We start from the raw sequence: 57133 nt of genomic DNA, 5'->3' as shown, positions 1-57133 counted from the left end.
CCGGCCGCGGCGTTCAGCGTGGCGCCGCGGGGGCGGCGGTCGGGGTGTCGGTGGCGGCGCGGGTGGTGACGAAGCCGATCCGCGACAGGCCGGCCTCCTGCAGCAGGCCGATCAGCTCGGCGACCTGGCCGTAGGGCACCTTCTCGTCGGCGCGCAGGTGCACTTCGGCGGTGGGGTCCTGCCGGGCCCGCTGGCGGGCACTGTGCTGCAGGGACTCCCTCGAGACCGCGGCGTCCTCCAGGTAAAGCCGGCCCTGGGCGTCCAGGGCCACCGCCAGCGCCACTGGCGCCGCCCCGGCGGGCGCACCGCTGACCTTGGGCAGGTCGAGCTTGAGGCTGGAGGTCATCAGCGGCGCGGTGATGATGAAGATCACCAGCAGCACCAGCATCACGTCGATGAGCGGCGTCATGTTGATGTCGCTCATCGGGGAGCCTGCGCGGGAGCGGTCCAGTCGTCCGAAGGCCATGGTGTCGGGCGTGCCTTGCGGCTCAGGACAGGGTGCCGGCGTCGGCTTCGGCCACCGGATGGCCCAGCACCAGCTCGCGCAGGTCGTGGGCCAGGCCTTCGAGGTCCGCCTCCAGGGCCCCCAGCCACTTGCTGAAGAGGTTGTAGGCCAGCACCGCGGGGATGGCCACGGCCAGGCCGGCCGCGGTCATGATCAGCGCTTCGCCCACCGGTCCGGCCACGCGCTCAATGTTCAGGCTGCCGGCGGTGGCCATGCCCAGCAGGGCGTGGTAGATGCCCCACACCGTGCCGAACAGGCCGATGAACGGCGAGGTGGCCCCCACCGAGGCCAGCAGCACTTGGCCGGCCTGCAGCCGGCCCAGGCCGTCGTGCAGGGCGTCGCGCAGCCGGCGGGTGAGCTGGGCACCTCGGTCGGCCTGGCCCTGCAGCGAGGCGGGATTGGGTGTCTCGAAGGCCGCGGCCACCAGGCCGCCGGCGATGCCCTCCCGGTCCAGGGCGGCCAGGCGCTCGCGCCCAGCGTCCAGTCCGGGAGCTTCCCAGAACGCGCGCACGGCGCGCGGCAGGTCGCGCCGCACGCGGTGCAGCAGCCAGCCCCGCCACAACAGCGTGACCCAGGTGGTGACGGACAGGCCCAGCAGGACCAGGGCCACGGCGCGGCCGATCGTGTCGCTCTGCGCCCAGAAGTCGGCTAATCCACCCATGTCGCGGTCGGTCCCGTAGGCAAGGGGCGGCCCCTGGCAGGCCGCCGGAGGTCAGGAGGTCGGCAAGCCCAGCACGTCGTCCATGCCGTAGAGGCCGGGCGCGCGGCCGGCCAGGAAGCGGGCCGCCCGCAGGCTGCCCTGGGCATAGGTCACGCGGCTGGAGGACTTGTGGCTGATCTCGATGCGCTCGCCGGTGCCGGCGAACAGCACGGTGTGGTCGCCCACGATGTCGCCGCCGCGCACGGTGGCAAAGCCGATGGTGGACGGGTCGCGCTCGCCGGTGTGGCCCTCGCGGCCGTAGACGGCGCAGGCCTTGAGGTCGCGGCCCAGGGCCGCCGCCACCGTCTCACCCATGGCCAGCGCGGTGCCGCTGGGCGCGTCCACCTTGTGGCGGTGGTGGGCTTCGATGATCTCGATGTCGTAGCCCTCGGCCAGCGCGCGTGCGGCCATGTCCAGCAGGCGCAGCACCACGTTGACGCCCACGCTCATGTTGGGGGCCATGACGATGCCGATGTCGCGGGCGCCTTCGGCCAGCTCGGCCTTCTGCGCCTCGTTGAAGCCGGTGGTGCCGATGACCATGGCCACGCCGTGGCGGCGGCAGGCCACCAGGTGGTCCAGCGTGCCTTCAGGGCGGGTGAAGTCGATCAGCACCTGGGCCTGGGCCAAGCCCGTGTCTAGGTCGTCGCTGATGGCCACGCCGCAGGTCTTGCCCAGCCAGGCGGTGGCGTCGGCGCCCAGGGCAGGCGAATCCGGCCGATCGAGTGCGCCAGCCAGCACGCAGTCGGCGGACTGGGTCACGGCTTCGATCAGCATGCGGCCCATGCGGCCGCTGGCGCCGGCGATGGCGATGCGCAGAGGAGTGGCGGAGGTCACTGAGGTTCCAGAGGGGGGTAGCGTCGGGTGGGAAAGGCCGGGGCGGCCGGTGCCGAGGCGGCCACCGGGGCCACGCGCGGCAGCGCGGCCCGTTCGGCCTCGGTCAGGCTGAGCTTGGGTGGCACGGCCTCCGGCTTGCCCTGGGGGGCGATGGAGGCGACGAATTCGCGCTCGCTGGGCACTTCGGGGGCGTCGACCTGTCGGACCACGTCGCCCTCGAACCACACGACCAGGCTGCGCTGCTGCACCACCACGCCATTGCGCCTCAGGGTGAACACGTAGTCCCAGCGCTGGGCATGGAACACGTCGGTCAGCAGGGGGGAACCCAACAGTTCACGCACCTCGTCGCGGCTGCGTCCGGGCTTGACCTGGGCCAGCTGCTCACGGGTGATCACATTGCCCTGCACCACATCGGCCTTGTAGGGCGGCAGCACCAGGGTGATGACGGCAAGGGCCGAGTCCGACAGGGTGTTGCAACCGGCCAGCGGCAGGCAGGCCAGCAGTGCGGCCACCACCGCCCGGGGGCGGGCGCGGCGTGCCGGACGGGGGGATGAGGGGGTCAGGCGCAGCAAGACGTGGGACACGCGGCGGAGGGGGGCTGGGCGGACGGGCCGCAGGGGCATGACCCCGGCGGGCAGCAGCGCCAGCGGGCGCTGGCTATCATTGGAGGATTCTAGCGGGCCCCTCTGGTCCGCCTGGATGAGGAAGACAGCATGACCCAGGTCGAAGAACTCAAGAGCAGCGGCCTCAAGGCCACGCTGCCGCGCATCCGGATTCTGGAGGTCTTCCAGAAGGCCAGCCTGCGGCACATGACGGCCGAAGACGTCTTCAAGGCCCTTCTGGCCGACGGTTCGGACATCGGTCTGGCCACGGTCTACCGGGTGCTGATGCAGTTTGAGCAGGCCGGCATCCTTACCCGCAGCCATTTCGAGTCGGGCAAGTCGGTGTTTGAGCTCAATGAGGGCCACCACCATGACCACCTGGTCTGCATGAGCTGCGGGCGGGTCGAGGAGTTCTTCGATCCCGAGATCGAGGCGCGTCAGCGCGCCATTGCCCAGGACAAGGGCTTCACCTTGCGCGACCATGCGCTGGCGCTCTATGCCCAGTGCATCAAGCCCGACTGCGAGCACCGCGGCAACGGCCCCGGCGGGGTCAGGACTCCCGGCCAGACTCCATGGCCGCCTGGTGGCGGGCAATGAACTCCTGGTAGGTGTCGATGCCGCGCAACTGCAGGATGGTGTTGCGCACCGCGGCTTCCACCAGCACCGCCAGGTTGCGGCCGGCGTCCACCGCAATGACGACCTTGCGTACCGGGATGCCCAGGATTTCCTCGTAGAGGGGCTCGTAGGGCAGGCGCTCGAAGTCGCGCTCCATCGTCTCCTTGCGCACCAGATGGACGATGAGCTTCAGGCGCATCTTGCGGCGCACCGCGGTCTCGCCAAAGATGGCCTTGATGTCCAGCAGGCCGATACCGCGCACTTCCAGCAGGTTGAGCAGCAATTCCGGGCAACGGCCCTCCAGCGTGCTCTGCGAGACGCGGTAGAGGTCCACCGCGTCGTCGGCCACCAGGCCGTGGCCACGTGAGATCAGCTCCAGGCCCAGTTCGCTCTTGCCCAGGCCGGACTCGCCGGTGAGCATGACGCCCAGCCCCAGGATGTCCATGAAGACGCCATGGCGGGTGGTGCGCTCGGCAAAGAGTTGGCCCAGGTAGGAGCGCACCACGTCGATGACGTGGCCCGCGGAGTGGGTGGTGGTGAACAGCGGGATCTCGGCCCGGTCGCACATGGCCACCAGCCGCTCAGGCGGGCGCTGGTCGTCGGCCACGATGATGACCGGTGGCTCCAGGGTGACGATGCGCTGGATGCGCCGCTCCTGGACCTCGGGGGCCACGCTGGCGTTGAGGTAATCCACCTCCCGCCGTCCCACCAGCTGCACCCGATAGGGGTGGATGTAGTTGAGGTAGCCCACCAGGTCGGCCGCGGAGCGGGCGTCGCGCACCGCCGCTTCGTCGAAGCGGCGCTCAGGATGGCCGTGGCCGGCGATCCACTCCCAGCGCAGCGCGGGCTGGTGTTCCTCGAACAGCGCTTCGGCGCTGATGGAGCTGGGTTTCACGCCACCGACTTCAAGGGTTCCCAGCCTTCGATCAGCCGGTGCACGGCGGCGGCGTCGGACTCGGTTTTGAGTTTTTCGCGCAGCTCGCGGTCGGACAGCAGCTCGGCGATCTCGGAGAGGATCTCCAAGTGGCGCTGCGTGGCCGCCTCGGGCACCAGCAGGAAGATCAGCAGGCTGACGGCCTCGTCGTCCGGGGCGTCAAAAGGGATGGGGTTCTGCAGTCGCACCACCGCGGCCAGCGGATTCTTCAGGCCCTTGACTCGACCGTGCGGCACGGCCACGCCGTGACCCAGGCCGGTGGAGCCCAGGCGTTCACGGGCGAACAGGTTGTCCGTCACCGTGGCACGTGCGATGGCGTGCTGGTTCTCGAAGAGCAGGCCAGCCTGCTCGAACACCCGTTTCTTGCTGGTCGCATCCACGTTCACCAGCACATTGGCGGCTGGCAGGATGGTGGCGAGGCGGTTCATGGCAAGCGATCTCCGACATCAAGCCCGGCAGGGACCGGGCACAAGCGCCTGGACAACGGCCGACAGGGAGGCGGATTATAGGAATCGGCGCCAAGCCCCGTGCGGACCTCTCTCCACCGCGCAGTCGCCGACGGGACGGCTTTGTCTCCCCAGGACAACGACCGGGGGCCATGAACGAGATCGGCGGCCCAGGGGCCGCCGATGCAGGTCAGCAGGCCTGCCGGCCCACCGGGGGGCACACGTCAGAGTGCGGCGCCCATCTCCTGGCGCTTGACCGCCTCGTGGTGATGGTCCTGCAGACGGTCCTTGTGGCGCACCACCTGGCGGTCCAGCTTGTCCATGAGCTGGTCGATGGCCGCGTACAGGTCCTCATGGGACTGTTCCACGAAGATGTCCTTGCCCTTCATGTGCAACGTCACTTCAGCCTTCTGGCGTCGTTCCTTCTCCTTGAGCTTCTCCACCGTCAGCAGGACGTTGACATCCACCACTTGATCGAAATGCCGGGTGACGCGCTCCAGCTTGTTGCGAACGTGTTCGCGCAGGGCCGGGGTCACTTCCAGGTGATGTCCGCTGATCGTCAGGTTCATCGAGCGCTCCTATCAGTCAAGGGTACTTCGGCGGGCGCCGGGGCCCGCCCGGCCCGGGGTGTGAAGTCGCCGCCGGGTTGATTCCAGTGTGCACAGCCGTCCTGGCTTTGACAAGCATGTTCACCAGCCCATTCCCGGTCTAGACTTCACGGATTGCCCGGACCCTGCGCACAAGCATGAAAGGGGTGTGACAACTGCCGCAAACCACGTTGGCGGGTCTGTTTGCCCCGGGTACTCCCTGATTCAAGCCGCCGAATGTCCTGGCGGCGCATGCGGGCTTTCAGGGCATTCCACCGCCAGGGTCTGGCGCCAGGTCACACCTGCTCACCTTGAGACGAGCCGGCCCAGCCGCGTGCAGGGTTTTCAAGGGGTCGGGCTTCAGGATCGCGTGAATCCGCCGATACCGTGCAAGAGCGAAGAGTCCTTCAGGCGCCGCGGGGCGGCGACGGTGGACCTGCGCGGTGCGGGAGACACGGAGCATGAACGCGAGCCTATCGGAGCTGCTGGAGAACCTCAGGCAAGGCCTGCTGTGGGTGGGCAAGGACGGCCTGGTGCGCCACCTCAACAGCCAGGCGGGCCAACTCACCGGGCTGGCCGTGGGGCGGCGGGTGTTCGATCCCGACCTGGCGCGCACCATTGCCGAGGTGGTCAGCCGCCAGGCGCCCAAACTGGTGAATTCGGTCGGGGTGGCTGCGGTGGCCGGCCAGGCGCCCCTGGAGCTGGCCTGCCGGGTCATTCCCGGGCTGACCAAGGACGACGCCTTTGTGCTGATCCGCGGCGGCGAGGACGATGCCGAGGGGGGGGCCGCCTTTGACAACCTGATGATGGTCATCAAGGAGGACCTGCGCGATCCCTTGCGGGAGGCGCAGCTCAGCCTGGGGGTGGCGGTGGACCAGGGGGACCGCGTGGCCATGGCCACGCTGGCTGACCGGCTGGAGAGCACCCTGCGCACCTTGGACAAGCTGGTGGACCTGGCCTCGATCTGGGGCTCCGAGGCCCTGCTGTCCACCGATCGCATCGAGCTGTGGCCGCTGCTGCAGAAGGTCTGGGGTGAGGTGGAGCCGCTGGCGCTGGACCGCGGCATCACCGCCCGCTTCCGCGCCCAGGGCGGGGTGCAGAGCCTGTCCACCCTGTATGGCAGCGAGATGTGGCTGGGCCGCGTCTTCCGCGAGTGCCTGGAGTCTGCGGTGCGTGGTGCCCCCAAGGGGGCGCAGTTGGAGATCGAGCATCGCCAGATGGGCCCGCGGGCGCTGATCATCTTCCGCGACTGCGGGGTGTTTGCCCGCAAGCCGGTGGATGCCGTGCCCATGGGGGCGGCGCCGGTGGCCGCCGCTGCCGCACGCCCCGGGGCGCCGCGGCCTGCCGCCACGCCCCCCGCGGCCCCGGCACCCCGGCGCCATGCGCGCGAGGAGATCGGCCTCAAGCTCTGCCAGCACATCATCGCCCTGCACGGCGGCCAGCTGCGCGAGGAGGACGAGGACGGCCTGCGCAACTTCCTCATCGACCTGCCCACGGGCGCGCCGTTCCGCACCGACACCAGCCAGCTCGACATTGCCCAGGCCCAGCAGTACGCCAAGGACCTGGCCGCGCTGATGGCCCGCTCCCGCAAGCGCGCCGCCGCCAGCACCTGATGAGTCCGGCGGGCGCAGGCGCGTCCGCCGCCAACCCCGACCTGAACCCGAGACCCTGGGAGACCGCAGATGAAACGCATCCTGATCGTCGAAGACCAGCCTGACATCCGCAAGCTGATCCGCATGACGCTGGAGTTCGAGAACTACGAGATCCACGAGGCGGCTGACGGCGCCTTCGGCCTGCGCATGGCCAGCGCCATCCAGCCCGACCTGATGCTGCTGGACGTGATGATGCCCGGCGAGCTCGATGGCCTGCAGGTCTGCCAGCGCATCAAGAACGACCCGGCGCTCAAGTCCGTCAAGATCGTGCTGCTGACCGCCCGCGGGCAGCAGAAGGACCGCGAAGCCGGTGCCGCCGCCGGTGCTGACGAGTACCTGGTCAAGCCCTTCAGCCCACTGCAGCTCATTGAGACGCTGGAGCGGCTGGTGGACACCCCCGTCTGAGCGCGGACCGTCCGACCGTGGACACCCGACTGGCGTTGCGCCGCGCGCTTTGGCCGGCGCGCCTGCCCGACCAGATGATGGCCGCCCTGGTCCTGGTGGGGCTGGTGTCGGTGCTGCTGCTCTACGCCTTCTCGGCCTGGCGGTTGGAACGCGAGGCTGAGGAGCGTGGCTCCACCCTGGCCCGTGAGCGGCTCCAGACCCTGGTCCAGCGCAGCCAGTTTGACCTGCGCGCGGGCCAGTTGGAGGCGGTGGCGGCGCGCCTGGCGGAGCAGGCCCAGGCGCCGGGGGTGGTGCGGCTGGACGTCTGGGACGCCCAGGGGCGGCCCTGGATGAGCTTCATGCCGGCGGGCGACCAGGTGCAGGTGGTCAGTCGGCCGCAGCATCTGGAGACCGTGCCTGCCGGGGAGGCGCAAGGTGTGCGCCGCGACGCCTCCGGCCACTACCAAGCCTGGACGGTGCTGGCCTCGGACGGCCGTGGTGGCGCCGGCCTGCGCCTGTCCCTGCATCTGGATGCCTCACCGCACCTCGAGCCGCTGGACCGGTTGCGGGACCATATTTTCTTCGCCCTGGTGCTGGTTTCGGGTCTGGCCGCCGTGTGGCTGGGGGGCTGGCTGCACCTGCTGGTGCGGCCCCTGCACCGGCTGGTGCAGACGGCCACCGCCCCGGGCGAGGATGCCGCCCAGGGGCCGCCGGCCGATTCCGGCTGTGCCGAGGTCGACGAGCTGGCCCGCGCGCTGCGGGGCCGGCTGGACACCCTGCACCGCCAGCACGAGGCCCTGCAGCAGGCCGAGGCCCGCACCTCGCTGGTGATCCACGCCGCACCCGACGCGCTCATGGGGTTGGACGACCGCGGGGCGGTCACGCTGGTCAACCACGCCGTCACGTCGGTCTTCGGCTGCACCGAGGAGCAGATCGTCGGTCAGCCCCTGGCCCGCCTGCTGCCCGGCATGGATGCCGCCGAGATCGAGCGCGTCACCCTGGGCGGCCTGTTCATGCGGTCCAGCCAGTCGCATCTGGCGCGGCTGGAGTTGACGGCCCGTCGCCATGACGGCACCGAGTTCCCGGCCGAGGCCTCGCTCTCCCGGGTGGTCACGCCCGAAGGGCCGCGCTATGCCTGCGTGGTGCGCGACCTGACCGAGCAGCGCATGACCATGGGCATGCTGGAGCTCTACAACCGGGCGCTGGAGTGCACCACCAACGGCATCGTCATCTCCGACATGTCGCTGCCGGGCGAGCCCATCTTCTACGCCAACCCGGCTTTCACCCGCATCACCGGCTACCAGCCCTGGGAGGCCATCGGCAAGAAGTGCGGCGACCTGCTGCTGGCGCAGGACCGCCAGCAACCCGAGATCGAACAGGTGCGCCGAGCCCTGGCCGCCCAGGAGGCGGTGACCGTGGTGCTGCGCAACTACCGCAAGGACGGCAGCCTGTTCTTCAACGAGCTGGCCCTGGCGCCGGTGCGTGCCTCCGATGGCTCCGTGCGCCACTATGTCGGCATCCAGACCGATGTCAGCGAGCGGGAGCGGTCCCGGCTGGCGCTGGCTGAGCGCAACGCCCGGCTCAATGCGGTCTTCGACCTCAGCCCGGACGGCTATGCGGTGTTCGACCGTGAGGGGCAGCTGGTGTTTGCCAACCAGGCCCTGCTGCGCATGACCGGCTGGGAGCCCCACACGGTGGCTGCTGGCATGAGCCTGGCCGAGTTCGACGCCCGTTTCGGGGCACAGTGCGACCCGGCCCGCCCCTGGCGCCCGCTGGCCGGCCTGCTGACCTGCGGGGTGGGCAGTTACGACACCGACGACCTGGTGGAGGTGCAGAGCCCGCAACGCCTGACCCTCACCCGCCTGGCGCGGCTGAACATCGACGGCCGCGGCGAGTCCATCCTCTACTTCCGCGACGTGACCCGCGAGATGGAGGTCGACCGCATGAAGAGCGAGTTCCTGACCACCGCGGCGCATGAGCTGCGCACCCCCATGGTCAGCGTGTTCGGCTTTACCGAGTTGCTGCTCAACCGGCCGGTGCCGGAGGCGCGCCGGCGCGATGTGCTGGAGACCATCCACCGCCAGGCCTCGCTGCTCATCAGCATGGTCAATGAGCTGCTGGACCTGGCCCGCATCGAGGCCCGCCAGGGCAAGGACCTCAAGCGCGAGCCCTTGCGCCTGGCCCCGGTGCTGGAGCAGGCGGTGCAGAGCTTCATGGTCCACGGGGATCCCCGCAAGGTGGTGATGGAGGTGCGCCACCCCGAGGCCTTGCTGCTGCTGGACCCGGAGAAGACCCACCGGGCGTTGACCAATGTGGTCAGCAATGCCTTCAAGTACTCGCCGCAAGGCGGTGAGATCCGCCTGAGTACGCTCGACGGCGAGGTCCAAGGCGAGCCCGCCGTCGGCGTGCGCGTGTCAGACCAGGGCATTGGCATGACACCGGCGCAGCTGGCCCGGGTGTTCGAGCGCTTCTACCGTGCCGACCCTTCGGGCAACATCCCCGGCACCGGATTGGGCATGTCCCTGGTCAAGGAGATCACCGAGCTGCAGGGCGGCCGGGTTGAGGTGCAGAGCGCGCCCGGTGTGGGCACCGAGGTGACGCTGTGGTTTCCGCTGATGGGTCAGGACGCGGCGGCCCGCACCGCCGCGCTGGGTTGAGCCGGCGGCCAAAGGCCCGCCGCCAGGGCGGAGCCTGGGCGATAATCCGCGGGTTGGAACTGCTTGTGAGTCAAGCCTTGGACACGTCGCCTAGTCGGTGACCGTCCCGACCCCAACCAAGCCTCCAGGCGACCCCGGCCCCGGCCGGACAGCGGTCGCCCCAGACGCCCCCGGTCCCAGGCCGCGGCGGCGGGGTACGGTGTGGAGCGGGACGGTCACGCCCTCCCGCCCTTTTCGCCCGCCCCGTTTGCGGCGCCAGCACTTTGCTTGGTGCTGCGCGCCCCGTTGCCCCGCGCGTCATGCTCAACGTCTTCACCCTCGACAAGGGCCGCCTCAGCGGCCGGCTGATCCAGCACGAGATCGATCAACCCGCCGAACTGGCCGGCCTGCAGCCGGTATGGGTGGACCTGGAGTCCCCCAGCCCCGAAGAGATCGGCTGGATCGCCTCGCGCTTTGGCCTGCTGATCCCCAACGACATCGTCGACGAGGACCTGGAGGAATCCGCCCGGTTCTACGAGGAGGACAACGGCGAGCTGCACATCCGCTCGGACTTCCTGATCGACGACGACGTCACCCCGCGCAACGTGCGCGTGGCCTTCATCCTGTTCAACAACGTCCTGTTCTCGGTGCACGGGGAGGACCTGCCGGTGTTCCGCCTGCTGCGCCTGCGCGCCCGGCGCATCCCTGCGCTGATCGAGGACGCCAAGGACGTGCTGCTCAAGCTCTACGACGCCGATGCCGAGTACTCCGCCGACGCGCTGGAGGGCATCTACGACGCGCTGGAGAAGGTCTCGGCCCGGGTGCTCAAGCATGACGTGGACGACACCGCCGCGGCCGAGGCCCTGTCGGCCATCGCCAAGGAGGAAGACCTGAACGGCCGCATCCGCCGCAACGTGATGGACACGCGCCGCGCGGTCAGCTTCATGATGCGCAGTCGCATGCTGAGTGCCGACCAGTTTGAGGAGGCGCGGCAGATCCTGCGCGACATCGACTCGCTCGACAGCCACACGGCCTTCCTCTTTGACAAGATCAACTTCCTGATGGACGCCACCGTGGGCTTCATCAACATCAACCAGAACAAGATCATCAAGATCTTCTCGGTGGCGTCGGTGGCGCTGCTGCCGCCCACGCTGATCGCCAGCGTCTACGGCATGAACTTCCAGCACATGCCCGAGCTCAGCCAGACCTGGGGCTACCCCTTCGCCCTGGGCCTGATGGCCGCCTCGGTGGCAGCGCCGCTGTATTACTTCCGTCGCAAGGGCTGGATGAAATGAGCGCCCTGGCCGGACTGCGCGCGGTGCGCGCCCTCACCCTGGACCTGGACGACACCCTGTGGCCGGTCTGGCCGGCCATCGACCGGGCCGAGGTCGTGCTGCACGACTGGCTGCGCACCCATGCGCCGGCCACCGCCGCCGCCTTTGACGGCCCGCCGGCGTTGCGCGCCGTGCGTGAGCAGGTGGGGCGCGATCACCCTGAGCACGCGCACGACCTGTCGTGGCTGCGGCTGGAGAGTATCCGCCGGGCGCTGGCCCGGGCCGGGGACGACCCGGCCCTGGCCGCGCCGGCCTTCGCGCTGTTCATGGACCACCGCCAGCGCGTGGACCTGTACCCCGATGTGCCCGCCGCGCTGGCCGCGCTGTCGGCGCGATTCCCCATCCTGGCGCTGACCAACGGCAACGCCGATCTGGTCCGCATCGGCCTGGGGGCGCACTTCGTGGGCAGCCTGGGCGCCCGGGACTTTGGCGTGGGCAAGCCCGATCCGCGCTTCTTTGCCGCCGCCTGCACCCGCCTGGGCTGCGCGCCTCAGGAAGTGCTGCACATCGGCGACGACTGGCGCCTGGATGTGGAAGGTGCCCGCGCCGCCGGCCTGTTCACCGCCTGGGTGCGCCGTCCCGGCCACCCGGACCGGCCGTCAGATGCCGCGCCCGCGGACCTGGAAATGGGCACGCTGGAGGCCCTGGTGCAGGCGCTGGACGCCGTGCGCGCCGCCTGAGCCCGGCCGACAGGCCTCAGCTCGCCAGGCGGCGCTGCAGCCAGCGCATCAGGCCGCCCAGCAGCGGCAGCTTGGCGTACAGCTCCTCGGCGGCGTCCCAGTAGTCGCGGTGCAGGTCGGCCCGGCCGTCGGCGGCCAGGTGCACATGGCTGGCACCGCGGAGGGTGAACGCCCGCCCGCGCAGGCGGAAGTGGAAGTGCCACAGCAGGCAGGTGTCCAGCCCCTGGGGCGGCAGCGGCAGCGCCACCTGCGCCGGAATGCGCTGGTGCACCTCAAAGCGCGGCGACTCCAGCCCCTCGAACATGTGGGCAAAGATGCGGCGGATGGCCGCCACGCCCTGTACCTCGTTGAACGGGTCCTTGAAGCGCGCCTCGGGCGTGTAGACCGTCTCCAGCCGGTCCAGGTCGGCGGGGGTCAGGCCGGTATAGAACGCGGCCAGCCGGGCCAGGGGGTCTTTCTCGTCGGCCATGGGGAGTCCGTCGGGGGCGGGGGAAGTGGGCCTCACAGCCCGGTGGCACCGCGCACCAGGCGCTCGTACCAGGGCGTCGGCAACAACGACAGGGCCTTGAGCCCCAGGGTGAAGCGTCGCGGGAATTGGATCTCGAAGTCCCCGCGCGCCCAGCCCGCCAGGATGGCCTGGGCCGCCTGCTCCGGGGTCAGCAGCGCCGGCATGTGGAAACCGTTCTGTGCCGTCAGCGGCGTGGCCACAAAGCCCGGGTTGATGAGCGAGACGCCCAGGCCCAACGGCGCCAAGTCCAGGTGCAGGCCCTGGGCCAGGTGGATCAGCGCTGCCTTGGTGGGGCCATAGGCCAGGGCCTGCGGCAGGGCCCGGTAGCCGGCCACGCTGGCCACCAGGCCCAGGTGGGCGGGCTGGCCGGCTTGGGCCTGGCGCCGCAGCGCCGGCAGCACCGCATCGATCAGGTGCAGGGCGCCGGTCTGGTTGACCGTCTGGTGGCGCAGCATCACCCCCAGGTCCCAGGCGGTGGCGCGCAGCGGCTGGTAGGTGCCGGCGCAGTACAGCACCAGGTCCAGGCGCCCCAGACGGTCCAGCACCCGGGCGGCGGCCTGGCGGCAATCGGCCAGCGAGGTGGCGTCCAGCGGCAGCGCCCAGGCCTGCGGCAGGCGCCGGGCCACGGCGTCCAGTGCGGGCGAGGGGCGGGCCGAGACCACCACCCAGGCACCGCGCGCATGCAGGGCCTCGGCCAGGGCGCGGCCGATGCCGGTGGAGGCGCCCACCAGCCAGACCACGCGGCCGCGCCAGTCCCGGATCGGAGGGTTCATGGGCATGGGATGCTCCCAGGTTGCGGGGCTTGGGTGGCGGGTCAGGGCTTGTGGAAGGCCAGCGTGACCTCCCCCAGGCGCAGCCCGAACTTGCTCATCACCGCCTTGTTGAGCATCACCTGGCGGTCCATCAGGTACATCCAGTCGTCGAACTGCACCTCCCAGACCCGGCCGTCGACCGGCAGGGCCAGGGTGTAGCGCCAGTTCAGGGCGTTGCCGGCGGCCTGGCCCTGGGCGGTGCCCACCACGTCGTCGGCCGTGCCGGTGTAGCGGCCGTCCGGGCCGCGCACCAGGCGCCAGACGCGGCGCTGGCGTTCGCCGTCGCTGTAGAGGAAGTCCTCCTCCAGCACGCCCTGGTCGCCCTGCCAGCGGCCCACCATGTCGACCCGGAAGCGGCGCACCACGCGGCCGCTGCGGTCGGTGAACACGCCGTGGGCCACCAGCGGGCCGTTGAAGTACTCGCGCAGGTCCAACGCGGGCGTTTGGCCGGCGTAGTCGGCCGGGGTGGGGCCGGCGCAGCCAGCCAGGCCGGCGGCCAGGGCCAGCGCCGCCCCCAGGCGCAGCAATTGGGTGCGGCGACCGTACAAGGGGCGGCCGACCAGGCCGGGCGCGGAGGACTCGGGCGCGGGCCGTGAGGGCCCTGTGAGGCGGGGGCGGCGTGGGGTCATGGGGTCACCGGCGGGGGAGGTGGGAGGGTGGGGACGGCGGGCGGGCGGGGCTCGGGGCCCAGCCAGTGCGGCAGGGCCAGGGCCAAGGCGGCCTTGAGGGCGCAGGGCAGACCGGCATAGGCCAGCAGCAGAGGGCTCCAGGGCTGGGTGTCGGGCTGACCTGGCTGGTAGCCGCCGGCCTCCAGCAGGGGCAGCGCCAGCCCGGCGGCCAGGGCCAGGTTGAGTTTCGTGACCAGGGCCCACCAGCCCAGGGCGGTGCCGGCGTCCAGCGCCGACCGGCCCGGCCCCGGCGGGGCCTGCACCCAACCGGCCAGCAGGGCCGGCGGCGCGGCCAGGTCCGCCCCCAGGGCGGCGCCGGTGGCCAAGCAGACGGCGGCAAAGGCCGCCACATCGCCCTGGCCCAGGCCCAGGGTGCCCAGGAAGGCGGCCACCGCCAGGCCCATGCCCGCGCGCCAGACCGGCACCAGACCCCAGCGCGCCACCGCCCGCACCCACAGCGGCAGGGAGACGGCGGCGGCCAGGAAGTAGGCGCCCAGCAGCGCCGGGGCGGCGGCCGGGGCCTGCAGCCGGTCGTTGACGAAGAACAGGAACAGCGTGGCCGGGATGGCGCTGGCCACGCCGTTGACGGCGTAGGCGGCCAGCAGGCGCCGGAAGCCGCGGCCCGCGGGCAGGCTCCAGCGCCAGCCGTGGGCCGCGGCCTCCCCGGCGGGCAGGACGCGTGACGGCATGGAAGGCAGGGGCCGCGGGGCGCCCACCCGTGCCGCCCACAAGGCCAGGGCCAGACCCGACGCCAGGACGACCAGGGTGACCGGCCAGCCGGCCAGGGCAGGCAAGAGGCTGGCGGTCAGCACGCCGGCCAGGGCCAGGCCCTCGCGCCAGGCCACCCAGCGGGCGCGGGTGGCCTCATCGCCGGGCAGGCGGGCGCCCCAGGCCTGGTGCAGCAGGGTCAGGCCGCTGTAGCCGACGGTGCAGGCGGCCAGGGCCAGGGCGGTGGCCACCACGGTGGCCCAGGGGCCGCCCCAGGCGCCGGCGGGGGGCAGGAACAGCGCGGCCAGCCCGCCCAGCAGCAGGGCGGTGCCCGCGCCCACCGGTGCCTGCAGCGGGCGCAGCGCGCGGGGGCCGGCGGGGTGGTGCAGGGCGGCGTCCAGCCGCCGGCCCAGCCAGCGGCCCAGGGCGGGGTCCACCACCGCATCGGCCAGGCGCAACAGCAGCAGCAGCACGCCCAGGCTGGCCAGGGACAGTCCGTGCACCCGGGCATGGTGCTCGGGCAGCTGCACGTACAGCGGCAGGGCGACGAAGGCCAGGGGGGCGCCCAGGGCGCCATAGGCCAGGCCAGCGCGCCAGTGGGCCGTGGGGGGCGGCGGCAGGTTCACGCCCCGGCTCCCAGCAGCTGGCGCCGCAGCTCGGGCGCGCTGGTGTGCGGGGCCAGCCAGATGCCGAAGAAGCGGGCGGCGCCCTCGGCGTCAGGCCAGTCGGCCGTGGGGCGGCCGTTGTGCCAGAAGCGCGCGCCCTGGCCCGGCAGGTGCAGGCCGGTCAGGCGGTCGCCCTCGGCCACGTCGGGCAGGGCACGCACCAGGGCCTGGCGCCAGCGTGCCGTGAGTTCGGGGGGCATGGGGCCGCCGCGGGCCATCTCGTCGAGCGAGCGCTCGGCGATGCGCACGCCGGAGAGCGCACGTTGGTAGCGCAGGGCCAGCGCCAGGGGCTGACGCAGCGCGGCCTCGGCGGCCACGGGCTGGGGGGCCCAGAGTTCAATGTCATAGATCGCCAGGCCCAGCCAGCGAAAGCGGGCCTGGGACAGCCGCCGCGCCGACTGGGGCCAGGCGCCGGCCAGTTCGGGCCAGGGGGCGCCGGCCTCGGCGGTCCCGGAGGCGCTGACGGGCTGGGCGCGTGCGCTGCGGACCGGCCCCAGTGCGCCCAGGCCGGCCAGGGGGGCGCCGCCCAGCAGGGCGAGCAGGCGCCGGCGGTCGGCCTGGAGCACCGGGAGCGCACGGGCGGCGGCAGGGGTGGCGCGGGTCATGGGAGGGGATCCGGCTCAGTCGCGCACCAGGGTGAACTGCATGACGTTGCAGCTGCCTTCGTCAAACGCGGCCTCGCAGTAGGCCAGGTAGAACTCCCACAGCCGCAGGAAGCGCTCGTCGTAGCCCTGCTGGCGCACCTGCGCCTCCTGGGTGAGGAAGGCGTGGCGCCAGCGGCGCAGGGTCTCGGCGTAGTCGGGGCCGAAGGCCAGGCTGCGCTCCAGCCGCAAGCCGGCGCGCCGCGCGGCGGCCTCGAAGGCCGTCGGCGTGGGCAGCATGCCGCCGGGAAAGACGTACTGCTGGATGAAGTCGGTGCTGCGGCGGTAGCGGTCGAACAGGTCCTCGCGCAGGGTGATGCTCTGGATGCAGGCGCGGCCACCGGGCTTGAGGCAGCGCTGCAGGGTGGCGAAGTAGCCGGGCCAGTAGGCCTCGCCCACGGCCTCGAACATCTCGATGGAGACCAGGCCGTCAAAGCCCTGCTCGGGAATGTCGCGGTAGTCCTGCAGCCGCAGGTCGGCCTGGGCGGCCAGGCCTTGGCGGGCCAGGCGCTCCTGGGCAAAGGCCAGTTGTTCGGTGGACAGGGTGAGGCCGGTGAGGTGCAGGCCGCGGTCGCGGGTGGCGCACTCGGCCACGGCGCCCCAGCCGCAGCCGATCTCCAGCACCCGCTGGCCGGGCTGCAGCCGGCATTCGTCCAGCGCCCGGCGCATCTTGGCCTCCTGGGCCTGCTGCAGCGGCTGGCCCAGGTCCCCCTGGAACCAGGCGCTGGAGTAGTTCATCGACGGGTCCAGCCACAGGCGGTAGAAGGGGTTGCCCAGGTCATAGTGGGCCTGGATGTTGCGCCGGCTGCCGCGTTTGCTGTTGCGGTTGAGCCAGTGGCGCAGGCGGTGCAGCAGGCCGGCCCAGGGGCTGCCGTAGACGGCGCGCTCCAGCACGGTGCGGTTGGCCAGGGCCACGCGCAGCAGGGCCGCCAGGTCCGGGCTGCTCCAGCGGCCGGCCATGTAGGCCTCGCCAAAGCCCACGTCCCCGTGGCGCAGCACGTCCACGCAGACGCCCCAGTCCTTCAGGCGCAAGGCGGCCCGCGGGCCGGGCTGCGCGCCGGCGAAGTGCAGCTGGGTGCCGTCGGGGGCCTGCAGGTCCAGGCTGCCCACCTGCAGGCGGGCCAGCAGGGACAGCAGCGTGCGGGCGGTGGCCGGGGTGCCGGCGGGCAGGGCCAGGGCGGCGTGGGCGGGGTTCAACACGGTGGGCATGGCGGACGCTTTCAGGAAAGACGGGGCCGGCAAGGACGTGCGGCTCAGGGGCTGGCCGGTCGGCCGGGGGTGAGGGCCTGCGGCGGGGGCGCCGGCTTGCGGAAGAAGGGGACCCGCGAGCACCACAGCCGCAAGGCCTGCCAATGGATGCGGGCCACCACGCCCAGGGTCATCAGCGGCATGCGCCGCCAGACCTCCCGCTGGGCGGCGGCGCTCAGGGGCTGGAGCCGCCCGCTGACGCTGGTCAGCAGCAGCGGGCCCTGCTCGTCGTCGTGCTCGATGCGCACCACCGTGCGTGGCGCGGCGTCGGCGTGCAGGTCGGTGCGCAGGAAGCGGAAACGGTAGCCGCCGGCGACCCGGCAGAACGGCGAGACGTGGAAAACCTTCTGCGCCACCAGCTCGCGGCCCCAGGTCAGGGGGGCCTGCGGCGTGCCGGTCAGCAGGTAGCAGTGGCGCTCACCAAAGGTGTTGTTGACCTCGGCCACCACGGCGGCCAGGCTGCCGTCGGCCCGGTGGCAGTACCAGAAGGACACGGGCTTGAAGGTGTGGCCCAGCACCCGCGGGTAGCAGTGCAGCCAGATCTCGCCGTCGGCGTCGTGCACGCCTTCACGCGCCAGCAGGGCCTCCATCCAGGCCAGGGCGTCGGGGCCGCCGTCGCCATGGTCGGCGTCATGGAAGGCGATGGGCGCCCAGCGGTTGCGCGCCAGCGCCGGCCAGGGCTGGGCGCGCAGCCGCCGCAGCGGCAACAGCAGGAAGAAGGTGGGGTAGGCAAAGGCGTTGCGCACCGGCCGCAGCCGGGTGTGCCGGACCTCGCCCAGCCCCAGCAGCGGCGTGGGCGCGCTGAGCGCGGAAGAGGGGGCGGACGCGGGGCGCATGGGCCAACCTCGACGTCAGGCCGCCAGGGACAGGTGCGGGGCCGCGGCCCCGACACGCCACGCGCCGCGCAGGCCGTCCACCACCGCCTGGCCGGCCCGCAGCCCATCCTCATGGAAGCCGTAGCCGGTCCAGGCGCCGCAGAACCACACCTGGCGCTGCCCCTGGATCTCGTGCAGCCGGCGCTGGGCGGCCACCGCCGCCAGGTCAAAGACCGGGTGGGCGTAGGAGAACTCGGCATGCACCTGCGCCGGGTCCAGCGGCCGCACGGGGTTGAGCGAGACGATGACCGGCCGTGTCCAGGGCAGGGGCTGCAGGCGGTTGAGGAGGTAGTGCAGGCAGACGCGGGCCTGTTCGTCCTCGGCCCGGCTGGCACGCTCGTAGTTCCAGGCGGCCCAGGCCAGCGGGCGGCTGGGCAGCACCGAGGCGTCGGTGTGCAGCACCGCGCGGTTGGGCTGGGTGCGCAGCGCGCCCAGGATCTCGCGCTCGGCCGTGGTCGGGCGCTCCAGCAGGGCCAGGGCCTGGGGGCTGTGGCAGGCCAGCACCACCGCGTCGAAGCGCTCGCGTCCGTGGTCGGTCACCACCCACACGCCGCGGTCGGTGCTGTCGGGGGTGGGGGGTTGCACCGCCCGCACCGGTGTGGCCAGCCGGGCATCGGGCAGGCTGGCGAGCATGCGGCGCACATACTCGCGCGAGCCGCCGGCCACCGTGCGCCACTGCGGGCGGTCCTGCACCTGCAGCAGCCCGTGGTTGTGGCAGAAGCGGATCAGCGTGCCCACCGGGAACTGCAGCATCTGCTCCAGCGGGCAGGACCAGATGCAGGCGATCATGGGCAGCAGGTAGCCCTGCCGGAAGGCAGTGCCGAAACGGTGCCGGTCCAGGAACTCCTGCATGGGCTCGGCCAGCGCGGCATCCTCCCCGGCCAGGGCCAGGGCCGTGGTGAGCCGGTTGAAGCGCAGGATGTCGGCCAGCATGCCCCAGAAACGTGGCCGCAGCAGGTTGCCGCGCTGGGCAAAGACGGTGTTGAGGTCCGAGCCGCTCCACTCCAGCCCCTCGGCCGGTGCCTGCACCGAGAAGGACATGTCGGAGTCGGCCGTGGGCACCTGCAGCTGCTCGAACAGCCGGATCAGGCCTGGGTAGGTCCGCTGGTTGAAAACCAGGAAGCCGGTGTCCACGCCGTGGGTGACGCCGTCGAGCGTCAGGTCCACGGTGTTGGCATGGCCGCCGAAGTGGTGGCCGGCCTCCAGCAGGGTGACGTGGGTCTGGGGTTGCTCACGGCGCAGGTGCCAGGCGGCGCTCAGGCCGCTGATGCCGGCTCCCACCACGGCCACGCGGCGCGGCGGCTGGAAGGGGGCGTTCATGCGGTTGTCCTCCGGGGCGTGCGGCGCAGGCCGGAAGCCAGGCGCGGGGCGGAGGTGTCTGCGGAGCGGGGGGAAAAAAAGGAGGTCGCGCAGCGCCCTGAGGCCAACCAGGGAGGGAGGGAGGAGGAGGAAACAGACCTCCAGGGCTTGCCCGACAGTGCCGGGCGGCTGCGCGACCTTGAGAAGACGGTTCCGGTTGTCGCCCAACTGGAACCGGGGCAGGTGTCAAAACACCTGTACCCAACCCACGCTGGTAAGAGCGCCTGCGAAGCCAAGGGTTCCATGGGGTTCATGCTCCAGTTGTAACCATTCGTCTGCGGGTGGCATGCGGGCGATGCCGTGCGTGGAACAGTTCGGTGTCTTGACGATACTGAACAGTAGCGTAAATATACCGACGAATCCTAATTTCCTCCTGCAGAGCAGGGAAAAGCGCGTCGCAGGGAGGGCGCCGCCGGTCGGCCCCGGTGGGCGGGCGTGAAAAAGCGCACGCCCGGTGGCCGAGGCGGGCTCGGGCACCGGGCGTGGGCGGAGTATCGGAAGGGGCGGGCCCGGGGGTGGCCCGGCTGTGGCCCGCGTGGCGGTCAGCGCTGGCGGGCCAGGAAGGCGGCCTGGGCGGTCTTGCGGTCCGCGGCCACCGTCACGGCGCTCGGGCGCTGGCCCACGCGCTGGATGTAGGGCTTCCAGTCCACGCCGCCGGCGGCCAGCAGGTCAGTGCCCAGCACCGCCTTGCTGGCCATGGCCACCAGCGGCAGGCTGACCCAGGCGGCACAGTCGGCGCTGGTGAAGGTCGGGCCGGCGATCCAGGGGGACTGCGGGGAGAGCAGGCGGGCCAGGCCGGCCACATTCTTCTCCAGCTGCCGGCGCACCCGGTTCTGCGTGCCTTCGCTGACCGTGCCACCAAAGAAGGCCTGGGCGTACAGCTCCCGGGCCACCAGCTCCAGGTGCAGCTCAACGAAGGTGGTGAGCTCACGCACCTTGGCGCGCTGCCACGGATCGGCCGGCAGCAGGGCGGGGTGGTCGGGGTACGCGTCCTCCAGGTACTGCACGATCACCTCGCTCTCGCACAGCGTGCCCTGCGGGGTGCGCAGGAAGGGGATCTTGCCCAGCGGGCTGGCGCTGAGCACGGGCTCGTCGGTGCGGCCGGTGGTCACCTCCTCCTCGGCGAAGGGGATGCCCTTCTCCAGCAGGACCATCTTGACCTTGTTGTAGTAGTTGGAGACGGCAAAGCCGCACAGCGTGATCATCGGGACACTCCTCGGGGGGGCCCCGGGCAGCGGGGCGGAGCCCCGACTCTAGGCAGGGCCCGGTCGTGGGGGTGATGCCCGCGCGACAGGCGCGGGGTGGCCGACCTCAGGGTTTGCGCGGGGCGCGCTGCACCAGGGCCAGGCCGGCCACCACCGCCGCCAGTGCGATGCCCAGCCGCAGGGTGAGCGGCTCATCCAGCAGGGCCACGCCGGCGGCCAGGCCGAACACCGGCGTGAGCAGGGTGAAGGCCGAGATCTGCGTGGCCGGGTAGCGGGCCATGAGCCAGAACCACAGCAGGTAGCTGGCAAAGGTGACCACCACCGTCTGGAAGGCCAGCGAGCCCCAGGCCAGCGTGCTGACCTGGGCGGGCAGGGACTCGCCGACGGCGACTGAGGCCAGGCCCAGCAGCACGGCCGAGACCAGCAGCTGGTACATCAGCGTGCGCTCGGCCGGGGCGCTGGACAGGGTGCTGGCCCGGATGGTGAGGGTGGTGGCCGCCCACAGTGCGGCCCCACCCACGCCCAGCGCGTCGCCCCACCAGGCCTGGCCGTTCGGGGCCGCCGATCCGCCGCCCAGGTGCTCGGAGAAGGCCAGCACCACGCCCGAGAAGGCCAGCCCCAGGCCGGCCAGCTGCGGGAGGCCCAGGCGCTCGCCTGGCTGGATGAAGGGCATGCCCAGGGCCACGAAGAAGGGCGCCAGGTAGATGTAGACCACCATGCGCGAGGCGGTGGTGTACTGCAGGCCGACAAAGATGGCCCCGAACTCGATGGCAAAGAGCAGGCCGGCCAGCAGGCCCGCGCGCCAGGTGGCCGCGCCCAGGGCGAGCCGGCCGCCGCGTGCCCAGGTCCAGAGCGCCAGCAGCAGGGCGGCACCGGCGGAGCGGGCCGCTGCCTGGCCCAGAGGCGGGATCTCGGCCACGGCCAGCTTGGTGGCGCTCTGGTTGAGGCCCCACAGGGCGGCACAGCCCACCAGGCAGACGATGGCGAAGGGGTCGAGCTGGAGGCGGCGGGCGGTCATGGGCGCGTTCGGGAAGGGGGGGCGGTGCGGGCGCGGGACCAGGCCAGCGCCAGGGCGCTGCACGCCACGCCGGCCAGGGCGCCGCTGAGGTGGGCCCCCGGCGCCAAGGCGAAGTCCAGCCCGGGCTCGGTCTGGGTGGGGGCACGCCAGGCGCCTTCCAGGGCGAGTTTGGCGAACAGGCCGGCCAGCAGGGCCAGGCCCACGGTGCGCGGGCGGCCGCGTCGCGGCAGTAACTGCACGGCGCCCACGGCCACGCCCGCATGCAGCACGCCGGACAGGCCGCTGTAGTGCAGCAGGGCCGGCTGCAGCAGCAGGCCCAGGTGGGTGAGTGGCCAGGCCAGGGCCCAGGCCGCGGCGGCGCCGGCGGGCAGGCGGGCACGGGCACCCCACCAGGCCAGGGCCGCGAGGGCCAGCAGGTTCATGGCCAGGTGCTGGGGGCTGAGGTGGACCAGGGCGGCACTCCACCAGCGCCAGGGCTGGGCCAGGGCCCGGCCGGGCTCCCAGTCCAGGGTGTGGGGTGGCAGCAGGGGGCCCAGCAGGGTGGCGGTGGCCAGCAGGGCGCACAGCGCCCACCAGGCGCGGCGCCCGGGGCGGGCGGAGGCAGGGGTCATGGACAGGAGCGGCTCAGGCGCCGGGCAGCGTGGGGCCAAAGACTTCGCGCCAGAGCTGGCGCACGGCCTCGCGCTCGGCCGCCATCTGGCCGGCCGGCAGCACGGCGGGCTGCTCGTTCAGGCGGGCGTGGTGCTGCGCGCGCCGCAGTTCGCGGTAGGCGCTGGCGGCGGCCTGGCCCACGCCGGGGGGCAGCAGGCTGGCGGCCTCGGCCCGCTGCAGCAGGGCGATGTTGCCGGCGTTGTCCTGCAGTGCGGGGTTGGGGCAGGCGTGGGCCAGCACCAGGTACTGCACGGCGAACTCCACGTCCATCATGCCGCCTTCGCTGAGCTTGACGTCATAGCGGTCGGCCCGGACCGGCTTGGCTTGCGAGACCTTCTGGCGCATGCCGGCGACCTCGCCGGCCAGGGCCGCCAGGTCGCGCGGGGCGCACAGCACGGCGCGCCGGGTGGCCTCGAAGCGCTCGCCCAGCGCGGCCGAGCCGGCGCAGAAGCGGGCCCGGGTGATGGCCTGGTGCTCCCAGGTCCAGGCGGTGTTGCTGCCGCGCCCGCGCTGGTAGTTGTCGAAGCTGGTGATGCTGGTCACCAGCAGGCCGGAGTTGCCGTTGGGGCGCAGCGCGGTGTCGATGTCGAACAGTTCGCCGGCGGCGGTGCGCAGGGTCAGCCAGGCGATGAGCTTGCGCACGAAGGCGGTGTAGACCTCCTGCGCCTGGTAGGGGTCGGCCTCGTCGGCGTCGTCGTACAGGAACACCACGTCCAGGTCGCTGCCGTAGCCCAGCTCCAGGCCGCCGAGCTTGCCGTAGGCGATGACGGCGAACTGCGGCTCAGGGCGGTGACGCTGGCGCAGGTGGGCCCAGGCCCAGCGCAGGGTGCAGGCCAGCACCGCGTCGGCCAGGGCGGAGAGGTCGTCGGCCACCTGCTCCACGCTGATGCGGCCCTCCACGTCGCGCACCAGGATGCGGAAGATCTCGGCGTGGTGGGCGCGGCGCAGCGTGTCCAGCAGCGAGCCCTCGTCGGCCTCGCCCGAGCGCATCCAAGCGGCGTGGCGCTCCTCCAAGTCGGCCTCAAAGGCCGCACGGTCAAAGCGGTCGGCCATCTGGCGCTCGTCGGCCAGCTCGTCGATCACGCCGGGGTGCTGCAGCAGGTAGCGCATGGGCCAGCGCGCCAGGCCCAGCAGGCGCAGCAGGCGCTGCTGCACAGCGGGGCGCTCGGCCAGCAGGGTGAGGTAGCTGTCGCGGCGCAGCAGGGGTTCGAGCCAGTCGACAAAGCGCTGGGCCGCCTCTTCGCTGCAGTGGCCGTCGCGCAGGGTCTGGCCGGCGCGCTGCAGCAGCTGCCCCAGGCGCAGCTTGGCGTCGTCCTTCAGGGCCTGCACCTTGGGGCTGGCGGCAAAGGGCCGCACGCGCTGCAGCAGGGCCTCGGGCAGTTTCTCCAGCAGGGCGTCGGCGTCCACCGGCAGCGGGCCGCCGCAGTTGCGGCAACCACCGACGGCCCCCGGCCGCGGTGGACGTCGGTCGTGCAGCAGAGCGTCGAACTCGGTGGCCACCAGCTCGCGCACGGCGCAGAGCTTGTCCAGCAGCTCGCAGGTGTCGGCGCTGCAGACCATGTCCATGCTGGCGGCGATCCAACCCAGGTCGCGGTCCTCGGTGGGCAGCAGGTGGGTCTGCTGGTCGTCCAGGAACTGGATGCGGTGCTCCACCTGGCGCAGGAAGACATAGGCCTCGCCCAGGGCCTGCGCGGTCTCGGGCTTCATCAGGCCGCCGGCCGCCAGCTTGTCCAGGGCCTTGAGGGTGGAGCGGGTACGGATCTCGGGGAACTGCCCGCCGCGCGCCACCTGCAGCAGCTGCACGATGAACTCGATCTCGCGAATGCCGCCGCGCGAGAGCTTGACGTCATTGGCGCGCTCGGGCCGGCCGGCGGCGCGGCGCGTGGCCTCCTCGCGGATCTTGCGGTGCAGGTTGCGCAGGCCCTCGAACACCGAGTAGTCGAGGTACTTGCGGTACACGAAGGGCGTGACCAGGGCGCTGAGCTGGCGCGCCCGGCCGCTGGTGACGCTTTCGCGCGGGGCCAGCACCCGGCTCTTGAGCCAGGCAAAGCGCTCCCATTCGCGCCCGGCCACCAGGAAGTACTCCTCCAACATGGCCAGGCTCACCACCGCCGGGCCGGAGTTGCCGTTGGGCCGCAGCGCCAGGTCCACGCGGAAGACGAAACCATCCTCGGTCACGTCGCCGATCAGGGCGTACAGGCGCTTGGCCACCCCGGCGAAGTACTCGTGCGCGGTGATCTTCTGCGGGCCGGTGGTCTCGCCCTCTTCCTCGTAGACGTAGATCAGGTCGATGTCGGAGGAGACGTTGAGCTCCCGGGCGCCGGCCTTGCCCATGCCGATGATCCAGAAGTCGATGCGCTGGCCCTGTTCGTTGAGGGGGGCGCCGTAACGGGCATCGGCCTCACGGCACGCCTCGGCCAGGGCCAGCTCCAGTGTGGCCTCGGCCAGGGCCGTCATGGGATGGGTGACGTCGGTGAGCGGCACGCGCTGCTCCACGTCCAGCACCGCCAGGCGCTCCATCACCAGCTGCCGCGCCACCCGCAGCGCCGAGGCCAAGGCCCGGCCGCCGGCCTGCAGCGTGGCCACCAGGGCCGTGATGACCGCCGCATCGGGCACGCCAGGCGGCAGCAGCGCCAGCTCGGCGGGGTAGCGTCGGCGCACGCGCTGGACAAAGCGGCTGTGGTCGGCCTGGGCGGGCAGGTGCGGGGTGGAGGCGGGAGACGACATGGGCGTGGGAGGGGCGTTGCCGTGGCGCAGGGGCGGGACGTCGGGTCAGGAACGGGGACGGACTCAGGCGTGACGGCTTGTTTCACGCGGGCAGCGGCGCGGCGACAATGCCCCGCAGCACTGCAACCTGCGGAATGGGCATGCCGAAACGGCCCGAGTCGTCTTCTCGTTCACTGATGGCCTTGTCTGCAATCAGGCAATGGATGTCGCACGGCTGGCGTGGGCGTGGGCTGCGGGCGCTCTGGGCGCTGCTGGGCGTGTCGGCCAGTCTGGTGCTGATCGCATGGTTGATTCTTCTGTGGGGGATTCTGCCCCGCCTGGACCACTGGCGTGAACCCGTGCAGGCCCAGGTGTCGGCCGCGTTGGGACAGCCCGTGCACCTGGGCCGGCTGCAGGGTGACGCCCCAGATGGCATGCCCCGGGTGCAGGTCCAGGGCCTGCGCCTGGATGGGCCCGATGGGCAGCCCGCGCTGCAGATCGACCGGCTGGAGCTGGCCCTGTCCTGGCGCAGCCTGTGGCAGGGCGAGCCGGTGCTGCAGGCCCTGCGGGTGCAAGGCGGGCGGGTGGCGGTGCGGCGTGATGCCGGTGGTCGCTGGTGGTGGGCCGGCCATGCGCTGGCCGAACGGGCCGCCGAGGCCCCGGCCACCTCCGATGAGCTGCCGGCCTGGCTGACCTGGCTGGTGGGCCAGACGGAGCTGGACGTGGAAGACCTGTGGCTGGAGGGGCGCGATGAGGCCTTGCCGGGCCCGGGCCTGCGCCTGGGCCCGGCCCGCCTGCATTGGCGCCGTGGCCTGCGCCAGCATCAGCTGGCGCTGGACGTGCCGCCGCCGGCGGGCTGGGGGCAGCCCCTGCGCCTGCGGGCCGAACTGGGTCATCCCTTGTGGGCGCGTGCCGCCGACTGGCGCCGCTGGCAGGGCGAGCTGCGCCTGGACCTGCCGGACCAGACTTGGCCCGCGCTGCATGAGCACCTGAGCCTGCCCTGGCGCTGGGAAGCCCTGCAGGGCAGCCTGCAGCTGCAGGCGCGCCTGGCGGGGGGGCATTGGCAGCAGGTGCGCACCACCCTGGCCCTGGACCGCGCAGGCTGGCGCTTCTCGCCCACGCAGCCCGCCCTGGGCCTGCAGGCCTGGCGCCTGCAGGCCCAGCTGGACGCCCCGCCACGGGCCCATCCGCAGGCCCGCACCGCCTCGGGCTGGCGGCTGAGCCTGCCGGTGCTGGAGGGGCAGGTGGAGGGCGTGGGGCGGTGGCCGGTGCAAGGCCTGGCCCTGGCCTGGCGTCTGCCCGGCGGCGAGGGGTCGGGTGCCGCGTCGGCGCCCGCCGCCCCCCACACCGGCGCCGACCTGCCGGCCGGCCCCGGACTGGCCTGGCAGCTGCACGCGGATCAGGTGGACGTGGCCGGCCTGGCCGCCCTGGCCCAGCGCCTACCGCTGACGGCGGCCTGGCGCAGCCGTCTGGCCGACTGGGCGCCGCAAGGCCGGCTGCAGGCGCTGTCGGCCCAGGGCCTGGAGCCCGTCGCCACGGCCACCGCGGCCACCCCCGCGACCGCCCCGCCGGACAGCGCACGGCGCTTTCGCCTGACCCTGAAGGCCCAGGACCTGGCCTGGGCGGCGGGCCCTACCCCCGATCCCACCCAGGGCCTGCAGGCCGGGCGGCCGGGCGCCCAGGGCCTGGAGCTGCAGCTCCAGGCCGATGAGACCGGCGGGCAGCTGCAGTGGCGCCTGGCCCCGGGGGGCGGCAGTCTGAGTTTTCCTGGCGTCTTCAGCCAGCCCCGGCTGGCGCTGGACCGGCTGGAGGGCCGGGCCCTCTGGCGCGTGGGCGCCGGCGCGGGGGCGCCCGCCCTGAGCGTGGACCTGCAGGACCTGCAGCTGGCCCATGCCGATGCCCAGGGCCGCTTCAAGGGCCGCTGGCGTAGCGGCACCGCGCAGGAGGGGCCTGCCGGCTGGCTGGAGCTGCAGGGCCAGCTCACCCAGGCCCGGCCGGAAAAGGTACCGCGCTACCTGCCGCTGTCGGTGCCGGCCGAGGTGCGGCATTACCTGTCCCAGGCCCTGGTGGGCGGGCGCATTCCGCGGGCCGACCTGCTGCTGCGCGGCCCCCTGGCGGCCTTCCCCTACGCCCAGGGGGGCGGGGAGTTCCTGGTGCAGGCCCAGGTGGAGCAGCTGACCCTGGACTACCTGCCGCCGGGCTGGGTGGGCGAGCGTGGCTGGCCGGCGCTCAGCGAGCTCAGCGGCGAGCTGGTCTTCCACCGTCAGGGCCTGGAGCTGCGGCAGGCCCAGGGCCGCATGGCCGGCTGGCAGTGGCCGCGCCTGGCCGCGCGCATCCCCGACCTCTCCCAGGCCCGGCTGGCGGTGGAGGCCGAGGGGCGCGGCCCGCTGGAGGGCGCCCAGGCCTACCTGCAGGCCACCCCCATCGCCGGCTGGCTGGGCCATGGCCTGGACCCGCTGCAGGCCGAGGGGCTCGCCACCCTGAACCTCACCTTGGACATTCCGCTGCTGGCCGCGGCCGGCACCCGCGTGGCCGGCACGCTGCAGTGGCACGGCGCCACCGCCCGCTGGGGGGCACAGGGCGAGCCCCTGCAGGCCGCGCGCGGCCGGCTGGACTTCCAGGAAAACGGGGCCAACCTGACGCTGGCCGGGCAGGCCCTGGGGGGCGAGGCCGAGGCCGACCTGCGCTGGCCCGCCGGTGGGCCGGTGCGCCTGGCGGTGCAGGGCCGCGCCACGCTGGAGGCCCTGCGCGAGGCCTTGGCGCACGACCGGCTGCCCCTGCCACCAGCGGCGCTGCAGGCGCTGGCTTCGGCCCGGCCGCTGCTGGCCCGCCTGTCGGGCCAACTGCCCTTCCAGCTGCAGGCCGGCAGCTCGGCCCACGGCGGCTGGGACCTGGCCTTGACCAGCCCGCTCAGTGGCCTGGGGGTGGACCTGCCCGCGCCGCTGGACAAGCCCGCCGAGGCCGTCTGGCCGCTGCGCCTGCAGTGGCAGACGCTGGCGGCCGGGGCCGCCTTGCGGGCCAGCCTGGGTGAGCGGCTGCAGGCCGAGCTGGAGTTGGCCGCGGGACCCGGTGACGGGGCCGCGGCCGGGACGGCGCCGGCCTGGCGCCTGCGCACCGTCAGCGCCGCCCTGGGCAGCGCGGCATTGCCCGCCTGGCAGCCGGGCCGGGGCCAGCTGGAGGCCCAGCTGGAGCGCCTGGACCTGCAGGCCTGGCGGCAGGTGCTCGCGCCCTGGTGGTCGCCACCGGCCGGGCCTTCGGCGTCCGCCACCCCCTCCGCCCCCGATCCCGCGGTGGCCGGCGCCACGCTGCCCTGGGCCCTGCTGCCGCCCGAAGGCCTGCGCCTGCGTCTGCGCACCGCCTGGCTGGGCCTGCCCGGGGCCCCCTCGCCCTGGCGGGACCTGCAGGGCGAGGCCTGGTGGTCCCCCGCCAGCGCCGCGGCCGATGCTGCGGCCGCCCCTCCTGCGGGCCTTGAGGCCGGCGCCGGCGCGGACAACGCCCCGGCACCCGGCGGGCAGGCGGGCCTGCGGCTCAAGGCCCAGGGCCTGCGCGGCCAGGCCGTGGCGGGCCTGTCGGCGCAGGGCCGGCCCCTGCGCCTGGATGTGGACATGGACCAGCTGCACTGGCCGCCGGAGCCTCTGCCCGAGCCGGCCTCGGCCCTGGTCGAACCCCAGCACTCCCCGTCCTCTGAGGGGGACCACGCCCCCGCGCCGACGGTCGCCGTGGCGTCCCCGGCCGACCTGCCGGCCCTGTCGGTGCGGGTGCGCGACCTGGCCTGGGCCGGGCGGTCCCTGGGCACGCTGGCGGTGGACGGCCGGCCCGACGCCCAGGGATGGGGGCTGCAGCGCCTGGAGCTGCACCATCCGCACGCCCTTCTGAGCGGCCAGGGCCGCTGGCAGGCGCCCGCCCCGGGACAGGACCCGGCCGGCGCCGCCCAGCTCGCGCTGGGGCTCACGCTGGAGGACGCCGGCGCCCTGCTCGACGGCCTGGGCCTGGGCCGGGTGGCCCGCGGCGGCCAGGGCCAGGCCCAGCTGCAGCTGCGCTGGCCGGGCCCGCTGTGGGCCCCGGCCCTGGCCCGGCTGGAGGGTGAGGGCGCACTGGAGCTGGTGGGCGGCCAGATCCTGCAGATCGAGCCCGGGGCGGGCCGCCTGCTGGGGGTGCTCAACCTGCAGGCCTTGCCGCGGCGCTTCCTGTTGGACTTCCGCGACGTGGTCGGCCAGGGCTTTGCGGTGGACCGCATCGACGCCCGGCTGACGCTGTCCCAGGGGGTGGCCCGCACCTCCCACCTGCGGGTGCGCGGGGCCGCCGCCCTGGTGCTGGTGGCCGGGCAGACCGACCTGCGTCGAGAGACCCTGGACCTCAATGCAGTGGTGGTGCCCGAGCTCAGCACCGGCACTGCCTCCCTGGCCTATGTGGCCATCAACCCGGCCATCGGCCTGGGCACCTGGCTGGCCCAGAACCTCTGGCGCAAGCAGCTGCTGCAGGCCGGCGCCAGCGAATACCACCTGGGCGGCACCTGGACCGTACCCACCGTGGACAAGCTGGCCCGCGCGCTGGACGCGCCCCTGCCCGCGGGCGCCGAGCCCACCGGCGTGCTGCCCGGCTTGCTGGGGCCGCTGCTGCCGGTGCTGGGCGGTCCTTGATCCCGACGGCAGGGCCGGGCGCTATGCTCGCGCCCATGCAAGTCGCCGCTCTCCAGATGGTGTCCACCCCCGATGTGGACCGCAACCTCGCCACCGCCGCCCGCCTGGTGGCCCAGGCCGCCGATGCCGGCGCCCGCCTGCTCGCCCTGCCCGAGTACTTCTGCCTGATGGGCCGGCGCGACGAGGACAAGCTCGCCATCGCCGAGGCCGACGGGGCCGGCCCTCTGCAGGACGCCCTGGCCGGCCTGGCCCGGCGCCATGGCGTCTGGCTCGTCGGCGGCACCCTGCCGCTGCACGCCCGGCAGCCCGGCCGCGTGCGCAACGCCTGCTGCGTGTGGGGCCCGGACGGCCGGCGGGTGGCCCGCTACGACAAGGTCCACCTGTTCGCCTTCGACAACGGCCGCGAATCCTATGACGAGGCCCGGGTGCTGGAGGCGGGCGAGGCGCCCGTGACCTTCGAGGCCGACGGCCTGCGCGTGGGCCTGGCCATCTGCTACGACCTGCGCTTTCCGGAGCACTTCCGCGCCATGATGCAGCCGCCCTGCGACCTGCTGGTGGTGCCGGCGGCCTTCACCTACACCACCGGCCAGGCCCACTGGGACCTGCTGCTGCGCGCCCGTGCGGTGGAGAACCAGTGCCATGTGCTGGCCAGCGCCCAGGGCGGCACCCACGAGAACGGCCGCAGCACCTGGGGCCGCAGCCAGCTCATCGACCCCTGGGGCCAGGTGCTGGCCTGCGTGGACCAGGGTGAGGGCGTGGCCCAGGCCGAACTGGACACGGCCCGCCGCGACGCCGTGCGCCTGCAGCTGCCGGCCCTGGCCCACCGCCGCCTCTAAAGCCCGCCGCAGCGCGGTCTTCTTGATCCAGCGCAGGCTCGCGGGCGCCGGCGGCGCGGTGGCAACAGGGTGGCGTCAGCCTGCGCTTCCCACAATGGCGGGCTGACACCAACGCCGGGACACGCCCTTGCCTTCCGCCTTCAATTTCGGCATCTCGCCCTTTGACTGCCTGACGGCCGACGAGCGCCAGCGGGTGCGCGAGCACCTGGACATCGCCTACTTCCGTGAGGGCGACGTGGTGCTGGAGCCCGGCGTGGCGCCCACCCACCTGTTTGTGGTGATCAAGGGTTTTGTGCGCCAGCTCGACGGCGAGGAGCTGGCGGCCACCTTCGGCCCGGAAGACGTCTTCGACGGCCGCTCCCTGGTGGCCGGCAAGGTCAGCAGCCGCTTTGTGGCCGCCGAGGAGGTGCTGGCCTACCAGCTGGCGCGCGAGGCGGTCAACGACCTGATCTCCAGCAACGCCACCTTTGGCGCGCTGCTGTTCGCCGACCTGTCCAACAAGCTCAGTGCCCTGTCGCAGCGTGGCAGCCACCACGAGATGCAGTCGCTGACCATGGCGCGGGTGGGCGAGGCCGCGGTGCGGCCGGTGCGTGAGGTGGACGCGGCCACCGACATCGTCAGCGTGGTGCGCATCTTCACCGCCCAGCGCACCGACAACGTGCTGGTGCGCGACCCCCACAGCCAGCCGCCGCGCCTGGGCATCTTCACCACCACTGGCCTGCAGAAGGCCATCCTGCACGGCACGCCGCTGGAGCGCCTGGCCGTGGGTGAGCTGGCGACCTTCAACCTCGTCACCGTCACGCCGCAGGCCTATCTGTTCGACGCGCTGGCGGTGATGATCCGCCACAAGGTGCGCCGCGTGGTGGTGGAGGACGAGGGGCGCATCCTGGGCACGCTGGACCAGCTGGACCTGCTGAGCTTTCTCTCCAACCACTCCTACCTGATCACGCGCCAGATCCTGGAGGCCACCGACCTGGCCGGCGTCAAGGCCGCGGCCGCCCAGATCAACGGCCTGATCGCGCTGCTGCACCGCGGCGGCACGCCGGTGAAGATGGTGGCCCGCCTGGTGCAGGAGCTCAACGCCCAGTGCTTCGAGCGCGCCTGGCAGCTCATCGCCCCGCCCGACCTGGTGGCCCACAGCTGCCTCTTCGTCATGGGCAGCGAGGGCCGGGGCGAGCAGCTGCTCAAGACCGACCAGGACAACGGCCTGATCTGGCGCGACGGCTACACCCCGCCGGCGGACCTGGACCAGATCTGCCAGCGCTTCTCAGACGCCCTGGCCGAGTTCGGCTACCCGGAGTGCCCCGGCGGCATCATGGTGCGCAACCCCGAGTGGCGCCGCCCGGCCGCGGAGTTTGCGCAGACCGTGCGCAGCTGGCTGATCCTGCCCTCGCCGGAGAGCCTCATGGCCCTGGCCATCTTCATCGACGCCCATGCGGTGTGCGGCGACGCCAGCCTGCTGGAGGAGGTGCGCGCCGAGGTGTTCAAGCTGGTCAACGACAACGACGCCCTGATGGCACGCTTTGCCGCTGCGATCAATGCCTTTGACGGCGGCAGCGGCTGGTGGAACCGCATCCTGTCGCTGGGCGAGGACAAAGACCTGCTGGACCTCAAAAAGGCTGGCACCTTCCCGCTGGTCCACGGTGTGCGCAGCCTGGCGCTGGCCCACCGCATCGCGGCCACCAGCACAGTGGCCCGCATCGAGGCGCTGGCGGCCGACCAGCGCCTGCCGGCCGACCTGGCCGCCGCCCTTGTCGACAGCCTGCATTTCTTCATGGGCCTGAAACTCAAGGTGGGGCTGGAGGCCCTGCAGACCGGCCGGCCCGGCGCCGGCATCGCGCTGGACAAGCTCAGCAGCCTGGACCGCGACCTGCTCAAGGACGCGCTGGGCGTGGTCAAACGCTTCAAGACGGTGCTGTTCCAGCGTTTCCGCCTGGACATGCTGTGAGCCCCGCGCCATGACCCACGCGCCCAGCACCGCCCTGCCGCAGCCGCCCTCGCTCTGGTCCGCCCCTTGGCATGCCCTCAAGCGCGAGTGGATGCTCTACCACCTGGGCGACCAGCGCTTCCGCTTCCTCTACGACCAAGCGCCCGAGGACGAGTGGGTGTCCCTGGACTGCGAGACCACCGGCCTGAACCCGCGCACCGACGACATCATCGCCATCGGCGCGGTGCGCATCCGGGGCAACCGGGTGCTCACCAGCCAAACGCTGCGCCTGCTGGTCAAGCCCCGCAAGGCGGTGTCGGCCGAGGCGATCAAGGTGCATGGCCTGCGCGAGCGTGATGTGGCTGGCGGGCTGGACATCGACGAGGCCATCCAGCAGCTGCTGCACTTCATCGGCCCGCGACCGCTGGTCGGCTACTACCTGGAGTTCGATGTCGCCCTGATCAACCGGGCGCTGTTCCCGATCCTGGGCGTGCACCTGCCGCAACCCAAGGTGGAGATCTCGGCGCTCTACTACGACTGGAAGCAGCGCCACCTGCCGCCCTACCAGCACGGCGCCAGCATCGACCTGCGGCTGGCCACGCTGATGGCCGACCTGGCCCTGCCCACCCGGCAGGCGCATGACGCGGTCAACGACGCCATCATGGCCGCGCTGGCCTTCCTCAAGCTCAAGCGCCTGCTGGGCGAGCCCGCCCCCCCGCGTGCCTGAGTGGCGGGCGGCGTCTGCCGCCGGCGCTCAGGGCGCCTGCAGGCCGGCCAGGCGCTCCACCGTGCCCACGTCGGTCCAGGGGCCGTCCCAGCGCTCGGCGCCCAGCCGGCCCCCGGCCATGGCCCGCTCCAGCACCGGGCGCAGGGCCAGGCGGGTGCCCGGCGACACGTCGGCGAACAGCCCTGGGCGGAACAGCCCCACGCTGGCCCAGGTGAGCTTCTCCGGGGCCTCGGGCAGCGCCAGGCCCTGCGGGCTCAGTCCAAAGTCGCCCCGCGGGTGGTGCGGGGCGTTGGGCACCAGCCACAGGTGCGCCCATTCGGGGCTGGCGGCAAAGCGCGCCACGGCCGCCGGGTCAAAGGCAAAACCGGGCAGGAACACATCGCCCGAGACCACCCAGAAGGGCTCCTCCCCCGTGGGCGCCAGCCAGGCCAGGGCCTTGGCAATGCCGCCGGCCGTCTCCAGCGCACCGCCGTGGTCGCGGCCCTCCATCGAGTACTGCAGCCGCAGGCCCCATCGGCTGCCGTCGCCCAGTGCGGCCGGAAACTGCTCTTCCAGCCAGGCGGTGTTGATGACCACGTCCCGCACGCCGGCCGCGGCCAGGGCGCGCAGGTGGTATTCGATCAGCGGCACCCCGTTGACGGTCAGCAGTGGTTTGGGGGTGGCGTCGGTCAGCGGGCGCATGCGCTCGCCGCGGCCGGCGGCCAGGATCAGGGCACGGGGGATCATGGGGCAGGGTGAGGAAGAGCAGGGCCGCCAAGCCTAGCAGCACCTCATGGCCGCCCTGCGCCAGCTGGCCGGCGTCCCCTTGTTGCAGGGAGGTCCGGCCTGCGGCTCAGGCGATACTCAGGCCATGCGCCGCGGGGCCCCCCCCTTGTTCCCGCCCTCAGGCGGCGCCAGGAGCGACAGACGATGCAAGTGCAGACCACGGCCATCGAGGGCGTGCTGATCTTCGAACCCCGGGTCTTCGGTGATGCCCGAGGCTTCTTCATGGAAAGCTTCAACCAGCGGACCTTTGAAGACGCGGTGGGCGCCCCGACGCCGTTCGTGCAGGACAACCACTCCCGCTCGGCCAAGGGCGTGCTGCGTGGCCTGCACTTCCAGAAGGCGCCGCATGCCCAGGGCAAGCTGGTGCGGGTGGCCGCAGGCGCGGTCTTCGACGTGGCGGTGGACATCCGGCCGGGCAGCGCCACCTACGGCCGCTGGGTGGGCGTGGAGCTGAGCGCCGACAACCATCGCCAGCTCTGGATCCCCCCCGGCCTGGCCCACGGCTTCCTGGTGCTCAGCGACAGCGCCGACTTCCTCTACAAGACCACCGACTACTACGCGCCCCAGGCCGAAGGGGCGGTGCGCTGGGACGATCCCGACGTGGCCATCGCCTGGCCCGACGTGGGCATGCCCCCCCAGCTCTCGGGCAAGGACGCCGCGGCGCCCTTCCTGCGCGACCTGGCCTGAGCGCCTTCCTCTTCTTCCTGCAGCCTTCCCCGCACGATGAGCACTCCCCTCTCCGTCCTGCCCGTGATCATGGCCGGTGGCAGCGGCACGCGCCTGTGGCCGCTGTCGCGTTCGGGCTTTCCCAAGCAGTTCCTGGTGCTGTCGGGTGACGACAGCCTGTTCCAGCAGGCCACCCGTCGCCTGATGGGCCTGGCGGCCGCGGACATCCATGTGCAGGCCCCCCTGGTGGTGGGCAATGCCGAACACCGGTTCATGGCCCTGGAGCAGCTGCGCGAGATCCGCGTGGAGCCCGCCGCGGTGGTGTTGGAGCCCAGCGGCCGCAACACCGCGCCCGCCCTGACCCTGGCCGCCCTGGCGGCCGAGGACACCGACCCAGTGCTGGTGGTCAGTCCCGCCGACCAGACCGTGGCCGACGGCCCGGCCTTCACCGCCGCACTGCAGCAGGCGGTGCGTGCGGCGGCCCAGGGCGCCATCGTCATCCTGGGTGTCACCCCCGACCGGCCCGAGACCGGCTACGGCTACATCCGTTCCACGGCCAGCGCCAGCGGTCCGGCCCAGGTGGCGCAGTTCGTCGAGAAGCCCGACCTGGCCACCGCCCAGCGCTACCTGGCCGAGGGTTGCTACACCTGGAACAGCGGCATGTTCGTGCTGCGCGCCTCGGTCTGGCTCCAGGCCCTGGCCCAGTTCCGTCCCGACATCGCGGCGGCCACCCGTGCGGCCTGGGCGGTGCGCGCCACCGATGCCCGCTTCATCCGTCCGGGCCTGGCTGAGTTCAATGCCGTGCCGGCCGAGTCCGTGGACTACGCGGTGATGGAGCGCTGCCCCGGCAGCGCCTTCGACATCCGCATGGTGCCCCTGGCCGCCGGCTGGAACGACCTGGGCGCCTGGGACGCCGTCTGGCAGGCCACCAACCGTGATGCCCAAGGCAACAGCGCCACCGGCGACGTGATCCAGCAGGATTGCCGCAACACCCTGGTGCATGCCACCAGCCGCCTGGTGACCACCCTGGGCACCGCCGATGTGGTGGTGGTCGAGACGCCGGACGCCGTGCTGGTGGCCGACCGCGAGCGCAGCCAAGACGTCAAGAAGATCGTGCAGCGCCTGCAGGCCGAGGGCCGCGGCGAGCAGAACCTGCACCGCAAGGTGCACCGCCCCTGGGGCTGGTACGACAGCATCGATGCGGGCCCGCGCTTCCAGGTCAAGCGCATCATGGTGCGCCCGGGCGCCAGCCTGAGCCTGCAGATGCACCACCACCGCGCCGAGCACTGGATCGTGGTCACCGGCACGGCCGAGGTCACCTGCGGCGAGCGCAAGATCCTGCTCACCGAGAACCAGAGCACCTACATCCCCCTGGGTGAGGTGCACCGCCTGGCCAACCCGGGCAAGGTGGATCTGGAGATCATCGAGGTGCAGTCCGGCAGTTACCTGGGCGAAGACGACATCGTCCGTTTCGAGGACACCTACGGCCGTACCTCCTGAGGCGGACCGTCCATTGAGCGCCGACTTTCCGCATGTTTGACGACCGCAGCGCACGCAAGCAGTTCCTCAGTGCGCCCCCCAGCGTGCCGGCCGTGGTGGCCGCCGTGCTGGAGCCGGCGCTGGCCGCCCTGACCCTGCTGGCCTGCCACCGCTGGTATGGCATGCCCCTGGGCGGGCCAGCCATGGCCCTCGTCATCCTGCTGGTGGTGCTGATGTTCCCCGGGCCCAACCGCTTCGGGCGCACCGGGGTGGGGGTGGGCATCGACATCGTGCTGTCCTGGGTCAGCGTGCTGGGCGTGCTGCTGCTGCTGGGCTATGCCAGCGGCAGCCTGGAGCAGTTCGACCGCCGGGTGGTCTATGCCTGGGCGGTGGTGACCCCACCGGTGCAGTGGGCCGCAGCCCTGGTCGGCGGCTGGTGGCTGCGTCGCCAGGCGGCCCAACCCGAGGCGCGCCGCCCGGCGGTCATCATCGGTGCCAACTCCATGGGCCTGCGGGTGGCGCAGATGCTGCACCTGCGGCGCAGCTACGGCCATGACCTGGTGGGCTTCTTTGACGACCGCTCGGTCGAGCGCACCGGGCTGCCGCCCGAGCACGCCATGCTGGGCACGCTGCGTGACCTGCCGGCCTACATCGAGCAGCACGGCATCCGGGATGTGTTCATCACCCTGCCGCTGTCCTCGCAGCCGCGCATCCTCAACCTGATGGCCACCCTGCAGAACACCACCGCCTCGGTGTTCTATGTGCCCGACGTGTTCGGTGTCAGCGTGATCCAGGGCCGGCTGGAGGACTGGAGCGGGGTGCCGGTGGTGGGCCTGCTGGTCACGCCCTTCACCGGCATCAACGGGGTGATCAAGCGGGCCAGCGACATCGTGCTGTCCTCGCTCATCCTGCTGCTGATCTCGCCGCTGTTGCTGGCCGTGGCGGTGGGTGTCAGGCTCAGCTCGCCGGGGCCGGTGATCTTCCGCCAGCGCCGCACCGGCCTGGACGGCGAGCTCATCGAGGTCTACAAGTTCCGCTCCATGCGGGCCATGGACAACGGCCCGGTGGTGCAGCAGGCCACGCGCAACGACCCGCGCATCACGCCCTTTGGCGCTTTCATCCGCAAGACTTCGCTTGACGAGCTGCCGCAGTTCATCAACGTGCTGCAGGGTCGCATGAGCATCGTCGGCCCGCGGCCGCATGCGGTGGCGCACAACGAGCAGTACCGCAAGATCGTCAAGGCCTACATGGCCCGCCACAAGGTCAAGCCCGGCATCACCGGCTGGGCGCAGGTCAACGGCCTGCGCGGCGAGACCGACACCGTGGACAAGATGGCACGCCGGGTCGAGTACGACCTGGAATACCTGCGCAACTGGAGCCTGGGCCTGGACCTGCTGATCATCGCGCGCACGGTCAAGCTGATCTTCAAGGACTCCACGGCTTTCTGAGTCCGACGTGGCCCCGGTCGCCTGCGGCCGGCCTCAAGCGCTCCACAGGTCCAGCAACTGCTGTGCCGCCGGCCAGCGTGCCAGCTGCGGCAGCATTGCCGGCAGCTCCGCCTCCGGCACGCCCAGCCAGCGGCCCAGCGTGGCGATGAAGGGCTCCAGCCCCAGCGAGGGGATCATGACGCCACCGCGCCACAGGTCCTCGCTGTCGAAGTCGCCGCTGGCCAGTGGCAGGCCGTAGCGGGGGAAGCGGCCGTGAATCTCGCCGCCACGAACCGATCCGCCCATCACCAGGGCATGTCCGCCCCAGCCGTGGTCGGTGCCGTTGCCGTTGCTGGCCAGGGTGCGGCCAAAGTCGCTGGCGGTGAAGGTGGTCACCTGGCGGTCCACCCCCATGGCCTGCAGGGTGCGGTCCAGATAGGCCAGGGCGTGGTCCAACTGGGCCAGCAGGTCGGCATGGCGCTCAGCCTGCTGGGCGTGGGTGTCAAAGCCGTTGAGGCCGACAAAGAACACCTGCCGACCCACGCCCAGCGTCTGGCGGGCGGCGATGAAGCGGGCCACGGTCTGCAATTGCGCTGCAATCGGATTGGTGGCCACGGTGCCGCTGACCGGGCTGGTCCAGCGCAGCAGGGGGTCGGGGCGGCCGGTGGCCACGCTGCCCCAGGGGCCCGCGTCGGGGGCGGGCAGGGCCTGGCGCAGCCAGGCCTCAGCGCGCAGCGAGCGGTCGGCCACGGCGGCGTGCTCCTGCTCGATCAGGTGACCGCTGCGGCTGCGGCGCATCAGCTCCTGCAGCGTCTGCTGGGCAGCCGCCGAGCCCAGCAGGCGCCCGCCGCTGCCCACGGCCACCGGGGTGGCGCCGGGCATCTGGTAGCCGGTGACGCTGTCGCCCTGTGTCCAGGCCCAGCGGCCGGCGGTGGACACCGCGGCCAGGGCATGCACGCCGGCGCCGGCGCGCTCCACCAGGCGGCCGCCCCAGCCAGGCTGTGCGCCCTCGGGAGCCAAGGTCTGCCAGAAGGCTTGCTGGTCGTTGTGCGAGAACAGGCGCGGCGGGCGCGGCACCCGCCCGGCCAGCCAGTCGGCCTTGGAGGTGGGGCCCACCACCGCGCCCAAGTTGGCCACGATGCCCAGCCGGCCTTGTTGGAACAGGCTGGCGGCCTCGCGCAGGCAGGGGTGCAGGGCAAAGTTGCGCCCGGTGTGGGCGGTGCGCGGGCGGATGGGCAGCACACCACCCAGGCGGGCGTGCAGGCTGGCCGCCCCGGTCTGCGGGGCCTGGCCCGGCGCCAGCAGGCGTACATCGCCCTCGCTGGCCGCGCGGGCGGTCTGGTAGGCCTGCCAGGACGGGGCGTCGGTGGCCAGCACGGTGTTGAAAGCGTCGTTGCCGCCCTGCAGGAAGATGCAGATCAGGGCGCGGTAGTCGTCGGTGCCGCTGGCGCGTGCGCGCTGGGACAGGCCCAGCGTCAGCGGCAGCAGGCCCAGGGCGCCGGCGGCGTGCAGCCAGTCACGGCGGCGCAGTGGCAGGGAGTGGTCGGCGGTCATGGCGGTCCTCGGGCGGGCGGTCACTTCTGGACGATGAATTCCGGGCTGGCCAGCAGCAGCAGCTGGGCCAGCTGCACCCGGCGCAGCCGGGCGGCCTCCACCGTGGCGCGGTTGCTGCCATCGCGGGCCAGGGCCGGCAGGCGCACGCTCTGCAGGGCCTGCACCACCGGCTCGCGCAGGCCGCTGGGCGGGGCGGCGCCCAGCAGCACCTGGCCCAGGGCGTCCACCAGGGCGCCGGGATCGGTTGCCAGGGCCCCCCAGGGCGCGACGGGCAGCTGGATGGTCCGCTGGCCATCGGTCCCCACCGGGCCCAGGCCGCTGGCCACCAGGTCGCTCATGTAGTTCACGTAGCCGGCCACGCTGGCCTCGTCGGTGAGCTGCATCTCGGGCAGGTGCTGGCCGCGCTGCTGCGCCTCACCGCCGGGGGGCACGTAGTGCGGCCGCCAGTAGTTGAAGACGGTGGCGGCGCGCAACGGGGTCTGGCCCAGGCCGCGCAGCGGCGAGTCGGTGATGCCGATGTCCCAACGGCCGCTGCGGCTGGTGGCGCCCAGGCCGCGCAGGGCGGCGGTCAGGCGCAGCACGGGCTCGCGCACCTTGCCCTGGGTGCGGTCCTGGGCGCGGCTGGCGCTGCGGGCATCGGGGTCCAGCAGGATGGCGCGCACCGTGGCGCCCAGGTCACCGCGCACGCCCTGGCCGTTGTCGGCGAAGACGGCGGCCACCCGGGCCACGTAGGCCGGACTGGGGTGGCTGGTCACCAGGCGCTGGATGAGCTGGCGGCTGATGAAGGGGCCCACGTTGGGGTGCTGGAACAGCATGTCCAGCGCGCGGTCCACCTCCACCTGCACCTGGCGTCCGCCGGCCGGGCCCACGCGCTGGCCCAGCAGGCGCTTTTCGGCGGTGCTGTGCAGGCCGGGGTAGGCCTGCATGGGCAGGTGCAGCTTGCCCGGCAGGTAGCGGTGGCCGGGGTCTGAGGGGCGGCGGGCGCTGGGCTGGGTGCCGGCAAAGCCATAGCCGGTCATGACCCGGGACAGGCCGACGATGTCGTCCACGTCATAGGTCTCCACCGCCTGGCCTTCCGCATCCAGGCGCGGGCTGCCGTCGGGCTGCAGCTCCACCAGGCCGATGGTGAAGAGCTGCATCAGCTCGCGGGCGAAGTTCTGGTCCGGGGCGCGCCCGGAGGCGCTGTTCTCGCCCCGGTTGTCCAGATGCGAGAGGTAGCGGCCCATGGCCGGGTGCCGGGTCACCTCGCCCAGCAGCTGCCGGAAGTTGCCCAGGGCGTTGCGGGTCAGCATGTCCTGCCAGCCGGCCACGGCCTCGGTCCACTCGTTGTGCATCTCGGTGGTGGAGACCACCAGGATCTGCGAGAGCGCGAAGGCCACGCGCTGGCGCAACTGGTCCTCGCCGGTCAGCGCCTCTTCATAGAAAGAGGCCAGCAGGTGGGGCACATCCGCCGAGGCGCGCGGGTTGATGGCCTTGACCGCGGCGTCGTCGGCCAGCCAGCGGGCCAAGTGAACCTCGCGCACCGGCAGGGCGCGCTGCGCCTGGATCCAGGCCGCCGGCCCCAGGGCCATGACCTGCTGAATCTCCGCTTCGGTGGGGCCGAAGCTGGCCTGGGTGAGCAGACGCCAGGCGTCTTCCCGGCTGGTGGGGTTGACGCTGTCGCCGCTGGTGGCCGCGGCCAGGGCGCGGGCCCGGAGGGCTGCGGCCTGCTGGGTCGTGTCCGTGGCGCCGGCTGCGGGATCGGCCTCGCCGCCGCCGCAGGCCACCAGCAGGGTGACGGTGCCCAGGCTCAGGCCGGCGAGCAGGTGGCGCCAGGCGATGCGGTCGGGCCACCAGCGGTGGGGGCGGGGCGGGGGCAGGGGTCTCATGGGCGGCACTCCGTGCAGCCCATGGGCCAAAAGGGGGAACGCGCCGTGCGCGTGCTCTGGGGCTGCTGCCGGGCTATCGGCCCGGCCGCCCGCCGACTTGAGGGGCCTGCAGGGGGCGCGGCCGGACCGCGCCCCGGTCCGGTGTCAGCGGAAGGGGAAGAACACCGGGATGGCCACCAGGGCCACGGCGTTGAACACCAGCGCGATGGGCAGGCCGGTGCGCACGAAGTCGCCCAGGGTGTAGCGGCCCGGGGCCTGGATCATGAGGTTGGTCTGGTAGCCGTAGGGCGTGATGAAGCTGCAGCTGGCCCCGTAGAGCACGGCCATGATGAAGGGCATGGGCGAGAGCCCGAGCTGGTCGGCCACCCCCAGGGCCACCGGGAAGGCCAGGGCCGCCGCGGCGTTGTTGCTCATCAGCTCGGTCAGGATCCAGGTGACCAGCAGCAGGATGGCCAGGGCGCCGTAGGGGCCGAACTGCTCGGCCCCGCCCAGCAGGCCGCTGGCCATGAGCTTGGCCACCCCGGTGTTGATCATGACCTCGGAGATCACCAGCGAGGAGGCGATGATCATGATCAGTTCCCAAGGCACGTTGCGTCGCAGGTCGGCCACCCGGGCCAGGCCGGTGGCCAGGAAGATGGCCAGCAGCAGCATCATGCCCTTGAGGAAGTCCACCACCTCGAAGGCCGACAGGGCGATGACAGCGATGAAGCCCAGCATCGAGTACAGGCCTTTGCGCGGGTTGACGAACTTCTGCACCTCCCGCCGGCTGACGATGACGAAGTTGCGGCTGAGGTTGTTGCGCTTCTCGAAGTCCTGGCCCACCACCAGCACCAGGGCGTCTCCCACCTCCAGGCGGGTGTTGCCGATGGAGCCGCCCAGGCGCTGGGCGCCCCGGCGCACGGCGATGACGGCAGCGTCAAAGTGCGAGCGGAAGTCCACCTCGCGGATGGTGCGGCGCGCCAGCGAGGAGCCCGCGGCGATGACCACCTCCACCAGGTTGTCCATGGGCAGTTCGTCATGGTGCGCATGGATCTTCAGCCCGGCAAAGCGGGCCAGCAGGTCCACCCGCGTGACGTCGCCGGAGAAGACCAGGATGTCGCCGGCGTTGACGAAGCGGTCGGGCTCCACCGGCGCGATGACGTAGTCGCCGCGCACCACTTCGGTCAGGAACAGGTGGCCCAGGTTGCGCAGGCCCACTTCTTCGATGGTCTTGCCGATCAGGGGGCAGTCGGGCTGGACGTGCGCCTCCAGGAAGTAGTCGCTCACCGCTTCCTCGGCCGGCGGCTGGGCCTTGAGCAGCCGGGGGTACAGCAGCACCATCACCGCGCCGCAGGCCAGCACGATCAGGATGCCCACTGGGAAGAGGTCGAACAGTTGCAGTTCAGGCATCTTGCGCCCTGCCAGCAGGCTGTTGACCAGCAGGTTGGTGCTGGTGCCCACCAGGGTCAGGATGCCGCCCAGCGAGGCGGCAAAGCACATGGGCATGAGCAGGCGCGAGGCGCTGTGCTCGCGGTTGCCCTTGAGCGGCCCGATCAGCGAGGCCACCACCGCCGTGTTGTTGAGAAAGGCCGAGTACAGCGCGGTGGCGCCATAGAGCTTGATCAGCGCCCAGCGGTAGGGGCCGCGCACCAGCTTGTCGGCCATCAGCTCCAGCATGCGGGACTTGTCCAGCACGATGGTCAGCAGCAGCAACACGACCACCGTGATCAGCCCGTTGTTGGTGAACTGCCGCAGTGCGTCCTTCATGCTGATGTAGTCCAGCATGAGGTACAGGAAGGCCACGCCGGCGAACAGCGCGCCGGGTGACCGCTTGTCGCGGATGAGTTCGACGATCAGCCAGGCCAGGCTGGCGAACACGATGATCTGGGCCAGTGTCATGGGGTCGTGGGGTGGGCGTGAGGAAGGGGCGTCGGTCGTGGCCGGGAGGCCGCGCGGCCGGCACATGGACGACGGGGTCCGCAAGCGGACCCCGTCAGGCACATCGGCAGGCACCGGCGCGGGGTGAGCCGGCCGGCGGCCGGCTTCAGTCGATCATGCCCAGCTGGCGCAGCTTGGCGATGACCTCGTCGGCGGCCTGGTCCGCCGAGCAGGTCGTGGTGTTCACGCGCAGCTCCGGGGCCTCGGGCGCCTCGTAGGGGCTGGAGATGCCGGTGAAGTTGGCGATCTCGCCGCGGCGCGCCTTCTTGTAGAGGCCCTTGACGTCGCGGTCCTCGGCCACTTCCAGCGGGGTGTCCACATGCACCTCGATGAATTCACCCTCGGCCATCAGGCTGCGGGCCATGGCGCGCTCGGAGCGGAACGGGCTGATGAAGGCGGTGATGACCAGCAGGCCGGCATCCACCATCAGGCGTGCCACCTCGGCCACGCGGCGGATGTTCTCCACGCGGTCGGCCTCGGTGAAGCCCAGGTCCTTGTTCAGGCCGTGGCGCACGTTGTCGCCATCGAGCAGGTAGGTGTGGCGGCCCAGCGCGTGCAGCTTCTTCTCGACCAGGTTGGCGATGGTGGACTTGCCCGCGCCCGACAGGCCGGTGAACCACAGCACGCCCGGCTTCTGGCCCTTGGCCAGGGCGCGGGCCTGCTTGTTCACATCCACATGCTGCAGGTGGATGTTGTGCGAGCGGCGCAGGGCGAAGTGCATCATGCCCGCGCCCACCGTGTTGTTGGTCAGGCGGTTGATGAGGATGAAGCCGCCGGTGTCACGGTTGACGTTGTAGGGGTCAAAGGCGATGGGACGGTCCAGGGCCAGGTTGACCACGCCGATCTCGTTCATCTCCAGCTGCTTGGCTGCAAGATGCTCCATCGTGTTGACGTTGACCTTGTACTTGGGCTCGGTCACCGTGGCCGAGACGGTCTGGGTGCCGATCTTGAGCAGGTAGGGCCGGCCCGGCAGCATGGGCTCGTCGGTCATCCAGACCACGGTGGCCTCGAACTGGTCGGCCACTTCGGCCGGGCTGTCGGCCGTGGAGATGACGTTGCCGCGCGAGATGTCGATCTCGTCGGCCAGCGTGATGGTCACGCTCTGGCCGGCCACCGCCTGCTCCAGGTCGCCCCGCATGTCCACGATGCGGGTGACGGTGCTTTCCTGGCCCGAGGGCTGGGCACGGATGCGGTCGCCCGGCTTGATGGAGCCGCTGGCGATCTGGCCGCAGAAGCCGCGGAAGTCCAGGTTCGGGCGGTTGACCCACTGCACCGGCAGGCGGAAGGGCAGGCCCTGCAGACGGGTCTCGTCGATCTCGCAGGTTTCCAGGAATCCCATCAGCGTCGGGCCGTGGTACCACGGGGTGTTGACGCTGGGCTCGGTCATGTTGTCGCCCTTGAGGCCCGACAGCGGGATGGAGGTGATGTCCTCCAGGCCGATCTGCTTGGCAAAGGCGCGGTATTCCTCGTTGATCTTGTTGAACGTCTCCTGCGAGAAGTTCACCAGGTCCATCTTGTTGATGGCCAGCACCACCTTGCGGATGCCGATCAGGCTCACCAGGTAGCTGTGGCGGCGGGTCTGGGTCAGCACGCCCTTGCGCGCGTCGATCAGGATCACGGCCACATCGGCGGTGGAGGCGCCGGTGATCATGTTGCGCGTGTACTGCTCGTGGCCCGGGGTGTCGGCCACGATGAACTTGCGGCGGTCGGTGCTGAAGAAGCGGTAGGCCACATCGATGGTGATGCCCTGCTCGCGCTCGGCCGCCAGGCCGTCCACCAGCAGCGCGAAGTCGATGTCACCGCCCTGGGTGCCCCACTTCTTGGAGTCGTTCTCGATGGCGGCCAGCTGGTCCTCGAAGAGCATCTTCGATTCGTACAGCAGGCGGCCGATGACGGTGGACTTGCCGTCGTCCACCGAACCGCAGGTGATGAAGCGCAGCAGGCTCTTCTTCTCGTGCTGCTTGAGGTACTGCTCGATGTCGGTGGAAATCAGGTCCGAAACGTGGGCCATGTTGATTCCTTAGGAATTGGGGTGTTCAGTCAAGTGGCGTGCGCGGATCCGGCTTTGCCGGTCCGCTGCGCGAGCCCCCTCGGGGGGCAGCGACCGGCAGGGAGCGTGGGGGCCGTCAGAAATAGCCCTCTTGCTTCTTCTTCTCCATGGAGGCGGCGCTGTCGTGGTCGATCATGCGGCCCTGGCGCTCGGAGGTCTTGGTCAGCAGCATCTCCTGGATGATGTCCTTGAGGGTGCTGGCCGTGGACTCCACGGCGCCAGACAGCGGGTAGCAGCCCAGGGTGCGGAAGCGCACGCTCTTCATCATCGGCACTTCACCCTGGCGCAGCGGGAAGCGCTCGTCGTCCACCATGATCAGCGTGCCGTCGCGGTCCACCACCGGGCGCTCTGCCGCCATGTACAGCGGCACGATGGGGATGTTCTCCAGGTAGATGTATTGCCAGATGTCCAGCTCAGTCCAGTTGGAGATCGGGAAGCAGCGGATCGACTCGCCCTTCTGCTTGCGGCCGTTGTAGAGCTTCCACAGCTCCGGGCGCTGGTTCTTCGGGTCCCAGCGGTGCTGCGCGCTGCGGAACGAGAAGATGCGCTCCTTGGCGCGGCTCTTCTCCTCGTCGCGGCGGGCGCCGCCGAAGGCCACGTCAAAGTTGTACTTGTCCAGCGCCTGCTTCAGGCCCTGGGTCTTCCACATGTCGGTGTGGATCTGCGAGCCGTGGTCGAAGGGGTTGATGCCCATCTCCTGGGCTTCCGGGTTGTGATAGACCAGCAGGTCCATCCCGATCTCCTTGGCCATGCGGTCGCGCATCTCGTACATCGCCCGGAACTTCCAGGTGGTGTCCACGTGCAGCAGGGGGAAGGGCGGCGGGGCCGGGTAGAAGGCCTTGCGCGCCAGGTGCAGCATCACCGCCGAATCCTTGCCGATGGAGTACAGCATCACCGGGTTGTCGGCCTCGGCGACGACCTCGCGCATGATGTGGATGCTCTCGGCTTCCAGCCGCTGCAGGTGGGTGAGGTTCATGGGGATGTCCGTTCTGGGGTGAAGGAAGGGGTGAGAGAGGGAGACCGGAGCCTGCGCTGGGCGGGCGGCGGGCGGAGCGCCGGCAGGCGCGGACGCGGCGCCGGCCGCCGGCGCACGCAGAGACGGTGGCGCCGCCGCGGTGGCGGCCGCCGGCGAAGGGTTTGCCGTCGCGCCCGCCGCGGTGGCGGGCGGCGTCGGGCGCGGCTCTGGCGCCATGCGGCGTGCCGGCGCCACCGGACCGGGGCGGCACTGCAATTGCGGATGGGCCTGCAGCCACTGCATCATGGCCGGCACGCGGCTGAAGTCGGGGCCATGCAGGTGCAGCCGCAGCGGCTGTTCCGGGTGGTCGGCCAGCAGCCGGCCCAGGAAAGCCTGGTAGCCCTCCACCTGCTGCAGCGAGGCCACCGGCCACCAGGCCACCGAGCCACGGGCATTGACGGCCACCAGCACCCCCGCAGGGGCTGGACGGTCCGGATGGGGCAGGGCGCCGGCCCACAAATGCAGGGGCGCCGCCTTGCCCGAGGCTTCTGGTGCCTGCCACGCCTGCGCCAACCAGGCCGCACCGGCGCCATGGCGGCTGGCCAGGGTGCGCAGCGGCTGCAGCGCCATGCCCCAACGCTCCAGCAGGCGGGCGGCAGCCCGCGGCTCCAGCGCGGTTTGCCAGCGGCGCTGCGCCAGGTCCTGCAGGGTGGCGGCGCGCCACAGGCCGCGCGGGCCGTCGACCGCTCCTGCCGGGTCCAGGGCCAAGTCCCGCAGCACCACCTCCTGCGCCAGCGCCAGGGCGCGACCCTGGCCCCTGGGCCGGCCGCGGCCGGCCACCTCGATGGCGCCCCAGCCGCCGGTTTCGAAGGCTTCTACGGCCTTCAGGATGGTGGGCACGCTCAGGCCGGTCTGGCGGTGGATCTGACTCAGGCTCATCCCATCCACCCGCAACTGCACCGCCCGCCGACGGCGGGCGTTGAGCTCTTCCACGGTGCGATGGCTCGGGGTGGACAAGTTGAGACAATAAAACTTTTAGGGAGCGAAATTCTGCCACGCGGCTTGCACAATCGCGCATCCCCACCTTGAGAGCCCACCCCGTCATGAGTGCATCCCGTCACGATCTGGCCGAACTGCTTGACGCCCTGGTTCCCCTGATCCGCGAAGCCGGTCAGGTCATCATGGACATCTACGCCACCGACTTCGACGTCACCCGCAAGGGCGACGACTCCCCGGTGACCCAGGCCGACCAGCGCGCCGAGGCCGTCATCCTGGCGGGGCTGGCCCGTCTGGCCCCCGGCATCCCGGTGGTGGCCGAGGAGGCCGTGGCCGCAGGCCAGGTGCCTGAGGTGGCCGACCGCTTCTTCCTGGTGGACCCGTTGGACGGCACCAAGGAGTTCATCAGCCGCAACGGCGAGTTCACCGTCAACATCGCCCTGGTTGAAGGTGGCGTGCCCGTGGCCGGGCTGGTCTACGCCCCTGCCATCGGTCGCCTGTTTGGCGGCGTGCAGGGCCAGGGCGCCTGGCTGGAGGATGCCCAGGGCCGCCGCGCCATCGCCTGCCGCGCTGTTCCGGCCCAAGGCCTGACGGTGGTGGCCAGCCGCTCCCATGGCGACGAGACCGCGCTCGATGCCTTCCTGGCCGGGCGCGCCGTGGCCTCCCGCACCAATGCGGGCTCCTCGCTCAAGCTTTGTCTGGTCGCCGCCGGCGAGGCCGACGTCTACCCCCGCCTGGGCCGCACCATGGAGTGGGACATCGCCGCCGGTGACGCCGTGCTGCGCGCCGCCGGCGGCCGGGTGCAGGTGGTGGCCGACGGCAGCCCCTTGCGCTACGGCAAGCCGGGCTTTGACAACCCCCACTTCGCGGCTTGGGGCCTCTGACCGCTTCTGACCGTCCGTCGACCCGGCCCGCGCTGCGGCCGGCTCGCCCGACGGTGACCTGATCGCGCACCCGCCCCGCATGGACGATCTCTCCCCGGACCTGGCGCTGGCACCCTGGCGCCACGTGGTGGCCCATGGGCAGGGGGTGCGTGACATCGGCGGCCTCTCCACGCTGCTGCAGGGCTACACCCTGCTGCGCCCCGGGCGCACCCGCCAAGCCCAGGCCGTACTGGCCTGGGGCCGCAAGCCCAGCGCCGAGCGCGCCGAGCGCTGGGGCCGTGCGCACGGCCTGCCCCTGCTGCGTCTGGAAGACGCCTTCCTGCGCTCGGTCGGCCTGGGTGACGAGTCACCGCCCCTGGGCCTGGTGCTCGACGACCGCGGCATCTACTACGACGCCGGCCAGCCCAGCCGCCTGGATGCCCTGCTCGACCTGCCCCTCGAGCCGGCCGACCTGGAGCGCGGCCAGCACCTGCTGGAGCGCTGGTGCGCGCTGCGCCTGTCCAAGTACAACCAGGCCCGCGAGCATCCCCGCTGGGCCCGTGCGGGCGATGTGCTGGTGGTCGACCAGACCGCCGGCGACGCCTCCATTGCCTTTGGGCAGGCCGAGGCGGCCAGTTTCCAGCGCATGCTGGAGGCCGCGCTCGACGAGCACCCCGGGCAGCGCGTGCTGCTCAAGGTCCACCCCGACGTATTGGCCGGGCGCAAGTCTGGCCACTTCGATCCCCAACGCCTGCGCTGGCCGGACCGCGTGCACCTGCTGGCCCGGCCCTGCCACCCGCCCTCGCTGCTGCAAAAGGTGGCCGCGGTGTATGTCGTGACCTCCCAGATGGGCTTCGAGGCGCTGCTCTGGGGCCGGCCGGTGCGCTGCTTCGGCATGCCCTTCTACGCCGGCCGCGGCCTGACCGCCGACGACCGGCCTGCGCCGGACTGGCGCCGGCCCGTGCCCCTGCCTGCCCTGGCCCTGGCCGCGCTGGCCCGCTATGCCCGCTACCGCCACCCCGAGACCGGCCAGCGTTGCGAGGTCGAGGCCCTGATGGACTGGATGGGCTGGCAGCGGCAGCAGCGCGAGCGCTTTGCGCCGCGCCTGGTGGCGCTGGGCTTCAGCGGCTGGAAGCGGCCGCTGGTGCGGCAGTTCCTGGCCGGCTCGCAGGTACGCTTCCAGTCGCCCGAAGTGCCGGCCCCTGCGGGCGCCCACCTGGTGCTCTGGGGCCTCCAGCCACTGCCGGACTGGACGCAGGAGCGCCCGCCGGCCAGCGTGCTGCGGCTGGAAGATGGCTTTCTGCGCTCCGTGGGCCTGGGGGCGGACCTGGTGCGCCCGGTGTCCTGGGTGGCCGACCACCACGGCCTGCATTACGACGCCCGCCAGCCCTCTGACCTGGAGCGCCTGCTGCAGACCCACCCCTTCCCGCCAGAGCTGCTGGCCCGCGCCGCCCGCCTGCGCGAGCGCATCCTGGCCCTGCGGCTGACCAAGTACAACGTGGGACAGGGCCGTTGGCGTCGCCCACCGCAGGCCCGCCAGGTGGTGCTGGTCGTCGGACAGGTCGAATCCGATGCCGCCCTGCGTCACGCAGCCCCAGAGGTTTGCACCAACATGGGGCTGCTGCAGGCCGTCCGTGCCGCGCGACCCCAGGCCTGGGTGGTCTACAAACCCCATCCTGACGTGCTGGCCGGCCTGCGTCGCCAGGGCCAGGGCGAAGACGCCGCCACCCGCTGGTGTGACGAGTGCCTGGCCGACGTGCCCATGCCCGACGTGCTGGACCAAGTCGATGAAGTGCATGTGCTCACTTCTTTGGCTGGCTTTGAAGCCCTGATGCGGGGCCGTGCGGTGGTCACCTGGGGCCAGCCCTTTTACGCGGGCTGGGGACTGACCGAGGACCGCTGCCCCGTGGGCCGCCGCCGGCGGCAGCTGCCGCTGGATGCGCTGGTGGCGGCCACCCTGCTGCTCTATCCCACCTACCTGCAGCGCGACAGCGGCCAGTTCTGCCAAGCTGAACGCACCCTGGAAGACCTGGCCGACTGGGCGCGCCATGCCGGCGGGCAGCCCACGCCCTTGTGGCGGCGGGTCTGGCGCCGTGTGCTGCGCTGGGGGGTGGAGCGCCGTCGCAGCCGCTTGGGCTAGCGGTGGCCGCTTGTCCCTTGTCTGGGCGTGGTCGGCCAGACCCTTGACTGAGGGAAGGCCTGTCGGCCGGCAAGGCACTAGACTGGCGTCATACACAACGGATGCCGGGCCGCGCTGGTGAATTCACCGGCGCAAGTCCGTCAGACCACGACGGGGATATTTGGGCGCAGGACTTGCTTGGATCTTGGAGTCCGTCCGCCCGCGGTCCGCGTCGTCTCCCCTCATCGTCCGGCCACATCCCTCCACCGACCGCCATGATCCCGACTTCACTGGACCAATTGCTGGCGCGCAGCTCCACGCTGCTGCTGCAGGGGCCCATGGGGCCGTTCTTCTGGCGCTTGCGCAACACGCTGGTCGACCACGGCCAGCAGGTGCACAAGGTCAACTTCAATGCCGGCGACGACCACTTCTACGACGGCCCGGGTGTCACGCACTTTCGCGACCCGGCTTCCGCCTGGGGGGATTGCCTGGACGAACTGCTGCAGCGCCACGCGGTCGACGCCGTGGTGCTCTTCGGTCAGAACCGCTGGATGCACGAGACCGCCATCCAGCGCGCCCGGGCCCGGCAGGTTGACGTCTTCGTGTTCGAGGAGGGTTACGTCCGTCCCGACTATGTGACCCTGGAGCTGGGCGGCGTCAACGCCGAGTCGCGCATCCCGCGCGATCCGCAGTTCTACCGTGACTGGGTGCCGCAGGTCATCCCCGCCCCGCGTCCCACGCGCCAGCAGTTCAGCGTGGTGGCCGACATCTCCATGACTTACGCCTGGGCGGAGCGTCACGGCCGCAAGGCCTACCCGCACTACAAGCACCACCGGGACCTGGGCCCCGTCAGCGAAGGCCTGCGCTGGGTCCGCGGCGGCTACCGCAAGTGGAAGAACCACTTTGCCGAGGCCGCCATGCTGCCCTACCTGTCGGCGCCCGACCAACACAAGCGCTACTTCCTGGTGCCCCTGCAGGTCTACAACGACAGCCAGATCCGCTGCTACTCGCCGTATGACCATGTGGCCGGGTTCATCGAGCATGTGATGGACTCGTTTGCCGCCCATGCGCCGCAGGACAAACTGCTGGTGCTCAAGCACCATCCCCTGGACCGGCCCTACAACGACTACCGCCAGCTGATCGAGCGCCTGGCTGACCAGCATGGCATCGCCGGGCGGGTGCACTACCTGCACGACCAGCACCTGCCCACGCTGCTGCAGCATGCGGCGGGCGTGGTCACGGTCAACAGCACCACCGGCCTGCAGTCGCTCTACCACCGCACCCCGGTCATCACCCTGGGCGACTCGGTCTATGACGTGCCGGGCCTGGTGCACACCGGCGAGCTGGCCGACTTCTGGCAGGACCCCGGCACGGTGGATGTGGACCTCTTCCACCGTTACCGGGCCTACCTGGTGTGGGAGACCCAGCTCAACGCCAGCTTTTACGGCGAGACGCCCGGCTTGCCCTCGTACACCGAGACCAGCCGGCGTTGGGCCGCCTCCAAGGGCAAGCCCAGCGCCCCGGCCCAGGCGGCCACCTGGCCGTCGTCCACCTTGCCCACATTGAAGTAGACCGCCTGCGGGTGGGCCAGGTAGAAGCCGCTCACGCTGGCGGCCGGCGTCATCGCCCAGCTTTCGGTCAGGCCCATGCCGATGGCCGGTGCGTCCAGCACCTCGAACATGCCGGCCTTCACGCCGTGGTCGGGGCAGGCGGGGTAGCCCGGCGCCGGGCGGATGCCGCGGTACTTCTCGGCGATCAATTCCTCGTTGCCCAGCGCCTCACCCGCGGCATAGCCCCACAGGTCGGTGCGCACACGCTGGTGCAAGCACTCGGCAAAGGCTTCGGCCAGGCGGTCGGCCAGGGCCTTGAGCAAGATGGCCGAATAGTCGTCGTGCGCGGCTTCAAACTCCGCCGCCCGCTTTTCGGCGCCCAGGCCGGCCGTCACGGCGAACAGGCCGATGTAGTCCGGCTGCACGCCCTTGGGGGCGATGAAGTCCGCCAGGCTGCGGTTGGGGCGCGGCACGCTGTCCACCACCGGCCGTTCGTTCTGCTGGCGCAGCGGCGCCCAGCGCAGCAGCACCTGCTCACGGGATTCGTCGGCGTAGACCTCGATCACGTCGTCGTCCACCGTGTTGGCCGGGTGCAGCGCGATCACGCCATTGGCCTGCAGCCAGCGGCCGTCGATGATGCGCTTGAGCATGGCCTGCCCGTCGGCAAACACCTTGCGCGCCGCCTCACCCACCACCGCATCCTGCAGGATGGCCGGGTAGGGGCCGGCCAGGTCCCAGGTCTGGAAGAAGGGGCCCCAGTCGATGTATTTGGCCAGCTCGGCCAGGTCAAAGTTGCGGAACTCGCGCCGGCCGATGAACTTGGGCGCTGCCGGCGTTTCTCGCCAGTCGATCGGCGTCTTGTTGGCGCGGGCCTGGGCCAGCGGGATCAGCGGCGCCACCTTCTTGCCCGCATGCAGGCGGCGCACCTGCTCGTAGTCCGCGCGCAGCTCGTTCAGGTAGCCGGCCGAGCGCTCCTCGCTCAGCAAATCGGAGCACACGCCCACGGCGCGTGAGGCATCGGGCACGTACACCACCGGGCCGCTGAAGTTCGGGGCGATCTTCACCGCCGTGTGCACCCGGCTGCAGGTGGCGCCGCCAATGAGCAGCGGCGTGGCGCGCTCGCGGAACCAGGGGTCGCGCTCCATCTCGGCGGCCACATGCTGCATCTCCTCCAGGCTGGGGGTGATCAGGCCCGACAGGCCGATGATGTCCGCCCCTTCCTCGCGCGCCTTCTTCAAGATGTCCTGACACGGGACCATCACGCCCATGTTGACCACCTCGAAGTTGTTGCACTGCAGGACCACCGTGACGATGTTCTTGCCGATGTCATGCACATCGCCCTTGACGGTGGCGATCACGATCTTGCCCTTGGGCTTCACGTCGCCGCCGGCGGCGGCCATCGCCGCCTTCTCCGCCTCGATGTAGGGCAGCAGGTGGGCGACGGCCTGCTTCATCACGCGGGCGCTCTTGACCACCTGCGGCAGGAACATCTTGCCGGCGCCGAACAGGTCGCCCACCACGTTCATGCCGGCCATCAGCGGGCCTTCAATCACGTGCAGCGGCCGGCCGCCCCGGGCCTGGATGGCCTGCCAGCACTCCTCGGTGTCGGCGTCGATGAAATCGGTGATGCCATGCACCAGCGCGTGCGACAGGCGCTGCTCCACCGGCACCGGCTGCTCGGCCGTGCCGCGCCAGGCCAGCTTGGCGCTGTCATCCTTGGCGGCGCCCTTGGCGCTCTCGGCAATCTCGATCAGGCGCTCGCCTGCGTCTTTGCGGCGGTTGAGCACCACGTCTTCCACCCGCTCGCGCAGCTCGGCCGGCAGGTCGTCATACACGCCCACCATGCCGGCGTTGACGATGCCCATGTCCATGCCCGCCTGGATGGCGTGGTACAGGAACACCGTGTGGATGGCCTCGCGCACCGGCTCGTTGCCGCGGAAGCTGAAGCTCACGTTGGACACCCCGCCGCTCACCTTGGCGCCGGGCAGGTTGGCCTTGATCCAGCGCGTGGCCTCGATGAAGTCCACCGCGTAGTTGTCGTGCTCCTCGATACCGGTGGCGATGGCAAAGATGTTCGGGTCGAAGATGATGTCCTCAGGCGGGAACCCCACCTCGTCCACCAGCACCTTGTAGGCGCGGGCGCAAATCTCGGTCTTGCGGGCGAAGGTGTCGGCCTGGCCTTGCTCGTCAAAGGCCATCACCACCGCGGCCGCACCGTAGCGGCGCACCAGCGTGGCCTGGCGCTTGAACTCCGCCGCGCCCTCCTTGAGCGAGATGGAGTTGACGATGCCCTTGCCCTGGATGCACTTCAGGCCGGCCTCGATCACCTCCCACTTGGAGGAGTCGATCATGATTGGCACCCGGGCGATCTCCGGCTCGCCAGCGATCAGGTTCAGGAAGCGCACCATGGCGGCCTTGCTGTCCAGCATGGCCTCGTCCATGTTGATGTCGATGACCTGGGCGCCGTTCTCCACCTGCTGGCGGGCCACGGCCAAGGCCTTCTCGTACTCGCCGGCCAGGATCATCTTGGCGAACACGCGGGAGCCGGTCACGTTGGTGCGCTCACCCACGTTGACGAACAGGCTGCCGCTGCCGATCTCCACCGGCTCCAGGCCAGACAGGCGCATGGGAGGCGGCAGGACGGGGGCGGGGCGCGAGGAGGCGGTGGCGAGGGTCATGGCAGCGCAGGGCAGGAACGGGACAACAGGCCACAGACCATACGCACCGCGCTTGAGGGCTCACCCGGGGCGGCCGGTCCTCGGCCGGGGTGAGCGCCGTTGAGGCGCGCCGCACGCGACGACGCCGCCCTGTCGAGCCTGGCAACCGGCGGCATGGGCCGCGGCTGTCGCAACGCTCCTCGACGGGGCTGAGCGCATTTTATGGGACGGCAGGGGGCTGCTTTTCCACGCATGGCCAAGACTTCAGCGCCGCCACACTGCCTTACCCGCAGCGCCTGCCCGCGTGATGTGCGACCCACCCGGCCGCGCCCCGGCCGTCGCCCAGTCCGCCAGACCCACCATGAAGCTGATCCCCGTCCCGGCCGACGACGTGGAAGCCGGTCGTCCACTCCCCTTCACCCTGCGTGACCAACACGGCGCGGTCCTCGTGGCCCGTGGCGCCCGGCTGCAGGAAGCCCGGCATCTGGAGCACCTGCAGGCCCACGCCCTGTTTGTCGAGGCCGGTGAACTTGAGCGTGCGCAACGCCTGCTGCAGCGCGAAGTCACCCAGAAGCTGCACCGCGACGACACCACCCTGGCCCACCTGGCGGCGCTCAAGCCCACCTACTCGGCCGACAGCGGCGCCCGTCGCCCCGGAGACCCCGAACCCACCTGGCCCGACCTGCAGGCCCGCGCCCGCATCCTGCTGGCCGACACCAGCCTGCCTGACTGGCAGCCCCGACTGGACGAGCTGCTGGCCGAACTGCTGCAACAGTTCCGCCGCCGCCCCGACGAACTGCTGGCCCGCACCTTCTACGAAGCGGGCACCAGCTTTGAGGACTACGCCACCCACCACGCCCTGCTGGTCATGCTGCTGTGCGACCTGGCCGGGCCCCGTCTGCCCCGCTGGGACCCATCCTGGGAGACGCCGCTGCTCAAGGCCGCCCTGACCATGAACATCGGCATGCACGCCCTGCAGAACCAGCTGGCCCGTGAGGTGAGGCCCCTGTCGGCCCCGCAGCAAGTGCAGGTGCGCGCCCATGCCCAGCTCGGCATGCAGCTGCTGCAGGCCGCCGGCGTCACCGATCCCCTTTGGCTGGAGGCGGTGCGGCTGCACCACGACCAGCCCCAGGGACCGGTCGAAGAGCGTACCCCCGCTGCCCGCCTGGGCGCCCTGATCCAGCGCGCCGACCGCTACGCGGTGCGCATGAGCATCCGGCGCGGACGCCCCGCACTGTCTGCCCGGGTGGCCGCCCAGCAAGCCTTCTTTTCAGAAGGCGGCAGCGCCGACGAGGCCGGGCTGGCCCTGCTGGGGGCGCTGGGGCTCTATCCGCCCGGCACCTGGGTGCGGCTGGCCAGCGGCGAGACCGCCCTGGTCCTCAAGCGCCAGGCAGGCCCTAAGGCCCCGCAGCAGGTGGCGGCCCTGCTCAACCGCGAGGGCCTGCCGCTGGCCGTGCCCGCGCTGCGCATCACCGTGCCGCCCCGTCACGAGGTGGCCGAGGCCCTGCCCTCCAGCGAGGTGCGCATGCGCCCCCACCTGGACCAACTCTTTCGCATGGCCTGAAACGACCGAAGCCTCAGGCCGAAGCGTCTTCCAGCGCCTGGTCGCGGGCCAGCAGGCCGCTGAAGGAGGGGCCGTGCACGCAGCGCGGCTGGTAGCGGCTCACGCCCTCAGCAATGGCGCGGATATGGTCCGGCGTGGTGCCGCAGCAGCCGCCCACGATGTTGACGAAGCCTGAGGCCGCAAACTCCGCCACCAGGCGGCTGGTCACCTCCGGCGTCTCGTCAAAGCCGGTGTCGCTCATCGGGTTGGGCAGGCCGGCGTTGGGGTAGCAGCTGATGAACGTATCCCCGGCCACCCGGCTCAGCTCCTCGATGTAGGGCCGCATCAGCGTGGCGCCCAGGGCGCAGTTCAGGCCCACGGCCAGCGGCCGGGCGTGGCGCACCGAATGCCAGAACGCCCCCACCGTCTGCCCGGAGAGGATGCGGCCCGACGCATCGGTCACCGTGCCGGAGATGATCACCGGCAGCCGCTCGCCCGTCTCCTCCATCAGCTCGTCCAGGGCAAAGATGGCCGCCTTGGCATTGAGCGTGTCAAAGATCGTCTCCACCAGGAACAAGTCGCAGCCACCTTCCATCAGCGCCTGGGCCTGTTCCTTGTAGGCATCCTTGAGCTGGTCAAAACTCACGTTGCGTGCACCCGGGTCGTTCACATCCGGGCTGATGCTGGCGGTGCGCGGCGTGGGGCCAATGGCACCGGCCACAAAGCGCGGCTTGTCCGGCGTGCTGAACTTGTCGCAGGCCGCGCGGGCCAGTCGCGCCGCCGCCACGTTCATCTCACGGGCCAAGTGGCCCAGGTGGTAGTCGTCCTGGGCGATGGAGGTAGCACCAAAGGTGTTGGTCTCGATCAGGTCGGCCCCCGCGGCCAGGTACTGCTCGTGGATCTCGGTGATCACGTCCGGTCGGGTCAGCACCAGCAGGTCGTTATCCCCCTTCAGGTCCACCGGGTGGTCCGCCAGCCCCGCATGCCGGAAGTCCGCCTCACCCAGCTTGTAGCGCTGGATCATGGTGCCCATCGCCCCATCAATGATGACGATGCGCTGGGCGAGCAGGGCGGGGAGGGACTGGGCGCGGGTGAAGGGGCGGGCGGCAGAGGTCATCCGGCGGATTGTAGGACCCGGGGGAATGCCCTTCTGAGTGCCCGGTAGACGGTATCGTCGGCAAATCACGTGGGGATCATGGTGCCCGAGGAAACCGTCTACAAATCCCTCTGGACAATTTCCTGGATCTCAAGCCGTCCAGTGCTCATTTTCAAGAAAATCACGCAGGGCGGCGGAGTTGTTGGGCACCTTGCGGCTCTAATCCTCAAAGATCAATTCAGAGGCGATATTTCTCGACGAATTCCTCAGTTTGATATTTTCTGACACCAATGCCTTGCCAAACATCCATTAAGCTTCCCACGTCAATTGCCATGCCGCCCTGCTTTTCAATGGTCCTGCAGTAGGCCTTCCCGAGGAGGCCTGCGCCCACTAGATAGAGTTCGCCCCTCAGGTCAGTTGACTCCAATTCTTCAGATATTGAAAAGTACCTATCGGGATAGTGGATTTCAGTCAGTTTCCAGCCCACATTAAGTGCCTGATTTGGTATCAGATGGGAGCGGCCCT

Annotated in this window: 44 protein-coding genes, 1 pseudogene and 1 riboswitch (1 of these 46 cut by a window edge); of the genes and pseudogenes, 17 read left to right on the top strand and 28 right to left on the bottom strand. The window is 71.5% G+C overall.

Features of this window, described 5'->3' with window-relative positions:
• Window positions 1–13: 13 nt before the first annotated feature.
• The 4 genes from G3A44_RS12375 to G3A44_RS12360 are packed head-to-tail and all read right to left on the bottom strand — an operon-like array spanning window position 14 to window position 2623.
• The gene (locus tag G3A44_RS12375) at window positions 14–466 is read right to left on the bottom strand and encodes an ExbD/TolR family protein (RefSeq protein ID WP_163457832.1); all 453 of its coding nucleotides are present in this window, start codon (window positions 464–466) and stop codon (window positions 14–16) included.
• Window positions 467–488: 22 nt separating this feature from the next.
• Window positions 489–1166 (bottom strand): MotA/TolQ/ExbB proton channel family protein, encoded by a 678-nt coding sequence (locus G3A44_RS12370; RefSeq protein ID WP_163457831.1) that lies wholly within the window; start codon window positions 1164–1166, stop codon window positions 489–491.
• Window positions 1167–1217: 51 nt separating this feature from the next.
• Window positions 1218–2039, bottom strand: coding sequence for a 4-hydroxy-tetrahydrodipicolinate reductase (dapB, locus tag G3A44_RS12365; protein ID WP_163457830.1), 822 nt, complete (start codon window positions 2037–2039; stop codon window positions 1218–1220).
• Entirely contained in the window at window positions 2036–2623 is a 588-nt protein-coding gene (locus tag G3A44_RS12360; protein ID WP_310734368.1) for an outer membrane protein assembly factor BamE, read from the bottom strand. The genes dapB and G3A44_RS12360 overlap by 4 nt, the downstream gene beginning before the upstream one ends.
• Before the next feature lie 129 nt (window positions 2624–2752).
• On the opposite strand from G3A44_RS12360, the gene fur reads away from it, so the two are divergent.
• Window positions 2753–3238 (top strand): ferric iron uptake transcriptional regulator, encoded by a 486-nt coding sequence (fur, locus tag G3A44_RS12355; RefSeq protein ID WP_163457828.1) that lies wholly within the window; start codon window positions 2753–2755, stop codon window positions 3236–3238.
• Here fur and hprK read toward each other — a convergent pair.
• From hprK to hpf, 3 genes are all read right to left on the bottom strand, one after another.
• A complete protein-coding gene (gene hprK, locus G3A44_RS12350; RefSeq protein ID WP_163457827.1) occupies window positions 3192–4151 on the bottom strand; it encodes an HPr(Ser) kinase/phosphatase in 960 nt (319 codons plus the stop codon). The genes fur and hprK overlap by 47 nt on opposite strands.
• Window positions 4148–4618, bottom strand: coding sequence for a PTS sugar transporter subunit IIA (locus G3A44_RS12345; protein ID WP_163457826.1), 471 nt, complete (start codon window positions 4616–4618; stop codon window positions 4148–4150). The genes hprK and G3A44_RS12345 overlap by 4 nt, the downstream gene beginning before the upstream one ends.
• 242 nt (window positions 4619–4860) lie before the next feature.
• On the bottom strand, window positions 4861–5205 hold the full coding sequence (hpf, locus tag G3A44_RS12340; protein ID WP_163457825.1) for a ribosome hibernation-promoting factor, HPF/YfiA family: 345 nt from the start codon (window positions 5203–5205) through the stop codon (window positions 4861–4863).
• A gap of 479 nt (window positions 5206–5684) precedes the next feature.
• Between hpf and G3A44_RS12335 the strand changes: the two genes are divergently transcribed.
• The 5 genes from G3A44_RS12335 to G3A44_RS12315 all read left to right on the top strand — a co-directional run bounded on the left by G3A44_RS12335 (window position 5685) and on the right by G3A44_RS12315 (window position 11909).
• Window positions 5685–6836: a HAMP domain-containing histidine kinase gene (locus G3A44_RS12335; RefSeq protein WP_163457824.1), complete on the top strand. Its 1152-nt coding sequence runs from the start codon at window positions 5685–5687 to the stop codon at window positions 6834–6836.
• Between the two features lie 69 nt (window positions 6837–6905).
• Window positions 6906–7280: a response regulator transcription factor gene (locus G3A44_RS12330; RefSeq protein WP_163457823.1), complete on the top strand. Its 375-nt coding sequence runs from the start codon at window positions 6906–6908 to the stop codon at window positions 7278–7280.
• A 17-nt stretch (window positions 7281–7297) separates the two neighbouring features.
• On the top strand, window positions 7298–9916 hold the full coding sequence (locus G3A44_RS12325; protein WP_310734367.1) for a PAS domain S-box protein: 2619 nt from the start codon (window positions 7298–7300) through the stop codon (window positions 9914–9916).
• A gap of 299 nt (window positions 9917–10215) precedes the next feature.
• On the top strand, window positions 10216–11190 hold the full coding sequence (gene corA / locus G3A44_RS12320) for a magnesium/cobalt transporter CorA (protein ID WP_163457822.1): 975 nt from the start codon (window positions 10216–10218) through the stop codon (window positions 11188–11190).
• Entirely contained in the window at window positions 11187–11909 is a 723-nt protein-coding gene (locus G3A44_RS12315; protein ID WP_163457821.1) for an HAD family hydrolase, read from the top strand. The genes corA and G3A44_RS12315 overlap by 4 nt, the downstream gene beginning before the upstream one ends.
• A gap of 16 nt (window positions 11910–11925) precedes the next feature.
• On the opposite strand, the gene G3A44_RS12310 is transcribed toward G3A44_RS12315, so the two are convergent.
• From G3A44_RS12310 to glnE, 12 genes are all read right to left on the bottom strand, one after another.
• The gene (locus G3A44_RS12310) at window positions 11926–12378 is read right to left on the bottom strand and encodes a nuclear transport factor 2 family protein (RefSeq protein ID WP_163457820.1); all 453 of its coding nucleotides are present in this window, start codon (window positions 12376–12378) and stop codon (window positions 11926–11928) included.
• 32 nt (window positions 12379–12410) lie between these two features.
• Window positions 12411–13196 (bottom strand): SDR family NAD(P)-dependent oxidoreductase, encoded by a 786-nt coding sequence (locus tag G3A44_RS12305; protein WP_163457819.1) that lies wholly within the window; start codon window positions 13194–13196, stop codon window positions 12411–12413.
• A 35-nt stretch (window positions 13197–13231) separates the two neighbouring features.
• Entirely contained in the window at window positions 13232–13858 is a 627-nt protein-coding gene (locus G3A44_RS12300; protein ID WP_163457818.1) for a DUF3833 domain-containing protein, read from the bottom strand.
• A complete protein-coding gene (locus G3A44_RS12295; RefSeq protein ID WP_163457817.1) occupies window positions 13855–15231 on the bottom strand; it encodes an MFS transporter in 1377 nt (458 codons plus the stop codon). The genes G3A44_RS12300 and G3A44_RS12295 overlap by 4 nt, the downstream gene beginning before the upstream one ends.
• Window positions 15228–15875 (bottom strand): chalcone isomerase family protein, encoded by a 648-nt coding sequence (locus G3A44_RS12290; protein WP_163457816.1) that lies wholly within the window; start codon window positions 15873–15875, stop codon window positions 15228–15230. The genes G3A44_RS12295 and G3A44_RS12290 overlap by 4 nt, the downstream gene beginning before the upstream one ends.
• A 15-nt stretch (window positions 15876–15890) precedes the next feature.
• Window positions 15891–17120 carry an SAM-dependent methyltransferase gene (locus tag G3A44_RS12285; protein WP_203561392.1) on the bottom strand — a complete coding sequence of 410 codons (1230 nt, stop codon included), beginning with the start codon at window positions 17118–17120 and terminating at the stop codon, window positions 15891–15893.
• Between the two features lie 44 nt (window positions 17121–17164).
• On the bottom strand, window positions 17165–17995 hold the full coding sequence (locus tag G3A44_RS12280; protein WP_163457815.1) for a DUF1365 domain-containing protein: 831 nt from the start codon (window positions 17993–17995) through the stop codon (window positions 17165–17167).
• 15 nt (window positions 17996–18010) lie between these two features.
• A complete protein-coding gene (locus G3A44_RS12275; RefSeq protein ID WP_163457814.1) occupies window positions 18011–19354 on the bottom strand; it encodes an NAD(P)/FAD-dependent oxidoreductase in 1344 nt (447 codons plus the stop codon).
• A gap of 581 nt (window positions 19355–19935) precedes the next feature.
• The gene (locus G3A44_RS12270; RefSeq protein ID WP_163457813.1) at window positions 19936–20598 is read right to left on the bottom strand and encodes a glutathione S-transferase family protein; all 663 of its coding nucleotides are present in this window, start codon (window positions 20596–20598) and stop codon (window positions 19936–19938) included.
• A gap of 106 nt (window positions 20599–20704) precedes the next feature.
• On the bottom strand, window positions 20705–21616 hold the full coding sequence (locus tag G3A44_RS12265; protein WP_163457812.1) for a DMT family transporter: 912 nt from the start codon (window positions 21614–21616) through the stop codon (window positions 20705–20707).
• Window positions 21613–22227: a rhombosortase gene (gene rrtA, locus G3A44_RS12260; RefSeq protein WP_163457811.1), complete on the bottom strand. Its 615-nt coding sequence runs from the start codon at window positions 22225–22227 to the stop codon at window positions 21613–21615. Before rrtA ends, G3A44_RS12265 begins: the two co-directional genes overlap by 4 nt.
• A gap of 13 nt (window positions 22228–22240) precedes the next feature.
• Window positions 22241–24994 carry a bifunctional [glutamate--ammonia ligase]-adenylyl-L-tyrosine phosphorylase/[glutamate--ammonia-ligase] adenylyltransferase gene (glnE, locus tag G3A44_RS12255; protein WP_163457810.1) on the bottom strand — a complete coding sequence of 918 codons (2754 nt, stop codon included), beginning with the start codon at window positions 24992–24994 and terminating at the stop codon, window positions 22241–22243.
• 203 nt (window positions 24995–25197) lie between these two features.
• Here glnE and G3A44_RS12250 point away from each other — a divergent pair, with 203 nt between their 5' ends.
• From G3A44_RS12250 to G3A44_RS12235, 4 genes are all read left to right on the top strand, one after another.
• Window positions 25198–29613, top strand: coding sequence for a YhdP family protein (locus G3A44_RS12250; protein WP_163457809.1), 4416 nt, complete (start codon window positions 25198–25200; stop codon window positions 29611–29613).
• 35 nt (window positions 29614–29648) lie between these two features.
• Window positions 29649–30449, top strand: a complete 801-nt coding sequence (locus G3A44_RS12245; protein ID WP_163457808.1) for a carbon-nitrogen hydrolase family protein — start codon at window positions 29649–29651, stop codon at window positions 30447–30449.
• Window positions 30450–30576: 127 nt separating this feature from the next.
• Entirely contained in the window at window positions 30577–32397 is a 1821-nt protein-coding gene (locus G3A44_RS12240; protein WP_163457807.1) for a DUF294 nucleotidyltransferase-like domain-containing protein, read from the top strand.
• A 10-nt stretch (window positions 32398–32407) separates the two neighbouring features.
• Complete coding sequence (locus G3A44_RS12235) at window positions 32408–33103, top strand: 3'-5' exonuclease (protein WP_163457806.1); 696 nt, start codon at window positions 32408–32410, stop codon at window positions 33101–33103.
• 27 nt (window positions 33104–33130) lie between these two features.
• Here the strand turns inward: G3A44_RS12235 and murU are convergent, their stop codons facing one another.
• Window positions 33131–33829 (bottom strand): N-acetylmuramate alpha-1-phosphate uridylyltransferase MurU, encoded by a 699-nt coding sequence (gene murU / locus G3A44_RS12230; RefSeq protein ID WP_163457805.1) that lies wholly within the window; start codon window positions 33827–33829, stop codon window positions 33131–33133.
• Between the two features lie 183 nt (window positions 33830–34012).
• Here murU and rfbC point away from each other — a divergent pair, with 183 nt between their 5' ends.
• Genes rfbC through G3A44_RS12215 form a run of 3 tightly spaced genes read left to right on the top strand, consistent with a single transcriptional unit; the run spans window position 34013 to window position 37461 of the window.
• Window positions 34013–34555 carry a dTDP-4-dehydrorhamnose 3,5-epimerase gene (gene rfbC, locus G3A44_RS12225; RefSeq protein ID WP_163457804.1) on the top strand — a complete coding sequence of 181 codons (543 nt, stop codon included), beginning with the start codon at window positions 34013–34015 and terminating at the stop codon, window positions 34553–34555.
• Between the two features lie 36 nt (window positions 34556–34591).
• Window positions 34592–36034 (top strand): mannose-1-phosphate guanylyltransferase/mannose-6-phosphate isomerase, encoded by a 1443-nt coding sequence (locus G3A44_RS12220; RefSeq protein ID WP_239061841.1) that lies wholly within the window; start codon window positions 34592–34594, stop codon window positions 36032–36034.
• A 32-nt stretch (window positions 36035–36066) separates the two neighbouring features.
• Window positions 36067–37461: an undecaprenyl-phosphate glucose phosphotransferase gene (locus G3A44_RS12215; RefSeq protein ID WP_163457803.1), complete on the top strand. Its 1395-nt coding sequence runs from the start codon at window positions 36067–36069 to the stop codon at window positions 37459–37461.
• Between the two features lie 33 nt (window positions 37462–37494).
• On the opposite strand, the gene G3A44_RS12210 is transcribed toward G3A44_RS12215, so the two are convergent.
• The 5 genes from G3A44_RS12210 to cysD form a co-directional block, all read right to left on the bottom strand.
• On the bottom strand, window positions 37495–38994 hold the full coding sequence (locus G3A44_RS12210; protein WP_163457802.1) for a DUF1501 domain-containing protein: 1500 nt from the start codon (window positions 38992–38994) through the stop codon (window positions 37495–37497).
• A gap of 20 nt (window positions 38995–39014) precedes the next feature.
• Window positions 39015–40862: a DUF1800 domain-containing protein gene (locus G3A44_RS12205; protein WP_163457801.1), complete on the bottom strand. Its 1848-nt coding sequence runs from the start codon at window positions 40860–40862 to the stop codon at window positions 39015–39017.
• A gap of 144 nt (window positions 40863–41006) precedes the next feature.
• Window positions 41007–42740 (bottom strand): SLC13 family permease, encoded by a 1734-nt coding sequence (locus G3A44_RS12200; protein WP_163457800.1) that lies wholly within the window; start codon window positions 42738–42740, stop codon window positions 41007–41009.
• Between the two features lie 145 nt (window positions 42741–42885).
• Entirely contained in the window at window positions 42886–44790 is a 1905-nt protein-coding gene (gene cysN, locus G3A44_RS12195) for a sulfate adenylyltransferase subunit CysN (RefSeq protein ID WP_163457799.1), read from the bottom strand.
• Window positions 44791–44905: 115 nt separating this feature from the next.
• On the bottom strand, window positions 44906–45805 hold the full coding sequence (gene cysD / locus G3A44_RS23560; RefSeq protein WP_239061847.1) for a sulfate adenylyltransferase subunit CysD: 900 nt from the start codon (window positions 45803–45805) through the stop codon (window positions 44906–44908).
• A gap of 1082 nt (window positions 45806–46887) precedes the next feature.
• Between cysD and cysQ the strand changes: the two genes are divergently transcribed.
• The 3 genes and pseudogenes from cysQ to G3A44_RS23550 form a co-directional block, all read left to right on the top strand.
• A complete protein-coding gene (gene cysQ / locus G3A44_RS12185; RefSeq protein ID WP_163457798.1) occupies window positions 46888–47664 on the top strand; it encodes a 3'(2'),5'-bisphosphate nucleotidase CysQ in 777 nt (258 codons plus the stop codon).
• A gap of 79 nt (window positions 47665–47743) precedes the next feature.
• Complete coding sequence (locus G3A44_RS12180) at window positions 47744–49783, top strand: capsule polysaccharide biogenesis protein (protein WP_163457797.1); 2040 nt, start codon at window positions 47744–47746, stop codon at window positions 49781–49783.
• A 101-nt stretch (window positions 49784–49884) separates the two neighbouring features.
• Window positions 49885–51147: pseudogene (locus tag G3A44_RS23550) on the top strand (capsule polysaccharide biogenesis protein); the annotation flags it as partial.
• Window positions 51148–51203: 56 nt separating this feature from the next.
• On the opposite strand, the gene metH reads toward G3A44_RS23550, so the two are convergent.
• Window positions 51204–53990, bottom strand: coding sequence for a methionine synthase (gene metH, locus G3A44_RS12170; protein WP_163457795.1), 2787 nt, complete (start codon window positions 53988–53990; stop codon window positions 51204–51206).
• 84 nt (window positions 53991–54074) lie between these two features.
• A riboswitch (S-adenosyl-L-homocysteine riboswitch) is annotated at window positions 54075–54177 on the bottom strand.
• 153 nt (window positions 54178–54330) lie between these two features.
• Between metH and G3A44_RS12165 the strand changes: the two genes are divergently transcribed.
• Entirely contained in the window at window positions 54331–55533 is a 1203-nt protein-coding gene (locus G3A44_RS12165) for an HD-GYP domain-containing protein (RefSeq protein WP_163457794.1), read from the top strand.
• Between the two features lie 13 nt (window positions 55534–55546).
• On the opposite strand, the gene G3A44_RS12160 is transcribed toward G3A44_RS12165, so the two are convergent.
• Both G3A44_RS12160 and G3A44_RS12155 read right to left on the bottom strand, forming a co-directional pair.
• Entirely contained in the window at window positions 55547–56629 is a 1083-nt protein-coding gene (locus G3A44_RS12160) for a homocysteine S-methyltransferase family protein (protein WP_163457793.1), read from the bottom strand.
• A 217-nt stretch (window positions 56630–56846) separates the two neighbouring features.
• Window positions 56847–57133, bottom strand: the 3' end of a protein-coding gene (locus G3A44_RS12155; RefSeq protein ID WP_163457792.1) for a hypothetical protein. It continues 679 nt past the right edge of the window; only the last 287 of its 966 coding nucleotides appear in the window; its start codon lies beyond the right edge, outside the window; the stop codon is at window positions 56847–56849.

Origin of the sequence: Ideonella livida (assembly GCF_010499455.1) — a bacterium.
Taxonomy (GTDB): Bacteria; Pseudomonadota; Gammaproteobacteria; order Burkholderiales; family Burkholderiaceae_C; genus Ideonella; species Ideonella livida.
This window is presented reverse-complemented; position numbering and strand designations above follow the sequence as displayed.

Bases quoted from the DNA above. Each gene is read 5' to 3' on its own strand.
- cysD (WP_239061847.1), bottom strand. From the start codon at position 45,805: ATGAACCTCACCCACCTGCAGCGGCTGGAAGCCGAGAGCATCCACATC.
- G3A44_RS12270 (WP_163457813.1), bottom strand. From the start codon at position 20,598: ATGATCACGCTGTGCGGCTTTGCCGTCTCCAACTACTACAACAAGGTC.
- G3A44_RS12275 (WP_163457814.1), bottom strand. From the start codon at position 19,354: ATGAACGCCCCCTTCCAGCCGCCGCGCCGCGTGGCCGTGGTGGGAGCC.
- G3A44_RS12305 (WP_163457819.1), bottom strand. From the start codon at position 13,196: ATGCCCATGAACCCTCCGATCCGGGACTGGCGCGGCCGCGTGGTCTGG.
- cysQ (WP_163457798.1), top strand. From the start codon at position 46,888: ATGAGTGCATCCCGTCACGATCTGGCCGAACTGCTTGACGCCCTGGTT.
- fur (WP_163457828.1), top strand. From the start codon at position 2,753: ATGACCCAGGTCGAAGAACTCAAGAGCAGCGGCCTCAAGGCCACGCTG.
- murU (WP_163457805.1), bottom strand. From the start codon at position 33,829: ATGATCCCCCGTGCCCTGATCCTGGCCGCCGGCCGCGGCGAGCGCATG.
- rfbC (WP_163457804.1), top strand. From the start codon at position 34,013: ATGCAAGTGCAGACCACGGCCATCGAGGGCGTGCTGATCTTCGAACCC.
- G3A44_RS12250 (WP_163457809.1), top strand. From the start codon at position 25,198: ATGTCGCACGGCTGGCGTGGGCGTGGGCTGCGGGCGCTCTGGGCGCTG.
- G3A44_RS12180 (WP_163457797.1), top strand. From the start codon at position 47,744: ATGGACGATCTCTCCCCGGACCTGGCGCTGGCACCCTGGCGCCACGTG.
- G3A44_RS12285 (WP_203561392.1), bottom strand. From the start codon at position 17,120: ATGCCCACCGTGTTGAACCCCGCCCACGCCGCCCTGGCCCTGCCCGCC.
- G3A44_RS12310 (WP_163457820.1), bottom strand. From the start codon at position 12,378: ATGGCCGACGAGAAAGACCCCCTGGCCCGGCTGGCCGCGTTCTATACC.
- G3A44_RS12370 (WP_163457831.1), bottom strand. From the start codon at position 1,166: ATGGGTGGATTAGCCGACTTCTGGGCGCAGAGCGACACGATCGGCCGC.
- G3A44_RS12235 (WP_163457806.1), top strand. From the start codon at position 32,408: ATGACCCACGCGCCCAGCACCGCCCTGCCGCAGCCGCCCTCGCTCTGG.
- cysN (WP_163457799.1), bottom strand. From the start codon at position 44,790: ATGGCCCACGTTTCGGACCTGATTTCCACCGACATCGAGCAGTACCTC.
- glnE (WP_163457810.1), bottom strand. From the start codon at position 24,994: ATGTCGTCTCCCGCCTCCACCCCGCACCTGCCCGCCCAGGCCGACCAC.
- G3A44_RS12290 (WP_163457816.1), bottom strand. From the start codon at position 15,875: ATGACCCGCGCCACCCCTGCCGCCGCCCGTGCGCTCCCGGTGCTCCAG.
- G3A44_RS12335 (WP_163457824.1), top strand. From the start codon at position 5,685: ATGAACGCGAGCCTATCGGAGCTGCTGGAGAACCTCAGGCAAGGCCTG.
- G3A44_RS12300 (WP_163457818.1), bottom strand. From the start codon at position 13,858: ATGACCCCACGCCGCCCCCGCCTCACAGGGCCCTCACGGCCCGCGCCC.
- G3A44_RS12220 (WP_239061841.1), top strand. From the start codon at position 34,592: ATGAGCACTCCCCTCTCCGTCCTGCCCGTGATCATGGCCGGTGGCAGC.
- metH (WP_163457795.1), bottom strand. From the start codon at position 53,990: ATGACCCTCGCCACCGCCTCCTCGCGCCCCGCCCCCGTCCTGCCGCCT.
- G3A44_RS12165 (WP_163457794.1), top strand. From the start codon at position 54,331: ATGAAGCTGATCCCCGTCCCGGCCGACGACGTGGAAGCCGGTCGTCCA.
- rrtA (WP_163457811.1), bottom strand. From the start codon at position 22,227: ATGACCCCTGCCTCCGCCCGCCCCGGGCGCCGCGCCTGGTGGGCGCTG.
- G3A44_RS12160 (WP_163457793.1), bottom strand. From the start codon at position 56,629: ATGACCTCTGCCGCCCGCCCCTTCACCCGCGCCCAGTCCCTCCCCGCC.
- G3A44_RS12315 (WP_163457821.1), top strand. From the start codon at position 11,187: ATGAGCGCCCTGGCCGGACTGCGCGCGGTGCGCGCCCTCACCCTGGAC.
- G3A44_RS12205 (WP_163457801.1), bottom strand. From the start codon at position 40,862: ATGAGACCCCTGCCCCCGCCCCGCCCCCACCGCTGGTGGCCCGACCGC.
- G3A44_RS12245 (WP_163457808.1), top strand. From the start codon at position 29,649: ATGCAAGTCGCCGCTCTCCAGATGGTGTCCACCCCCGATGTGGACCGC.
- G3A44_RS12280 (WP_163457815.1), bottom strand. From the start codon at position 17,995: ATGCGCCCCGCGTCCGCCCCCTCTTCCGCGCTCAGCGCGCCCACGCCG.
- G3A44_RS12375 (WP_163457832.1), bottom strand. From the start codon at position 466: ATGGCCTTCGGACGACTGGACCGCTCCCGCGCAGGCTCCCCGATGAGC.
- G3A44_RS12265 (WP_163457812.1), bottom strand. From the start codon at position 21,616: ATGACCGCCCGCCGCCTCCAGCTCGACCCCTTCGCCATCGTCTGCCTG.
- G3A44_RS12210 (WP_163457802.1), bottom strand. From the start codon at position 38,994: ATGACCGCCGACCACTCCCTGCCACTGCGCCGCCGTGACTGGCTGCAC.
- corA (WP_163457822.1), top strand. From the start codon at position 10,216: ATGCTCAACGTCTTCACCCTCGACAAGGGCCGCCTCAGCGGCCGGCTG.
- hpf (WP_163457825.1), bottom strand. From the start codon at position 5,205: ATGAACCTGACGATCAGCGGACATCACCTGGAAGTGACCCCGGCCCTG.
- G3A44_RS12330 (WP_163457823.1), top strand. From the start codon at position 6,906: ATGAAACGCATCCTGATCGTCGAAGACCAGCCTGACATCCGCAAGCTG.
- G3A44_RS12215 (WP_163457803.1), top strand. From the start codon at position 36,067: ATGTTTGACGACCGCAGCGCACGCAAGCAGTTCCTCAGTGCGCCCCCC.
- G3A44_RS12200 (WP_163457800.1), bottom strand. From the start codon at position 42,740: ATGACACTGGCCCAGATCATCGTGTTCGCCAGCCTGGCCTGGCTGATC.
- G3A44_RS12345 (WP_163457826.1), bottom strand. From the start codon at position 4,618: ATGAACCGCCTCGCCACCATCCTGCCAGCCGCCAATGTGCTGGTGAAC.